Annotated in this window: 47 protein-coding genes and 1 pseudogene; 36 read left to right on the top strand and 12 right to left on the bottom strand. The window is 43.9% G+C overall.

Translation table 11 applies throughout. The features are described 5' to 3' along the window. The first annotated feature begins 26 nt into the window (after nt 1-26). The gene (locus tag RH85_RS04930) at nt 27-1,067 is read left to right on the top strand and encodes a DUF2955 domain-containing protein (protein WP_006711101.1); all 1,041 of its coding nucleotides are present in this window, start codon (nt 27-29) and stop codon (nt 1,065-1,067) included. Nucleotides 1,068-1,176: 109 nt separating this feature from the next. Here RH85_RS04930 and RH85_RS04935 read toward each other — a convergent pair whose 3' ends face one another. The 3 genes from RH85_RS04935 to RH85_RS04945 form a co-directional block, all read right to left on the bottom strand. Further along, nucleotides 1,177-1,893: a YebC/PmpR family DNA-binding transcriptional regulator gene (locus tag RH85_RS04935; protein WP_006711102.1), complete on the bottom strand. Its 717-nt coding sequence runs from the start codon at nt 1,891-1,893 to the stop codon at nt 1,177-1,179. A gap of 85 nt (nt 1,894-1,978) precedes the next feature. Beyond that, a complete protein-coding gene (locus tag RH85_RS04940; protein ID WP_006711103.1) occupies nt 1,979-2,188 on the bottom strand; it encodes a DUF3283 family protein in 210 nt (69 codons plus the stop codon). Between the two features lie 149 nt (nt 2,189-2,337). Continuing rightward, the gene (locus RH85_RS04945) at nt 2,338-2,535 is read right to left on the bottom strand and encodes a hypothetical protein (RefSeq protein WP_006711104.1); all 198 of its coding nucleotides are present in this window, start codon (nt 2,533-2,535) and stop codon (nt 2,338-2,340) included. Nucleotides 2,536-2,905: 370 nt separating this feature from the next. Here RH85_RS04945 and RH85_RS04950 point away from each other — a divergent pair, with 370 nt between their 5' ends. From RH85_RS04950 to RH85_RS04960, 3 genes are read left to right on the top strand one after another with little or no spacing between them, the layout of a single operon-like run. Then, entirely contained in the window at nt 2,906-3,754 is an 849-nt protein-coding gene (locus RH85_RS04950) for an ABC transporter ATP-binding protein (RefSeq protein WP_006711105.1), read from the top strand. Continuing rightward, nucleotides 3,751-4,683 carry an ATP-binding cassette domain-containing protein gene (locus tag RH85_RS04955; RefSeq protein WP_006711106.1) on the top strand — a complete coding sequence of 311 codons (933 nt, stop codon included), beginning with the start codon at nt 3,751-3,753 and terminating at the stop codon, nt 4,681-4,683. Before RH85_RS04950 ends, RH85_RS04955 begins: the two co-directional genes overlap by 4 nt. Next, nucleotides 4,680-5,153 (top strand): hypothetical protein, encoded by a 474-nt coding sequence (locus tag RH85_RS04960; RefSeq protein ID WP_006711107.1) that lies wholly within the window; start codon nt 4,680-4,682, stop codon nt 5,151-5,153. The genes RH85_RS04955 and RH85_RS04960 overlap by 4 nt, the downstream gene beginning before the upstream one ends. A 486-nt stretch (nt 5,154-5,639) precedes the next feature. Here RH85_RS04960 and RH85_RS04965 read toward each other — a convergent pair whose 3' ends face one another. Further along, complete coding sequence (locus RH85_RS04965; RefSeq protein WP_006711108.1) at nt 5,640-7,610, bottom strand: replication initiator protein RctB domain-containing protein; 1,971 nt, start codon at nt 7,608-7,610, stop codon at nt 5,640-5,642. 1,249 nt (nt 7,611-8,859) lie between these two features. Between RH85_RS04965 and RH85_RS04970 the strand changes: the two genes are divergently transcribed. The 5 genes from RH85_RS04970 (at nt 8,860) to RH85_RS04990 (ending at nt 15,899) form a co-directional block, all read left to right on the top strand. After that, entirely contained in the window at nt 8,860-10,077 is a 1,218-nt protein-coding gene (locus RH85_RS04970) for a ParA family protein (protein WP_006711109.1), read from the top strand. 7 nt (nt 10,078-10,084) lie between these two features. Continuing rightward, nucleotides 10,085-11,056: a ParB/RepB/Spo0J family partition protein gene (locus RH85_RS04975; RefSeq protein WP_006711110.1), complete on the top strand. Its 972-nt coding sequence runs from the start codon at nt 10,085-10,087 to the stop codon at nt 11,054-11,056. A gap of 168 nt (nt 11,057-11,224) precedes the next feature. Beyond that, entirely contained in the window at nt 11,225-13,306 is a 2,082-nt protein-coding gene (locus RH85_RS04980; protein ID WP_006711111.1) for a tRNA(Met) cytidine acetyltransferase TmcA, read from the top strand. 585 nt (nt 13,307-13,891) lie between these two features. Beyond that, a complete protein-coding gene (locus tag RH85_RS04985) occupies nt 13,892-14,191 on the top strand; it encodes an STAS domain-containing protein (RefSeq protein ID WP_006711112.1) in 300 nt (99 codons plus the stop codon). A 10-nt stretch (nt 14,192-14,201) separates the two neighbouring features. Beyond that, nucleotides 14,202-15,899: a SpoIIE family protein phosphatase gene (locus tag RH85_RS04990; RefSeq protein WP_039948625.1), complete on the top strand. Its 1,698-nt coding sequence runs from the start codon at nt 14,202-14,204 to the stop codon at nt 15,897-15,899. Between the two features lie 161 nt (nt 15,900-16,060). Here RH85_RS04990 and pflB read toward each other — a convergent pair whose 3' ends face one another. Then, nucleotides 16,061-18,358 carry a formate C-acetyltransferase gene (gene pflB, locus RH85_RS04995; RefSeq protein WP_006711114.1) on the bottom strand — a complete coding sequence of 766 codons (2,298 nt, stop codon included), beginning with the start codon at nt 18,356-18,358 and terminating at the stop codon, nt 16,061-16,063. A 303-nt stretch (nt 18,359-18,661) separates the two neighbouring features. Between pflB and RH85_RS05000 the strand changes: the two genes are divergently transcribed. The 3 genes from RH85_RS05000 to RH85_RS05010 all read left to right on the top strand — a co-directional run bounded on the left by RH85_RS05000 (nt 18,662) and on the right by RH85_RS05010 (nt 22,597). Then, complete coding sequence (locus RH85_RS05000; RefSeq protein WP_006711115.1) at nt 18,662-19,306, top strand: recombinase family protein; 645 nt, start codon at nt 18,662-18,664, stop codon at nt 19,304-19,306. Next, complete coding sequence (locus RH85_RS05005; RefSeq protein ID WP_006711116.1) at nt 19,303-20,487, top strand: multidrug effflux MFS transporter; 1,185 nt, start codon at nt 19,303-19,305, stop codon at nt 20,485-20,487. The genes RH85_RS05000 and RH85_RS05005 overlap by 4 nt, the downstream gene beginning before the upstream one ends. A 271-nt stretch (nt 20,488-20,758) precedes the next feature. Beyond that, complete coding sequence (locus RH85_RS05010) at nt 20,759-22,597, top strand: cation:proton antiporter (RefSeq protein WP_006711117.1); 1,839 nt, start codon at nt 20,759-20,761, stop codon at nt 22,595-22,597. Nucleotides 22,598-23,027: 430 nt separating this feature from the next. On the opposite strand, the pseudogene RH85_RS22200 reads toward RH85_RS05010, so the two are convergent. Continuing rightward, nucleotides 23,028-23,210: pseudogene (locus RH85_RS22200) on the bottom strand (GNAT family N-acetyltransferase); the annotation flags it as partial. A gap of 485 nt (nt 23,211-23,695) precedes the next feature. Between RH85_RS22200 and RH85_RS05015 the strand changes: the two are divergent. The 7 genes from RH85_RS05015 (at nt 23,696) to RH85_RS05045 (ending at nt 26,689) form a co-directional block, all read left to right on the top strand. Beyond that, complete coding sequence (locus tag RH85_RS05015) at nt 23,696-23,977, top strand: hypothetical protein (protein ID WP_006711118.1); 282 nt, start codon at nt 23,696-23,698, stop codon at nt 23,975-23,977. A 43-nt stretch (nt 23,978-24,020) separates the two neighbouring features. Then, complete coding sequence (locus tag RH85_RS05020) at nt 24,021-24,389, top strand: DUF4087 domain-containing protein (protein ID WP_005600346.1); 369 nt, start codon at nt 24,021-24,023, stop codon at nt 24,387-24,389. A gap of 67 nt (nt 24,390-24,456) precedes the next feature. After that, nucleotides 24,457-24,807: a hypothetical protein gene (locus tag RH85_RS05025; protein WP_005600348.1), complete on the top strand. Its 351-nt coding sequence runs from the start codon at nt 24,457-24,459 to the stop codon at nt 24,805-24,807. 42 nt (nt 24,808-24,849) lie between these two features. Next, nucleotides 24,850-25,266: a lysozyme inhibitor LprI family protein gene (locus RH85_RS05030; protein WP_006711119.1), complete on the top strand. Its 417-nt coding sequence runs from the start codon at nt 24,850-24,852 to the stop codon at nt 25,264-25,266. A 45-nt stretch (nt 25,267-25,311) separates the two neighbouring features. Continuing rightward, a complete protein-coding gene (locus RH85_RS05035; protein ID WP_006711120.1) occupies nt 25,312-25,737 on the top strand; it encodes a VOC family protein in 426 nt (141 codons plus the stop codon). 21 nt (nt 25,738-25,758) lie between these two features. Further along, a complete protein-coding gene (locus RH85_RS05040) occupies nt 25,759-26,244 on the top strand; it encodes a hypothetical protein (protein WP_241210357.1) in 486 nt (161 codons plus the stop codon). Between the two features lie 67 nt (nt 26,245-26,311). Beyond that, a complete protein-coding gene (locus tag RH85_RS05045) occupies nt 26,312-26,689 on the top strand; it encodes a DUF4087 domain-containing protein (RefSeq protein WP_006711122.1) in 378 nt (125 codons plus the stop codon). Nucleotides 26,690-26,795: 106 nt separating this feature from the next. Here the strand turns inward: RH85_RS05045 and RH85_RS05050 are convergent, their stop codons facing one another. After that, a complete protein-coding gene (locus RH85_RS05050) occupies nt 26,796-27,137 on the bottom strand; it encodes a thiamine-binding protein (protein ID WP_005600356.1) in 342 nt (113 codons plus the stop codon). Nucleotides 27,138-27,157: 20 nt separating this feature from the next. Continuing rightward, nucleotides 27,158-27,649 carry a peptidylprolyl isomerase gene (locus RH85_RS05055; protein ID WP_005600358.1) on the bottom strand — a complete coding sequence of 164 codons (492 nt, stop codon included), beginning with the start codon at nt 27,647-27,649 and terminating at the stop codon, nt 27,158-27,160. A gap of 252 nt (nt 27,650-27,901) precedes the next feature. Between RH85_RS05055 and RH85_RS05060 the strand changes: the two genes are divergently transcribed. The 5 genes from RH85_RS05060 to RH85_RS05080 all read left to right on the top strand — a co-directional run bounded on the left by RH85_RS05060 (nt 27,902) and on the right by RH85_RS05080 (nt 30,608). Continuing rightward, entirely contained in the window at nt 27,902-28,303 is a 402-nt protein-coding gene (locus tag RH85_RS05060) for an NUDIX hydrolase (protein WP_006711123.1), read from the top strand. A gap of 90 nt (nt 28,304-28,393) precedes the next feature. After that, on the top strand, nt 28,394-28,768 hold the full coding sequence (locus tag RH85_RS05065; RefSeq protein ID WP_006711124.1) for a hypothetical protein: 375 nt from the start codon (nt 28,394-28,396) through the stop codon (nt 28,766-28,768). A 128-nt stretch (nt 28,769-28,896) separates the two neighbouring features. Next, the gene (locus RH85_RS05070) at nt 28,897-29,343 is read left to right on the top strand and encodes a lysozyme inhibitor LprI family protein (protein WP_006711126.1); all 447 of its coding nucleotides are present in this window, start codon (nt 28,897-28,899) and stop codon (nt 29,341-29,343) included. Between the two features lie 85 nt (nt 29,344-29,428). Continuing rightward, the gene (locus tag RH85_RS05075) at nt 29,429-30,151 is read left to right on the top strand and encodes a hypothetical protein (protein WP_006711127.1); all 723 of its coding nucleotides are present in this window, start codon (nt 29,429-29,431) and stop codon (nt 30,149-30,151) included. Beyond that, nucleotides 30,144-30,608, top strand: coding sequence for a hypothetical protein (locus RH85_RS05080; protein ID WP_006711128.1), 465 nt, complete (start codon nt 30,144-30,146; stop codon nt 30,606-30,608). The genes RH85_RS05075 and RH85_RS05080 overlap by 8 nt, the downstream gene beginning before the upstream one ends. A 75-nt stretch (nt 30,609-30,683) precedes the next feature. On the opposite strand, the gene RH85_RS05085 is transcribed toward RH85_RS05080, so the two are convergent. From RH85_RS05085 to RH85_RS05095, 3 genes are read right to left on the bottom strand one after another with little or no spacing between them, the layout of a single operon-like run. Then, the gene (locus tag RH85_RS05085) at nt 30,684-31,328 is read right to left on the bottom strand and encodes a lysophospholipid acyltransferase family protein (RefSeq protein ID WP_006711129.1); all 645 of its coding nucleotides are present in this window, start codon (nt 31,326-31,328) and stop codon (nt 30,684-30,686) included. Nucleotides 31,329-31,336: 8 nt separating this feature from the next. Continuing rightward, entirely contained in the window at nt 31,337-32,269 is a 933-nt protein-coding gene (locus RH85_RS05090; RefSeq protein WP_006711130.1) for a phosphatidate cytidylyltransferase, read from the bottom strand. Continuing rightward, on the bottom strand, nt 32,262-32,987 hold the full coding sequence (locus RH85_RS05095) for a CDP-alcohol phosphatidyltransferase family protein (protein WP_006711131.1): 726 nt from the start codon (nt 32,985-32,987) through the stop codon (nt 32,262-32,264). Before RH85_RS05095 ends, RH85_RS05090 begins: the two co-directional genes overlap by 8 nt. Before the next feature lie 492 nt (nt 32,988-33,479). Here RH85_RS05095 and RH85_RS05100 point away from each other — a divergent pair, with 492 nt between their 5' ends. The 8 genes from RH85_RS05100 (at nt 33,480) to RH85_RS05135 (ending at nt 38,653) form a co-directional block, all read left to right on the top strand. After that, nucleotides 33,480-33,839: a hypothetical protein gene (locus RH85_RS05100; protein ID WP_006711132.1), complete on the top strand. Its 360-nt coding sequence runs from the start codon at nt 33,480-33,482 to the stop codon at nt 33,837-33,839. A gap of 48 nt (nt 33,840-33,887) precedes the next feature. Further along, on the top strand, nt 33,888-34,349 hold the full coding sequence (locus tag RH85_RS05105; RefSeq protein WP_006711133.1) for a hypothetical protein: 462 nt from the start codon (nt 33,888-33,890) through the stop codon (nt 34,347-34,349). Then, complete coding sequence (locus RH85_RS05110) at nt 34,346-34,735, top strand: hypothetical protein (protein ID WP_006711134.1); 390 nt, start codon at nt 34,346-34,348, stop codon at nt 34,733-34,735. The genes RH85_RS05105 and RH85_RS05110 overlap by 4 nt, the downstream gene beginning before the upstream one ends. A 9-nt stretch (nt 34,736-34,744) precedes the next feature. Next, nucleotides 34,745-35,086 (top strand): hypothetical protein, encoded by a 342-nt coding sequence (locus tag RH85_RS05115; protein ID WP_006711135.1) that lies wholly within the window; start codon nt 34,745-34,747, stop codon nt 35,084-35,086. Then, complete coding sequence (locus tag RH85_RS05120) at nt 35,083-35,583, top strand: lysozyme inhibitor LprI family protein (protein WP_006711136.1); 501 nt, start codon at nt 35,083-35,085, stop codon at nt 35,581-35,583. The genes RH85_RS05115 and RH85_RS05120 overlap by 4 nt, the downstream gene beginning before the upstream one ends. 31 nt (nt 35,584-35,614) lie before the next feature. Then, nucleotides 35,615-36,049: a hypothetical protein gene (locus RH85_RS05125; protein ID WP_006711137.1), complete on the top strand. Its 435-nt coding sequence runs from the start codon at nt 35,615-35,617 to the stop codon at nt 36,047-36,049. 61 nt (nt 36,050-36,110) lie between these two features. Beyond that, nucleotides 36,111-38,012 (top strand): hypothetical protein, encoded by a 1,902-nt coding sequence (locus RH85_RS05130; RefSeq protein ID WP_241210358.1) that lies wholly within the window; start codon nt 36,111-36,113, stop codon nt 38,010-38,012. Nucleotides 38,013-38,227: 215 nt separating this feature from the next. Next, nucleotides 38,228-38,653: a hypothetical protein gene (locus RH85_RS05135; RefSeq protein ID WP_006711139.1), complete on the top strand. Its 426-nt coding sequence runs from the start codon at nt 38,228-38,230 to the stop codon at nt 38,651-38,653. A 214-nt stretch (nt 38,654-38,867) separates the two neighbouring features. On the opposite strand, the gene RH85_RS05140 is transcribed toward RH85_RS05135, so the two are convergent. Further along, complete coding sequence (locus tag RH85_RS05140) at nt 38,868-39,143, bottom strand: nitrogenase-stabilizing/protective protein NifW (RefSeq protein ID WP_006711140.1); 276 nt, start codon at nt 39,141-39,143, stop codon at nt 38,868-38,870. Between the two features lie 283 nt (nt 39,144-39,426). On the opposite strand from RH85_RS05140, the gene RH85_RS05145 reads away from it, so the two are divergent. The 4 genes from RH85_RS05145 to RH85_RS23140 all read left to right on the top strand — a co-directional run bounded on the left by RH85_RS05145 (nt 39,427) and on the right by RH85_RS23140 (nt 44,256). Then, entirely contained in the window at nt 39,427-41,103 is a 1,677-nt protein-coding gene (locus tag RH85_RS05145; protein ID WP_006711141.1) for a DUF342 domain-containing protein, read from the top strand. Nucleotides 41,104-41,807: 704 nt separating this feature from the next. Next, nucleotides 41,808-42,533, top strand: coding sequence for an IclR family transcriptional regulator (locus RH85_RS05155; protein ID WP_006711143.1), 726 nt, complete (start codon nt 41,808-41,810; stop codon nt 42,531-42,533). A 5-nt stretch (nt 42,534-42,538) separates the two neighbouring features. Continuing rightward, nucleotides 42,539-43,372, top strand: a complete 834-nt coding sequence (locus RH85_RS05160) for an arginase family protein (protein WP_006711144.1) — start codon at nt 42,539-42,541, stop codon at nt 43,370-43,372. A gap of 731 nt (nt 43,373-44,103) precedes the next feature. Beyond that, complete coding sequence (locus tag RH85_RS23140; protein WP_006711145.1) at nt 44,104-44,256, top strand: hypothetical protein; 153 nt, start codon at nt 44,104-44,106, stop codon at nt 44,254-44,256. The last annotated feature ends 39 nt before the right edge of the window (nt 44,257-44,295 follow it).

The raw sequence follows: 44,295 nt of genomic DNA on the forward strand, positions 1-44,295 counted from the left end.
GTTACGTCTATTAGTGAGCGTGTCTAATGATTGATCTATTTCGATTTGATAGCCGCTACCAACGCAATGAAGCGCTGCGCGTTACTTTTGCCATCAGCGTTTGCATGGTGTTAGGCAAAGTGCTCGCTCTCGGCTCACCGGTCTATTTAGCGCTCTACCCGACCATCATTATGACCAAGAGCAAAGACTACTCTTGGCCAGGATTAGCTCGCACATTCGCGCCGACGTTGTGTGCGGCAGCGACCGCGTTGGGTGTTAGTGAAGCTTTTCACTCTCATCCCTTCATCATTTGGACATTGAGCTTATTCTTCTTTGACTGGATGCGCCGTCGGGCCACCAATCCAGCCAAAAAGGGCGCAATGTTAATGCCGACGTTTAACTGGATACTGATCATCGTCTTTGATCAACACAGCAATGCTGACATGGCGGTACGCATTCATGAAATCTTCATCGCGATGGTGATCACTGCCTGTGTGTGCAAGTTGGCTGTGACGTGCTTTCCAACCCAAGATCCCCAACAAAAAATGCCGGCTCGAGTAGCGTTACCCGATATTGCGGTGACCGCGCAACAAAGAGCGCTTTCTCTGGCCTTAATCGGCACCGGTGTTGGCTTCCTCATGCTAGTGGATATGCTTTCAGCAACGTTTTGTATGGTACCGGTCATCGCCGCATCGCTTCAAACAGAGCGTCTTAGCTTTCAACGTGTCGTCGAGCGTCGCTTCATCACTCAAGTGGGGGGCTGTGCTATTGCGGCAATATTTAGCTTATTGTTAGTCGGTCATCAATCCATACTGAGTGCGTATGTGCTACTTCTGACCGGACTCGTATGGCTACTTGCCAGTTTGATGGTGAAAGGCGACGCCAGCGGACGCGAGCTACACGCAGATGCACTGTTGGCCACCATGTTACCAATTCAACTCTATATGACTAGCCAAGATATCGGGTTAGAACGTACGTTTTTACGAGGATGGGAACTAGCCGTCACAATAGGCATACTTTACGTACTGTACAAAATCACGACGCCCTCTCCCAAAAAACACCAGGAGAAATGCAACGTTAGTTGTTAGTTATAATGGGGAAATCAAAAATATTGGATAAGCGGTAAGGTTTGCTGCTTGTTTATAACAAAAAGGCTTCGCAGAGCGAAGCCTTTTACGTACCAATTCAACGTGAAAATTAAACTTCAGCGTTGTGGTAAACCTGTTGAACGTCATCACAGTCTTCTAGAAGATCTAGGAACTTCTGGAATTTCTCTTGGTCATCTGCCGAGATTTCTGTGTACGTTTGAGGTACGAACGTGATTTCTTCAACGTCTAGCGTTAGCTCTGGGTATTCAGCCGCTAGTGCAGTTTTCACTTTGAAGAACTCAGTGTTAGGTGCGTAAACCGTGATCACGCCATCTTCTAGTTCGATATCAGCAACATCACAATCCGCCATCATTAGGGCTTCAAGTACTGCTTCTTCGTCTTCACCTTTAAACTGGAATACAGCTTGGTGATCGAACATGTGAGATACCGTACCAGCAACACCAATTTTAGCGCCAGTTTTCACGAAGCATTGGCGAACATCTTGGAAAGTACGGTTGCCGTTGTCTGTTAAACAGTCAACGATCACACTAGCACCACCAGGAGTGAAGCCTTCGTAACGTGCTGGTTGGTAATCTTCACCACCGCCGCCACTTGCTTTATCAAGTGCTTTCTCGATCACGTGCGCAGGAACTTGGTCCTTTTTCGCTTTTGTGATCAGGTGACGCAATGACAAGTTCATATCAGGATCTGAACCGCCATTTTTAGCGCTCATGTAAATTTCTTTACCGTACTTGGAATAAACTTTAATTTTTGCGCCTGCAGTTTTCGCCATAGAGGCTTTGCGCACTTCAAAACTTCTTCCCATTGGGATGTTCTCTCTAATTTCAATTTAACGCGAGGGATTCTAGCAAAAAATGAGGGGTTTTCAATTTAGCCTCATTTGCTTTGGGTCACGCAATGCCCATCATTCGTTTGTATTTCTCAACACTTTGCATAAACCAAGTGCGTTCTGCTTCATCAACCAGTTGGTTAGCCTGTTGCACTATTTCTTCAGGGCCTGATTTCGCCTCTCGAAGCTTCCACACTAAAAATGAGGCTTGCTTATCTAGCTCGACCTTATTTTTTTCATCTGCGGGTAACAGCGACAAATTCACCGACATAGTAAGATCTCGAACAAAAAAAAATACAAAGCGGAAATATAGCACACTAGAGCGTAATGTTGAGAGAAGAAAACAGTGGTCAGATCAAAAACAACAAAGGGTGGCTTATAGAATAGCCACCCTGTTTACAAGTATATACAACAAACTTATTAATGAAGTAAGCCCAATTCCTTGGCTTCTTCAATGGTTAAGCCACTTTCACGAATCTCACGCAACATTTCAATACGGCGACGCGCTTGAGCAGTTTTAACAACTGATACAGGCTTTAGCGATTCAACTTCTTCCGTGAAGTCCCACTTATTTGCAATACTTGTCATTTCATCATGGTCGATAGAATTAATGGACATAGGAAACCTCCGAACAAACCATGCTAGGGACACTCTAATCTTTAGCAAACTGCAGCCCTGCTTGTTAAGTAGATTCCTTCGGGAATGTGATATTGCTAATAGTTCAAAACAGAGAATTTAAAATCGCCTTTTTTTACTTTGCACCCAAAGAAAATGCGCAGTACATTTAAAGGATTCCCCCGAAATAATGCCCCTTGTTCTAGATCATACCATGAACAAATAACCACCATATCTTCTGCTGTTCCCAGGTTGCACGCCCTCTCTATCAACGCCTATTTTACGACCGACTTCACTATTTTATACCGCGCTTCTTTTTTCACTCGAATTAAGGGTTAATGATAATCATTATCTTTATCATATGAGTATCGTTATGAGTGAACAAGCATTGCAGCATGCATTCCATGCTGACCCCATCATCAGGATTCGCAACTTATGCGTCGACTACATCACCGACACTGGCGATTTTAAGGCCGTCAAGTCGGTTAATTTTGATATTGGCAAAGGTGAGATTTTTGGTCTTGCCGGCGAGTCCGGTTGCGGTAAAAGCACTATCGCCTTCGCCATAAACCGCTTACATAAGCCGCCTGCGTTTATCTCAGCAGGACAAATTCACTTTGAAGGGCGTGATCTGCTGAAACTTTCAGATAAAGAGATCGGCGCTATTCGCTGGAGTGAAATAGCCATGGTTTTCCAAAGTGCAATGAACTCCCTCAATCCAGTCTTACCAATCAAAGAACAGTTTGCTGACGTACTTCGCCATCACCGCGGTATGAACGAAGAGCAAGCGACCAAACGCGCCGAACAGTTGCTCGACTTAGTTAATATTCCTCGCGAGCGATTAAGCGAATACCCACATCAATTCAGCGGCGGGATGCGCCAACGTTTAGTGATTGCCATTGCTTTGTCCCTTAATCCGAAGCTGATCGTCATGGATGAACCCACCACAGCCTTGGATGTTGTCGTGCAACGCGAAATTTTGCAGCAAATCTACCAACTGCGTGAAGAATTTGGTTTCTCGGTATTGTTTATTACCCATGATTTAGCCTTGATGAGTCAATTGTGTAACCGTATTGCGATCATGCGCCATGGTGAAATCGTCGAAGTGAACAGCTCGAAACAGATCCGCAGTAATCCCCAGCATCCATATACGCAGAAATTGTGGGCCTCTTTCCCCAACATTCACGAAGGAAAACATTCAGCCGAAGGAGCAATGGCATGAGCGAACCAATCATTCAACTTAACAACGTCGTAAAAGAGTTCACGATTGGCGGTGGGTTATCCTCTGTTGAACGTTTTAGAGCATTGCAAGGGGTAAGCTTCGATATTCACAAAGGGCGTACACTGGCGCTGGTGGGCGAATCGGGTTGTGGAAAGAGTACGTGCGCGCGCTTGATGACCAAGGTCTACCCGGCGACAAGCGGCGAGATACTCTATCGTGGCAAAAATATTAATGATATTCGCAGCCGCAAAGAACTACTCGATTACCGCAGTAAGGTACAAATGGTCTTCCAAGATCCGTTTGGCTCACTCAATCCAACTCATACCATTGAGCATCACTTAACTCGTCCGCTCAAAATCCATAAACAGGTAAAGAGCAATAATGAAATCCCGGCACGATTGCACGAACTACTCGAATTAGTGGAATTGGCGCCGGATACCTTAGGCAAATATCCACATGAGCTGAGTGGCGGCCAACGCCAACGTGTCAATCTAGCACGCGCTTTAGCGGTAGGTTCAGAAGTGATATTAGCTGATGAACCAACGTCCATGCTTGATGTTTCGATCCGCTTAGGCGTACTTAACCTGATGCAACGTATGAAAAAAGATCTTGGTATTGGATTTCTATACATTACTCACGATCTTGCGACCGCCCACTACATCGCAGAAGAGACTGCGGTAATGTACAAAGGGCAAATTGTAGAATGGGGCGACACTCAAGCGATCCTCACCAACCCTCAACACCCTTACACCAAGCTGTTGATCTCGGCAGTGCCTGATCCCGATCTTCCATTTGGCCATTTGGTCGAAACTGAACCACACTATTCTATGGAGGCCGATCAAATTCGCGCAACCAGTGCTATCGTCACTCAAGGCGTTAATCAGATCGGACCAAATCATTTTGTAAAACAGTTGGTTGAAGCTGCATGACGAGATTAGATACGTGGGTAAACGAGATCAGCGATTGGTACAAAAACCGAAAGCATGATCAAGAGAAACATCTTCAAACATTGATCCTAAATGTACCCGGATCTGTTTGGGGGCCTGAAGTAACCGATCTGCAAAGTAAAGCGATCGCTTGCTGGCTCGACGGCTGCTTACGTATCTTTCATGCTTATCGTTATCAAGATCCAAAATTGGCTTATCAATTCCTGCAACTGGCTTATGGCAAACTGCAAGCGACGGTAAGCCAACCTCTCGCGGACATCGAACTTAAAGATTGGTCAATGAAACGCTTACAGCATCTCACCGTGCTTGCTTTGGAGTTCTGTAATCAACAGAACCAGCAGCATTGGCAACTCGAATCTAATCAGATTATTGAGACACATGTTGAGTTTATGGCGGCCCATGCTTGGAATGAGGAACGAAAGCATGATCAAGGATCGCAACGACTACATTGATAATGAGGCAAAATGATCACGTACACCTTGATCATCGTTCCGTTTTTTCCTTCATGCGTCCGATATTTTACTGGTGTCATGGCTATGTTGCTAGTCAGTGTTCCGTATAGATAACAGCACCTTTTTTAGGTTGTATGGTGAGAAATGACGAGCGCTGTTTTAGTCAGTCGGCATCATTGCAACTAGGCCAGTCGAAGTGCGATGAACCCGGCATCGACTATCTCCCCTCCCCCTGAAATTCCACGCAAAAAAAAGCGAGTTCAAAAGAACTCGCCAAACAATTCAGAATGAATCTAACAAATATGAGCCAATCTATTGGGATACTCTCTATCCCAGTTTTCATCAGAAAGGACAAAAGGTTGTCTATTCACGTTCATCATAACGTCAGCCACTATCACTATGTCAATGTTTTGTCAGTGGAATGTGCTGTTCGTGTTTGTTTTTTATACAACTTAAATATTTGCAAATTTTCCGTTGCTATGAAGATCAAATAGCGACTTCATCCAAGGCTCGGAAAACCGTTTCATCAAGGTGACCGTCCATCACTTGCTTACACACTTTACGCCGTACAGCTAAGCCAGCAATAAGGCGCTCAATGGACAAATGTTTGTTCTCACTTTGGCTGTTGTATAACTCAATCATTTTGCTCAAAGTCTCATAAGGGATCTTGTCGTTACCAACACGAAGCCAATCGAGCTTGTCTATGAGCTCCAGACACTCTTCTTTGATTGAGCTATGGGAATGCCCTGTCATCGCAGCTAAAGCGCCTATACTGCGTTCTAGAGCCTCTCCAGAGGTATATTTGGATAAGGTTATGGTAATTTCATCCGCATTTATCTCTACCAGGTGTTTACGTTGCTTAACTCGGCGACCCAAATGACCTTTTGGTGAGCGTTCTTTGCGCTGGATTGGTTCAAATTCCCCATCAATGATCTGCGATAATTCATCGAGCTGTTGTCGAGTCACCATCTCATTGCGTAATGGGTTTGGTAACGTCGGCGCCATGTTACGTTTACCCGCATTGGTGGTGCGAGCTCTTGAATAACGTAAAACCTCTTCCACATCGCATTTAATATCGACGTGATAGTCCTTGATCTTACCTTTTTCGATCATTGCTGAGATCGTTAAGTGATAACCCCATAAGTTCACCACAAAAAGATCGTCCGATCCTTTGCCATCAGACAACCGTTTTAATTCACGGATCAGATCCATCGAAAAACGACGCCATTCAATGTTGCGAGCAAGCTTTTGGTTCAATTCGCTCAATAACATCGCATCGGTATGGCGACGTGACATACGGCTACGGAAATAGCTGTAGAGCTGAAATACCAACGTGTGTTGCTTTAGAATTTCCGGTGGAAACAAGAAGAAATAATCACGCGTTAGCAGCTCTTCATAGAACGATGGTTCCCAAACTAAGATGTATAGGTTTGGTTTTATGCGTATTTCGCCGTCAGAGCCTTCTGTAGGGGCTTCTTCCGACGCAGTAATGGTACGGGCTATAAAACGGAAACGATCGCTCTTAAAGCCTTCTGGCATGTTTTCACTGAGCCATCGACCGGTCAGCTCATGGAGCTGAAAATCGGTAAATTCAATTCGATCGATACTATCGCGGATCGAATCACGTGCTGGGCCACTATCCTTCTTGCCACGCAAAGAGAGAATATCAGTGATGTACAGTGGTGTTTTATTCGGTACGTGTTTGGCGTCTAGTTGATATTGGTGCTGGTGGTGATCATGATATTGCACTGTTAGCGTAAACAGAGCGAACAACGTCATTAGATCGTCGACCGTCATGATGTTTTTTGATGATCTCGTTTCGATCACTGCTCGTGTGCCGGAGATCGATACCATCGATTTTTGGTAATTTTTACGCGTTCTTGGCGGCGCTAACGCTTGATCAATAATACCAGCCCAATTGGTTGGCGAAACAATAAATTGATCCGCTTCGTCTTTCATCGCTGGTGGCGTGTTCAAACCGTATTCATTCAGCAAGCGCTTATTAACTTGAGTTTGTGCCAACGCTTTAGAACGTTTTTTCTTTTCAGATTGTTTTACACTTTCCGTGACTAAACTGGTTGCACCCAGTGCCGATATTAGTTTATTCGGGTTCACAAACTTGTGCAGCATGGTTTTGCCTGCAAGACCTTCTTCAAATCGCACCGGTATTTGATCGAATAAACCAACAGTGACGGCAGCTCTCAAGCGTTGTTGAATGGCAGCACGAGTAATCTGACCATCTGTTGCATCGATCAATTCTGTTGTCGATACCAAACCATCTTTGCTTGAAAAGCCTCGTAATGAGATTAAATTTAAAAGTTCTACGATGCTTTTCGTTACACCTTTGAAGTGTTGATATTGTTCAATCCAGTCAACTGCAATTTCAGAGACTTCAAATAGGTGCCCATCTTTGTGGCTGCGAGGGTTTTTGATCAGTATTTTTTGTTCAGAACTCATTTTTGATCCATGTCACAGAAGCCGTAATATCGCTATAGTTCCGAAAGAATAAAGAAAAAGAGATCATAAAGAAAGAAAAAACTTATTGCTCTTATAAACTGATCTTTATGATTAAACTGATCTTAAATGATTATATGATCTATTGATCTGAAGAGAAAATTGCTCGCAAGGTACTGATAGTAAGGGTTATTTTTTTCTTCGTCTGAAAGCATGATCATGTGTAGCTCGAAACGATGATCATTGTTTTACAGAAAGCATGATCAAAATTAATGGAAACGATGATCATCTTCACTACGAACCAATGATCAAACAAACACTTGAAGCATGATCAACGTTAACACACACGTTATCCACAGGCGTTTTGTATCACAAGCTGATCAGCAGCAAGTTATTATAAGCGTGATAAGGCAGTTTTCCGTAACGATGATCAAGGTTGCACGATCTTTTTCTTTCTTTGCTTAATTTATCATCAGTTTATAAATCGAAATGCACGCTTGGTAAATTTATCCACACGCTTAAATTCCCGTTATATTGGCCGAAAGCATGATCAAGTAATCTTGGTTGATGCGCTTAGTGGCTTGAAGCGACTGTCGTTCGCGCTATATTCGGCCTAATTTGGCGCTAAGCCTGAGTTCACCTACATTCCTCCGTAATTTGGCCGTGATTTTACATGCTTCCGAAAGCTTAGTTACCTTGATCATTGATCCAATTTTGGATCTTACTTTGCTGCGATCAAAATTATTCATCTTTCCTATCTAATTCGCTTGATCATGCTTCCTATGCGCGTGAAATTGTACGAAAGCATGATCATGATAGCTTCCTTGATCATGCTTTCGAAAAATTGTTAGCTGATGTTCTTTAGACGGTTTCCTCGTGGACGCTGTTCCCTGTCGTATTTTTTATTGAGCCAAATTTACATCAATAAATTGGCGTCTACGTTGAGTTTACATTGGCCGTAATTTACCTAGAGAAACTAATCGTTCCGAGAAATGAGCCTCATTTTCATAAAAAATTCATTTTTACATTGTAAATAAGTGACGTGGTAACACTTTTATTCTTTCTCTCTTTCGTCGCCAATGCTGAATAGAAAATTGAACAAATTTTGAGTGGTTTTCTCAGTATTTCACTTAAATGATATATTGTTCTCATTTTAATGTGATGGCTATCTATAAGTGAATGTTCACCTTTTTATTGTTAAACGAATATAGTGCTGTACAATATAGTCAGTTACTAATAACGGAATTTGGCAATGAAAAGAGAACAGACAATAGAGAATCTCATTCAGCTTGCGGAGAAAACTGCACAAGTTCAAGCAGACCGTATTGAGATTGTATTAGAAGAGCGTAGTGACGACCATTTTCCACCGATGTCAAAAGCATTGATGGAGACTCGCTCAGGTTTGACTCGCCGTAAACTAGACGATGCAATTAGTAAGCTTGAGGCTGAAGGCCACCAATTTACTAAAAATAATGCAAACCATTATTCAATATCGTTGCAAGAAGCACACATGCTTATGGATGCGGCTGGTGCACCTAAGTTTTATGAACGCAAAAAAAATGTTGAAAATAAGCCTTGGATTATCAACGTACAGAACCAAAAAGGTGGTACGGGTAAATCAATGACGGCAGTTCATCTTGCTGCATGTATGGCGCTAAACTTAGAGAAACGTTACCGTATCTGTTTGATCGACCTTGACCCTCAGGGCTCACTACGTTTATTCCTAAATCCTCAAATCAGCCTGACTGATCATGACAATATCTATTCAGCCGTTGATATCATGTTAGAAAACGTTCCGGAAGGGGTGGAGATTACTAACGAGTTTTTACATCGCAATGTGTTACTACCGACTCAATACCCGAACTTAAAAACAGTATCAGCATTCCCTGAAGATGCGATGTTTAACGCTGAAGCATGGCAAAATCTGTCACAGAATCAGTCATTAGATATCGTAAAACTGTTGAAAGAGAAGTTGATTGATAAGATTGCTGACGATTTTGATGTGATCATGATTGATACTGGTCCACACGTTGACCCGTTGGTTTGGAATGCGATGTACGCATCGAATGCGTTACTTATTCCATGTGCAGCCAAGCGTTTAGACTGGGCTTCTACCGTTAACTTCTTCCAGCATCTGCCAACAGTATACGAGATGTTCCCAGAAGATTGGGCCGGATTAGAGTTTGTTCGTCTGATGCCAACTATGTTTGAAGACGATAATAAGAAGCAGGTTTCGGTGCTGACAGAGATGAATTATCTGTTAGGCGATCAAGTGATGATGGCGACGATTCCGCGTAGCCGTGCATTTGAAACTTGTGCTGATACTTACAGCACTGTATTTGATTTAACGACCAGCGATTTCGAAGGGGGGAAAAAGACCCTCGCGACTGCTCAAGATGCAGTACAAAAGAGCGCATTAGAACTAGAACGAGTACTTCATAGTTACTGGTCATCACTAAACCAAGGGTAATTAACTCATGGCAATTAAAACTTCAGATTTAAACGCAAGACTGTTTGGTAAGACCAACAAACGTCGTGCGACTACGCCGCAAGAGGCACAACAAGCTGCTAAAGCGCAAGCTCAAATCATCGAACTCGCGGTCGCTGGTGAAGATATGGTTGAGTTTGAGCTGCTTCGAATTGAAGCGGATCAAGTTGAGGCACAAACGGTCGTTTTTGCTGAAAATGCCCGTGAACAGTCGTTTTTGAATGAACACGCCTTATCGGACGTATTAGTCACGTTACGTGAACGTGGCCAACAATACCCGGCTGTCGGCCGTATGCGGGAAGATGGCAAGATTGAAGTGCTTGACGGTAGCCGCCGTCGCATGTCATGTATTTTGGCTGGTAAAGCGTTTCTTATTTATGTTGCTCAAAACATCAATTCAGAACACGCAAAATTCCTATCTGACGTCGCAAATGCTCATAAGCCGCTTTCTCTGTTTGAGAAAGGTAAAGAGATGCAAGCGAAGCTAGATAGTGGTGAAGCGGAAGATCAAAAAGCGTTAGCGAGAATCTTTCAATGCAGTGAAGCTCTGGTGAGTGGCGCGTTGAAAGCCGCGGATTTGCCGCTTGAACTTCTTCAAGCTTACCCAAATGTTGCGGATTTAGGCCGTCCGACGATCGTTAAGTTACATAAGCAATTCACGCAATTGAGCCATGCAGACAAAGGCATGTTGTTGAAGAAGTGCCACGATGAAAATAGTTTCGCGTGGCAGCGTAGCGAAGCTCAAGGTGTTGCGCGCATCACAAAAGATGTCTCTGAGATGATTGAATCTTGGGTTGAAGAATTGATGCCAACGAAACGTCCGGTGAGCAATAAAGTTGACCTGGTTAAAGGTCGTGTTAGTTACAGCCGTAAAGGTAGTAACTTAGCGCTTAATTTGAAAAAAGTGGACGATGAAACGCTAAAAGAAATCCTTAGTTTCATTGAAGACAAGTTCAAATAACATCGCTCTGTCTGATTTCCTTATTTTATTAAAGCCGCTTTAGCGGCTTTTTTTATGTCTATAGTTCAGCTTTTTATCGTGGGTAAATCGAGTTAATCGATCGGTAATAGCGAGGGTAGGGCATTAGCAAGTATACTAATCGAAATTCTCTTTCGACAGTCACGCAACATGAACGCTATCGAGCAATATCTCCAATCGTTGTCATCATTGGCGGTGCAACACAACCATCGTTTCGGCTTTACTCTTCGCGGGGATGCGGATTGGCAACAAGCCGTATGCCAAAAGGCGATCGCTTTGTCGCCGGAGCATAGTTTCCAATTAGGCGGTAATGACGTCCTAGGCGCTTCGCGTTACTTAGCTTATAACAAAGGTCAGCAATTTCTCGGTCAGGAATGTTCGTTATTGCTCGTTGACCTTCGCCAGGGGTTTGATGCGAACAGTTTGACTTCAGCTCTGGGTACGTTGCGCGGAGGTGGATGTGCTGGTTTTATTGTCAACAGTGAGGCAAGCGATGAGCGCAGTTTGGCGTGGTTGTTAAGAGCGTGCGATGAGCTGTTGTGTATTGAGCAAGATAAGCCATTGCCTGCTGTACCCAGTTATGCACTCGACACTGAATCCAAGCTTGGTGATTGGTCAATTGAGATGGGAGATCCTTCAACTGACTCCGCTCAATTGTCGCAACAAACTCAAGCGATAGAGAGAATTGCTAAAGTGGTGACCGGCCATCGTCGTCGTCCTCTTGTTCTTACTGCCGATCGCGGACGAGGTAAAACAAGTGCACTTGGCATAGCTGCAGCTCAACTTATGTTGGGAAAAAAAATTAAAATATTGGTCACCTCACCCAGCATCAATAATATTGCGCCGTTATTTGAACACGCTCAACGTTTATTACCAGATTCGTTTCGCACCAAAGTGACTCTGTTGTGGCAACAATCATCAATTGAATATATTGCACCAGACGAATTGCTGCGTAATAAACCCAGTTGTGATTTGTTGATGGTTGATGAAGCGTCAGCTATTCCTTTGCCAATGTTGTTCTCCATCGTCGAGCACTATCATCGAGCCGTGTTTTCTACCACCATTCACGGTTATGAAGGGTGTGGGCGAGGCTTTACGTTAAAGTTTCAAGCCTGGCTTCGTGAGCATCGACCTGGCACTTCTTTTTATCATATGGATACGCCAATCCGATGGGCGTCGCAAGACCCATTAGAGCAATGGCAGTATGAGACATTTCTGCTAGATGCCGAGTTGGCTGATGTTGAAGTGATCAGCCAAGATAAAACACCGCTGCGTTTCTATAGCCAAGATGAACTGTTTGCCTCTCCTGCGCTATTACGCCAATGTTTTGCATTGTTGGTTAACGCTCATTACCAAACAACCCCAAACGACTTGATGCTATTACTCAGCGATCCGGCAATGAAGCTTTGGGCTCGATTTGAAGGGCGTGTTTGTATGGGGTGTATTATTGGCGTTGAAGAGGGGAGTTTGTCTGCGCAATTAATTGAGTCGGTTCGACAAGGAAAACGTCGTCCGAAAGGGCATTTAGTGGCAACCACATTGGCCAACCACCTTGGACTTGATTTAGCCGCGCAGCAAAGTAGTTTGCGAATTATGCGTATTGCTGTCCATCCTTCGTGGCAAAGTAAAGGGATAGGGTCGGCGATGCTATCGCAATTGGAAGCGATTACGGATTACGCTTTCTATTCCACCAGCTACGGGGTCACGCCTTCACTGTTTAATTTCTGGTTATCGAATCAGTATCTACCGGCAAAATTGGGCAGCCAAAGAGATCAGGCAAGTGGCTGTCATTCGTTGGTGATGGTCAAAGGTCAGCAGCCATGGGTTGCTCAAGCGGTGGAACTCTTCCATTCGAGTTTGGCTTATCAACTAAAAGACATTTTCCATGAACTTGAAGTTTCATTGGTTTCTCATTTAGCTGCAAGCGAATGTTTGTCTTTGGCGGGCTCACGAGAACAAAGCAACGCAAAGTTGGACCAATTTGATTTGAAATTGAGTTTGATTAAGTGCTACATCGAGGGGGGGTCTAATTATGAAAATGTGGCTGGGTTGATAGAACAATTATTCTTTTCAGCCAACGTTAGAGCCGAGTTACCGCTATTGATTAGAAAAGTGATTCAGCAATGGAGTTGGCAACGATGCGCAGACGAATTCAATCTTACGGGCCGTAAGCAATTAGAGCAGGCGCTACGAATTGAGCTACAGCGGTTGGTGAAGGTTTTATCCATTTGATTCCCGTCTTTACAGTGTAAATCGGCTACTCGATTTACACTGTAAAATGCCCTTTGGTTTACAGTGTAAATTTAGTGAATGGTTTACACTGTAAATTCATCTTTTATCGATAACAATATCAGTTACTTTTTGCCGATTAGATTTCATTGTCTGACACGTGCGCTGTGTTATTGTATTCGTCATTTCCAGTCATTATTCCTCTCTAAAAACAACTAAGCCAATTGGGTGATTTAGCTCACGCTTGTTGGCTAATCAGCGAATCCTTTCTACACTCAACAATAAGCAATCAGTTTAGTGTTGGCTAGGCGAAAAAGAATGAGCGACGTGTTGCACCAGATCGATGATGTTGCCGTATGCTCTCCAAGACATTCTTTACGATGACTATAAAAAACTATCAACCCATCGGTATGATAACAATCGTGAAGGACTTGGCTCGCCATTCTCCGATTTGCAGTTCAATACTCTCAGTCTCTAATTAAAATTACAGAGAGTAACTAATCACGACCATGTTCATTTCTATTGATGTGAGTATGGAATCGGAAGCCAGCGACTCGCAACACGTTAGGTCGTAAGGAGAAGGGACTTATGTCGGTAGAGGCAGAGGTTAATTCAAAATCAAAGCACATCACCATTTTTGTTGAAGGTACCTTTGGTTTCCACGTTATTCAAGAATTCAAGCGCTGTTATTCCGACAAGCGTGACTATCGCTTTACTGTTGATTTACGCAAAGTCGATTACATCGATAGCGCGGGCTTGGGTATTCTAATCAACATGCATAACTACCTTGAACAAAGTGATGGTGATATTCAAATTACCAACACCTTACCTCAAGTCAGAAAGATTCTGGCGATCTCACGTTTTGACCGAAAATTCAGGATTTCGTGAGGAGGGTACGATGCGAATAATGATCGTTGATGACCATGCAACCAATAGAGAACTGTGTCGGTTGATGCTGAGTCATATCACTTCCCGTATTGATACGTTTGAAAGTGGCGTTGGTGTCGTTGATGCAATGCGTTCTATGACGCTATTGCCTGATGTTATTTTATTAGATGTGATGATGCCGGAGAAAGACGGCTTCACAGCCGCGCAAGAAATTCGAGAGGCGTTTCCAAATCATCACATTGCCATCATCTTTTTGACTGTACTGGATGATCACGATTCATTTGAGCGCTGCTTAGCACTCGGTGATGATTTCGTTTTGAAGCCGGTGGAGAGAAGTGTATTACTAGCAAAAGTTCAAGCGCACTTTCGCATTGTGAGAATGCATAACGAAGTGATTACGCAGCGCGATGAACTGAGTCAGTTTCATGAACAAGTTCGCTATGATTACGCGATGGCTGAATCAATCTTCTCCAATCTAAAAGAAGAGATGAGCTCTCAGGTCAAACACATTTTTGGTATCGATTATATTTCTACACCATCAACCATTTTTAACGGTGACCTCATCGTGGTCGCTAATCGCCCTCATGGTGGTGTATATGTCATGATAGCGGATGCCACAGGTCATGGATTGCCAGCCGCTATCTCTGCCATTCCTGCAACCCGTGCTTTTTTTTCAATGGCGTTAAAAGGTCTCTCTCTCGGTGAAATAGTGACAGAGATGAATGAGGTCTTAGGGCGTTTTCTTCCAAGTGGCATGATGTTAGCAGCAAGTATTTTTGAGGTACGGGCGAATGGCTTTGAAGTGTCGTGGTGGGGAGGTGGTTTACCCGACGGCTATATCCTCGATGAAGATGGAAAGATTTTGCGTCGCTTGGTTTCAAAACATATGCCGCTAGGTGTGTTATCGACGAATGAATTTGAAACTAATCTTGTTCATCTCAAACTCGAACCGAATCAAAAGATCGTTGCCTATACCGATGGCGTGACTGAAGCGAGCAATGAAAAAGGCGATTTGTTTGGTCAAGACCGTCTTGAGTCTGCGCTGCAAAGAGGCGACAGTGCCATCCCTAAACTTTATGAATCTGTCCGTCAGTTTTCTCATCGCATTACTGATGATGATTTATCGATCCTATCAATGACCTTTCCAATCTCGACGAATCGGGGAACTGAGAACGTGATTCGACCGCACTCCATCAGTCATGCATCTACCCAATCTACCTTACGCTTTTCCGCCGAGGTGATTAAGAGCGTCAGTTTGATGAATGATGTTAGACGTTACTTAATGGGGTTGATCAGCGATGGCTCTCATCTTGATCTTGTTTGCTCGGTACTGTCAGAGTTATTGTCCAATGCTATTGATCATGGCTTGCTAAAAATGGATTCAAGTATCAAAGAGCAACCGGACGGATTCTTTCTGTTTTATCAGCTGCGAGAGGATAAGTTGGCCGAGTTAGAGCCCGACGCGTGGATTAGACTAGATATTGATTTAGATCCTGAGAAGAGCCAATTACTGATGATGATCGAGCACAACGGTGAAGGATTTGAATATCAGGCAGTCGATACTTTGAGTGAGAACACCCTTACATACGGGCGAGGGATTGTGCTGGCATCTGAACTTTGTGAGTCACTCGAATATTCAAAGCAGGGACGAAAAGTAACGGCGCTATATCAATTTAGCTCACCACACAGTTTTCCTCGTAGCCACTAATGCTATTGGTGAGGAAATGAGGTACCAATTTACACTGTAAAATGAGATTGCAGATGACGAGACAAGATTTGTCTCGTCATCAATTTTTGTTACCGCATCAATTTTTGATTCTAGTGTGCATAGCTGCACATCTAGTTATAAATACCAATGCTGTAAGCAGACTAGATTCGATCAGTAAACGTTCGGCTAATCACGTCTTGTTGCTGTTCACGAGTCAGTGAGTTGAATCGAACCGCATAGCCAGAAACACGAATAGTCAGTTGAGGGTATTTATCAGGGTTCTCAACCGCATCCAGTAACATCTCGCGATTTAACACATTGACGTTTAGGTGTTGCCCGCCTTCAATGTTATTGATTCCCTCGTTGGCTTCATGATGGAAGTAACCATCCATCAGTGCTGCCAGGTTTACTTTTTGACTCAACTCATTTTTGCCCAGTGCGTTTGGTACGATAGAGAAGGTATAAGAGATACCATCTTTGGCGTAAGCAAAAGGCAATTTAGCCACCGAAGCAAGAGAAGCTACCGCGCCTTTTTCATCTCGTCCATGCATCGGGTTAGCGCCTGGACCGAATGGCATGCCTGCACGGCGTCCATCAGGGGTATTCCCCGTCTTTTTGCCGTACACCACATTTGATGTGATGGTCAAAATAGATTGGGTAGGTTCTGCCTCTCGGTAGGTGTGTTTTTGTTGAATCTTTTTCATAAAGCGTTCAACCAGATCGCAGGCGATATCATCCACGCGAGAATCATTATTACCAAATTTTGGATAGTCACCTTCGATGTCAAAATCGATTGCGATGCCTTGTTCATTACGAATTGTCGTGACTTTGGCGTATTTGATTGCAGCTAGTGAATCGGCGACAACCGATAATCCAGCAATGCCACAAGCCATAGTACGGTGAACGTCGCGGTCCATTAATGCCATCAACGATGCTTCATAGCTGTAGCGGTCATGTGAGTAATGGATAATATTCAATGCTGTCACATACTGAGTGGCCAACCAATCTAACATCTCATCAAAGCGAGGCATGATGCGTTCATAATCCAATACTTCATCGTCGATGAGTGAAACTTGTGGGCCGACTTGGGTATTGGATTTTTCGTCGATACCGCCATTGATTGTATAAAGTAGTGCTTTGGCAAGGTTTGCACGAGCACCGAAAAACTGCATGTGTTTGCCAACGACTTGAGGGCTAACACAACAGGCGATGGCGTAATCATCATTATCGAAGTCCGGGCGCATTAAGTCATCATTTTCGTACTGTACCGAAGAGGTATCGATAGAGACTTTCGCAGCATATTGTTTGAAAGCTTGCGGCAATTGCTCAGACCATAGAATGGTCATATTCGGCTCGGGTGCTGGCCCCATCGTATGCAGGGTATGCAAGTAACGGAATGTGGTTTTGCTTACTAGAGTTCGGCCATCGACCCCCATACCGGCCATTGCTTCTGTGGCCCAGATTGGGTCGCCGGAAAACAGTGAATCGTATTCTGGTGTCCGTAAAAAACGAACCATACGTAGTTTCATGATGAAGTGATCAATCAACTCTTGCGCTTTTTTCTCATCGATTAGGCCTAGTTCGATATCGCGTTCAATATAAATATCAAGGAAGGTCGATGTGCGACCGAGAGACATCGCTGCGCCATTTTGAGACTTAACGGCAGCTAGGTAGCCAAAGTAGGTGAATTGAATCGCTTGTTGCGCTGTACGCGCAGGTGACGACATATCAATCCCGTACTTTAAACCCATCTGACGAATGTCTTCTAATGCACGAATTTGGTCAGTAATTTCTTCACGCAGGCGCAGGGTCTTTTCAAGATCGTGCCCGTTTTCTAGTTGTGCTTGAGTTGAATCCAGTTGCGATTTTTTATCGGCCTTAAGGAAGTTGATGCCATAAAGTGCAAGGCGGCGATAGTCGCCAATGATACGGCCACGGCCATACGCATCGGGTAGGCCTGTAATGATGCCAGATTTACGACAAGCTTTAATCTCTTTGGTATAAAGATCGAATGCCGCTTGGTTGTGGGTTTTGCGATATTCAGTAAATGTCTTTTCGATGGTGGGATCAAGCTCGCGGCCATAGACTTCGCATGATGTTTTCACCATGCGAATGCCGCCATTGGCGATAATGCCGCGTTTTAACGGTTTGTCAGTTTGGAGGCCTACGATGGTTTCGAGGCTTTGATCAATGTAACCAGCGCCATGAGAGATGATGGTTGAAACGACGTCGGTATCGAAGTCAACAGGAGCGTGAGTGCGGCTTTCTAGTTTAATGCCTTCTAGTACTTGCTCCCATAATTGCAGTGTTGAATCACTTGCTTCGGCAAGAAACGATTCGTCACCTTCATAAGGGGTATAGTTTTTCTGAATGAAATCACGCGTATTAACATCGGTCTGCCAATCACCGGCTGTAAAACCGTGCCAAGCTTCTATCATATCTGTCGTTGGGATAGTCATATGACCTCCTAAAGTATTGACAATTATTGAGTATCGATTAGTTGATCGAACTGTTGTTCGTTTAAAATCATCATAGGCGGCTAAAGTTGTGAGTAAAGTGCATTGTTTTTATAAATTACATGCATATAGTGCATATATCTATTAATCAATAATTTATTAATGAAATTAGCGAGCGTTAAGGCAAATAAAATCGATATCATTTTCGAGGGGTGGTTCATTTGGTGTTGAAATAAATAATGAACCACTGCATTATGAGCTAATACACTAAATGAGCCTGTCGTTCTTACCCATTATGGAGAGGTTATGGCCAGTTATATCTACACGCGTTTCTCACCCAAAAATCGTGCATATCAAGATCAACTTGAGCAATTAACCCTGTTTGCACCAAATGCTGTGCATATTGAGGACAGAGTTCATGGTTTCGTTGCTCCCCTTGAAAGGGCCGAGTTCAGTGCTTTAGCGACCCGTCTTAATTCTGGCGACACACTGATTATTTGGTGGTTAACGGTTTTTGGTCGTGATTTTAGTCAAGCGTCAAGCACGGTGACTCAGCTTCTTGAGCAAGGGGTAACAATCAAACTGCTTTGCGAGCCACTCTGTTTTGAACCCAATTCGGAACAAAGTCGAACCTTACTCTCGCTGCTTTCAGGTTATGACAAGGTACAAACTCAGCATCGATTGTTTGCTGCCGAACAAGGAAGACAGGCGATCAAGGACAAGCCAGAGTTATGGCAGCAGAAATTTCGCGGTCGCCCCGCGGATAAAGAGAAGCATAAGTGCATTGCAATGCAACTGTTACAGGGTCACTCAATTAGGCGTGTTGCGGCGATTTGTGGTGTGAGTGAATCAACGGTCAAACGAGTCAAAGCCAAATTACACCAATTTGATGCTGAAGGGAGTTTGACAAGCCGTGGTAATAATCCATGGACGGATGGTGATAGCAAATGAGTAAACCTTTTGCGTTTAAATCTATTTTATTAGCGTGTTTGATCATTAGCATTGGCCAGCTCAGTATGGGGTTGGTTTTTCCGTCATTGCCGTGGATTGCAAAAGACTTTTCCGTTTCCCTCGAACAAGCCCAATTACTGGTCAGTATCTATTTGTTGGGGTTTGGACCTTCACAATTTCTTTATGGTCCAATTTCAGATGCGCTTGGGCGGAAGAAGGTGCTGCTGACCGGTTTGCTTATCGCAATGTTGGGTCTACTGATGATCATTTTCTTTAGCCAAACCTTTACCGGTATGGTCGCTGGACGTTTTCTACAAGGATTAGGCACGGGTTGCTGTGCGGTGCTGGCAAGGGCGTCAACTCGTGATCGATTTAATGGGCCGGATCTCCCTATCGCCATGTCTTATATTGCGATGGCGGCGTCGATCACACCTTTATTTGCTCCGGTCATCGGCGGTTTTATTAACTTCCATTTTGGTTGGAGCATGGTGTTCATTTCTTTGCTTGGCTATGTTGCCATCGCTTGGATTATTATTGCGATTCGCTTTAAGGAGACAGTAACAGAACGCTCAAAAGTCCCTTCACCAAAGAAAATGCTACTGCAATATCGTGACTTGCTCCGATCGCGCTATTTCGTCAGTTTTGCCAGTATCAGTTGGCTTAATTTTAGCTTGATGATCACCACGGTGTCAGTGATGCCATTTATCATGCAAAACCAAATAGGTATGACGTCTGATGAATATGCAATGTGGGCGATCATTCCAGCGCTTGGCATGCTAGCAGGTACGAGTATTTGCAATCGTGTACGCCCATTGATTGGCAGTAAAAAGATGCTGTTGTGCACACCAGTGCTGCATCTAAGTGCGGCAATTTGGCTATTTGTGTGCCCATTAGAGCCGCTCTACTTAATGCTGGGTCAGTTACTGATGATTTTGGGTAATGGTATTGCCTTACCGTGTGCCCAAGCGATGGTGATGCAACCTTTTAAACGTCATGCGGGGGCCGCTGCAGCGATGTCTGGAGGTGGGCAGATGGTGGTCTCTTCCGTTGTGAGTATGTTGCTGGTTCAAGTCGGTTTGAGCCAAGCGTGGCATTTGTCGTTGGTGATTATTCTGTTTGCTGTCATTACCTTGGCTAACATCATCCGTGGGTTCAATAGCCCGGAGCCAAAAATGAGTTAGATTTTTCAGTCTAACGGCTATCACACATTGTCTGAGATGCGCCTGATCATGCACTCGTTCGAGAAATCGTTCGAGTGCATTTTTTTTATCTATCGAGTGCCTTGTTTATCGATTCAAAGTGGTCAGCAGTACAAAAAATGGCCCAAACTGCAATGCAGCCAACGAATTGTGATTTTTGTTGGCGATAAAATCATCAACCTATCTTATATTTTTCAAAGATGGCGGAGGGCCCATCAATGAATCTCAGATTCCACCACATAGGATGTAAGGAATGCAATTAGGGAACGAAGCGCTAGTTTTAGCAGCAGTTGGGGTTGTAGGCTTAGGCTGTCAGTGGCTTGCATGGCGGTTACGTTTACCGGCCATTTTATTTTTGCTGTTGGCGGGCATTGTGGTAGGCCCTATTTTTGGTCTGTTTGATCCAGATGCGGTATTGGGCAACTTGCTCTTTCCACTCATCTCTTTAGCGGTTGCGGTGATCTTATTTGAAGGTAGCTTGACGCTTAATTTTAAACAAATCAAAGCGGTTAGCGGTTCGGTTTGGAGTATTGTTTCGATTGGTGCGTTAGTCTCTTGGCTGTTAACTAGTGCCGCGACCCACTATCTGCTTGGTTTTGATTGGCAATTGGCCATTCTGTTTGCCAGTCTTACGGTAGTGACGGGACCTACAGTGATTGTGCCCCTGCTAAGAACGGTGCGTCCTAATGCCAAATTGGCCAATATTTTACGTTGGGAAGGCATTCTTATTGATCCCATCGGCGCGTTGTTTGTGGTGATGGTGTATGAATTCATTGTTTCTCATAGCGCGATTAACAGTGTGGAAGTTTTTGTCACCCTAATTGCCGTTGGGGTGGGGTTTGGTATTGCATCTGGTGCCGCGGTTGCCACTGCCCTGCGCAGAGTGTGGCTTCCAGAGTATTTGCAACCCTTTGCGGTGCTAATGGTGGTATTGGGCGTGTTTGCGATTTCTAATCATATCGAATCGGAAGCGGGTCTCTTGACGGTTACGGTAATGGGCATGTGGTTGGCGAATGCAAAAGGCATCAACTTACAGCAGATCCTACACTTCAAAGAACATCTGACGATCCTATTAATCACCGGTTTGTTTATCTTCCTCGCGGCTCGGATTCAATTAGATGATTTTGCCGCGCTAGGCGGCGCTTCAGTGCTGTTGTTTGTCTTCATGCAATTGGTATCTCGCCCTGTGTCTATTTTCCTCTCTACAGCGCGTAGCGGACTCTCCCTGCGAGATAAACTTTTTCTTTCATGGGTGGCGCCACGCGGTATCGTTGCTGCTTCAATTTCGTCTTTATTCGCTATAAAACTGCTCGAATACGGGGTAAGTGAAGCTGTGTTGTTAGTGCCGTTAACCTTTATGGTCATTATCGGTACCGTCGTACTACAAAGCGCGACGGCACGACCAATGGCATTGGCGTTAGGCGTTGCGGAGGCGCAACCTCGCGGCTTTTTGTTGATTGGGGCGAATAGAGTCGCTCAAGAAATTGGCCAAGCGCTTGCACGCTATGATCGACGTGTACTGCTTACCGATTCAAATTGGGACTATATCAGTCAGGTCCGGATGCTAGGGTTAGATAGTTACTACGGTAATCCGATTTCGAGTCATGCAGAGGATAATCTTAATTTGATTGGTATTGGTCAAGTGGTCGCACTGACCTCTGATCAACATTTTAATACCATGGCTTGTATGCAGTTTGTCGCCGATTTTGGTGAAGATAAAGTGCACTGTTTACAGAAAACGATCCGCAATGAAAAGTCCACCAACGATAAGCACAAGGTTTCAGCTCAATATCATGGGAAAGTATTAATGGGCGGGCATGTGAGTTATAGCCAACTCGCCAGTTTATTGAGTCAAGGAGCTGAAGTTCGTCATACTAAGTTGAGTGAGAGCTTTGGTTATGCTGACTATCTCGAATTTCATAAACATAATTTTGTTCAACCGCTCTTTTACGTTGCTGAGAATGATCAGATCCATTTTTGCGATGATCCTGAACACTTCTTGCCAGCGAGTGGGAGTACGGTTATCGCTTTGATCCGCGAAAGTGAAACGATCAGAGATCAAGAACAGCGCGATCCAACATGTTCTTTGTGAGTCTTTAGCGTGGATCTTCCGTTTTAGCGGATGGAAAGTAAGTGACTTTTCTCTGATGTTACTGATGATCCTATAAATATGGCGGTGATTTCGTATAGTCTCACCGCCATACCTCAATCAGTCTATTTCCCCTTTTACCTGTCGAGTTGTGAGTGATTTTTCATAAAATCGAGCAAAGTGCACACACTCTTTGCTTTGAATTTGCGCGCTTGTTGTATCTGTCGCCACAATTAGCGATGAGGTATTGGGTTGCTGTTGGTTAATAGAGCACCGTTCTGGCCTCTAATCGTTGTTGGTTAAGCGTTCGAGCATAGAATACCAACAGGCGAAAAAGATCATTTCAATTTGATCTTGTGGAGTGTCTTTGCTGAATTGCGGCGGTAGATCTTTTCTTTGCGGTACGAACTCCGCACGACAAATTGAGGATTACCTAAAAGGGCCGCTTTTCTCGGCTTGAATCATTTTCTTCACTCCGTTTTAAGCTCATGGGTACGAAGCGGATTCCATTGAACTCAGCTTCTGTAGCTGTGACCTCAAAACCTTGGGATTGATAGAAATCCACCGTGTTTACGGAAGAGCGCAGTGTGATGGTCTTAGCCGATGTTGAATTAAGGAGTTGCGCGAGTAATTATTGAGCAGTGGCAGTACATAACTGTTAGAGACAGTTGTAATCAGTTGTTTTACTGTGAAGAGATCCTTTCTTGTGACTCGATGAAATTCTATTTCATTGGTACTCATCTTAGTTGGCTGTTATTGCATATGCTGCTTTTAACCTAAATGAAAGCACGCTATTAAGGCAAGCCTAGTAGGCAATCGGGTGATTATCTTGTCCTGTTGCCAGCCTATCTTCTGCCAAAATGTTTGTTGTTAGAGAGTACCCTAGACAACCGGTTTACAGTGTAAACACGAAGCGAAGTGATCGGACTCAATGTGTGCTTTTGGGTATTAATATTCTCGCCACCGAACAAATGACGACTTTATTGATATTAACGTGTTTGTCTCTTCATATAAACGCATCTTACCTGTTGATATAAAAGGAATGAAAGAACATTATTGTGTGGTATTTGATGATGTAAAACACCATTGAAAGGAAGGGATATGAACTTAGATAAAGCCAAAAAGCGCATTGCTAAACAAGTAAATAAAGGCTTCAAAGGTTATCCGCAAATTACGTTGGCTTATTACGGCCAAAATGAGGAGTGCGCGACGGAAGTTGAGATCCAATTTATCCAAGCTGAAGGTGATGCACCACAAGAACAGCGTTTTTGTAGTGAAACGGACGTCAGAGAAAGTGAGTTAATTCAGACCACCTTATTAAAAATCATTGAAAGAGCCAACGTAAACTCGGTTATTGAAGTGGCAGGCGTCGCTATTCGTTAACTGGCGAGTGATATTCGCTTATTTAAAAAGAACAAAACCTGCTATGAAGTTTAAATTTATGCTGTGCGCATTGCTATTGCCCCTTAGTCTTCACGCGGCGGAAAATCGTTGTGGCTGGGTGCTAAATCCAACCCCACATAATGTCTGGTTACACGACCGTGATGGCACTTGGACAATCTCTATGATGGGTGATTACCTAGAAGAAACCCCGTCGCTATATCGGTTTTCTGAAGCCTTTGCAGATGAAAGCCAAGTGGTGAGAAATAATGGTGTTTATGGTTATGCTTGCGCTTGTATGAAGGTGGATGTTGATAAAGAGCGTGAACGTATCACCAAGATCTACCAAGTGAACCAGTTAAGTCTAAAACGTTGTCAAGATGACCGTGCCATCGCGGATTATGTCTTGGATTAAGCGGGTTATGTTATGGACTGACAGATCGCGATGTAATCGTGCTGATAAATAAGGATCGAGTACCGTAATGAAGAAGATAGCGATTGCGTTCGCGCTTTTTTTTAGTGCATTTTCGTATGCTGATGTATTAGAAACCAAAAACTACACCATCTCTATCGAGATCAACTGTGATCAAGGGGAGATGCTGTGTAACGATGTCTCTTACCTTGGTGTTTCAAAAAAATCGCAAAATCAGATCCAACTGAAAGGGAAAACCGTGCATACCATCTGTGCCGATGGCGTAACACCTTGTACCTTCTTAGGTTATCTATTCCAAAATGGCGCGGTGGAATATTTTGTGAGTGTTCATGGTGACTTGAGAGTCACTAATGCTAATGGTGATACGCTGTTACAAGAGTCCGGTGAGTGGCAATATTAAATGCGAAGCTTGCTGATAACGATGGGCAAAATCTTTTAGGGAATGCAATTGAAAAAAGTGGTGATGTGCCTTTCAGTGGCGCTGTTTAGTATATCGGCATTCTGTGCTGAACCTTCTTCTGATGAGATGGAAGATCCATGTACAGTTGCGGGCGGTGGGGCGATGGCTGGGTATTTATGCGTAGAGCAAAAAATGCAAGTGGCCGATAAAGCGTTGAATACCAGTTACCAACAAGCAATTAAAAGAATTACGGCGGAAGAAGAATGGGCCAACGCAGAGTTAATTGAACCATTTCGAGCAGCCCAAAGAGCGTGGTTAAAATTTCGTGATGCAGAGTGCGAATTTTTCGGTCTTTCTACTGGTGCCGCAGGTGGTTGGAGTGCGGTGCAAATTGAAGAGTGCAAACTGGCAATGACCGAAGAGCGCACGGAATACTTCAATAGTGTATTTCATCTCTAATTGCTATCGCTGTTATTTATCCTTTCTGCGATAAGGGAAATATATATGAAAATTAGTCACTTGGATCATCTGGTTATCACCGTAAGTGATATTCCAACCACGCTTAATTTCTATCAAAAAGTATTGGGCATGACTGTGGTGGAGTTTGGCGGTGGGCGCTTTGCCGTGGCTTTTGGTCAGCAAAAGATTAACTTGCACCAACACGGGCAAGAATTTGAACCGAAGGCTGAGTCTGTGCAAGTGGGCAGCAGCGATTTGTGTTTTATTACCCAAACCAGCTTGATGGATGTGGTTACTCATATTGAACAGCAAGGTGTGGCGATTATCGAAGGGCCAATAGAGCGTACTGGTGCGATGGGCAAGATAGTATCGATTTATATTCGCGATCCGGACGGTAATCTGATTGAGCTCGCTAATTATTTACACCACGGTAAGGACTCGCTTGATGCCAATAATGAGCCGTCGAAATGATCAATTTAAAGTAGTGAATTCATGAATACAGTAATAAAAGTGTGCATGCCACTTGGTTTTGCGTTGCTGCCTTTAACGGCGGTGGCGGAAAGTTTATGTCCGACAACCGAACAAGCGGTCTTTTCGTGTGAGATTGGCACTAAGGCAGTGGCTGCGTGTGTGGCTGAAGATGGCAAGGTGAGTTACCGCTATGGCACGCAAACCAAGCTTGAGTTACAACTCGATGAGCCAGTGTTAAGCACTGGTGGTTGCTCTGGTGGTGGAACATCTCGGCTTCGTTTTGCTAACGGTGATTACAGCTATATCGTTTATGACGTGATGTGTAACGCAGAAAAAATTGGTCCTGCTCAATGGAGTAAAACCGATTATGCCGGTTTGATGGTATTGAAAGGCAATAAGTTACTCGCCAATAAAGAGTGCACTGACTATTCCGCCGGAATCCTTGGGGTTAATACCAGCAAATTACGCCATGTGAAGAAAGAAGAATACAATTATGATTTGCTCTAGCCCTTGGGTGATGTGAGTCATAATTGAAACAGTAACGCGGTAAAAACAGAGTAAAAAGGACGTTGTAATGAGGGCCTGGGCTTTAGGTTTGGTTGTACTGGCTTCATGCCAAGTGGGTGCGGCAGAGACACGCTGTGGTTGGTTTGATAATTCGACCCCGGGCAATATGTCATTATTGGATCGTGACGGTAGCTGGAACATTTCCGTGCAAGGTGGGGAAGCGGTTGATGATGACTCTATGGCCATTGTTAGCCAAGTCACCGAGAACCAAGATGAGTTTGTACGGACTAATCGTAATAATGGTTTTAGCTGCGCCTGTTTAACGGTGGATAGCGATATAGAGAGTTTTACGATTGTAAAAGTCCATCAAGCGAAACAATTGTTGTTAAAGCAATGTTTGGAAGATATCCATATTACCCCACACATCCCGTTACCGTTTAAATAGCGCAACAGCCGCCAAGAGCGATGAACGTTATCGATGATCATCGTTCTTGGCAACAAAGCTCATTTATTCAATCGCTTAGCGAGTTATAGACTGGGCTATTGACAAATTAGCTATTTACAAACATGTGATTGGCTTTGGTCACGCCGCGATCATAGGTGCAAAACGTATCGGTTGCGGCTTCAGTTTTGCTGTGGATCTTGATGTTGGTGATCACTTCCAGTGCGCCTGCGTCATAACACGCTTGTTGAGCGTTTTTTACGATCTCAAGCAAGTGGTTAAGTTCACCTTTCATGGTGGTTTCCATGGCGCCGACTTGATAGGGAACATTAGCGGCTTTGACCACTTCAATCGCTTTATCAACCACTTCAAAGTTATTCCCTTCTTTAAGGCGAGGGATCACTTGAAAAGCGACAAATACATCTTTGACGATAGGGTTTTGAACTGACATGTTTCTTTATCTCACCTAGATTATTTGATGGTTACTTTGGTGATCGTAATGGTATCAAGCGGCACATCATCGTGGCCTTTCTTGGTGCCAGTGAGAACTTTGCCAATGTTATTCACAACGTCCATCCCTGCAGATACTTTACCAAATACCGCATAACCCCAACCTTGATTGGTGGTTCCGGTATGATCAAGAAAATCATTGTCATCTAAGTTAATGAAAAACTGGGCTGTAGCTGAATGCGGAGCATCAGTGCGAGCCATCGCAATCGAACCGATAGTGTTTTTTAGGCCGCGATTTGCTTCATTTACGATAGGATCACGGGTCTCTTTTTCACGCATATCTTCAGTATGGCCGCCGCCTTGGATCATAAAGCCATCGATAACACGGTGGAAAATCGTGCCTTCATAAAAACCATCTTCACAGTATTTTAGAAAGTTTTTTGAACTAACAGGGGCTCTCTCCATGTTTAATTCAATCTCAATATCACCAAAATTAGTGGTAAAAACAATCATGTATCGGCTCTTATAGTGTTGGGATAAATAATATCAATCTTAATCAATTCTTGTTGATTACGGATGCCGAATCTCTTCGTGATCAAGATTGGTATGGGCAGTTTTTGAAGTATACGCATTATCGCGTTGAGATACTCGTACTGCGTGGTGATTCACACATAGTTGGTGAGCGAGTAACTTAATCAAAAAGGTGTGATAACACCAATACATTGTTAAAATTCAAATCATTAAAAATTCTTGTTGAGGTGATAAGTGACTAAAGTGATTGATAAATTAGCATGGTTCCATGTGCGAGATGGCAAGGTGCTTGCGGTGCGTTCACGAGGTAAAGAGTTGTTTTATCTGCCCGGTGGAAAACGCGAACAAGGCGAAAGCGATGAGCAAGCGTTGATCAGAGAGATTAAAGAAGAATTGGCAGTCGAACTGCATCCAAGCAGTATCAAATACGCTGAAACGTTTACCGCTCAAGCCGATGGCAAAGCGGAAGGGGTATCGGTTCAGCTTACTTGTTATTTTGCCGATTTTAGCGGTGAAATGAGCCCAGAAGCGGAAATTGAAGAACTTAAGTTTGTCGCAATGGAAGACAAATCGGTTTGCTCATTGGCTCTTTTAGTGGCAATGGATTGGCTTAAAGCACAGCAATTCATTAATTAATATTGATAGAGTGAATGTAAATCCACAGTGGTTTGGTTAGACGTAAAATCAGTAACGACAACCAATAAATCAAATAGAGAGGAATGATGCATGTTGTGTGCTTGCTACCGAATCAGTCAATGGGCGGGGATGATCTCATTGGCTGCGGCTTTGTCCTGTATCAGTGTTAATGCTATCGCAGGATGCGATGAGATAAGCACTCAGTGCTTGGTTATCGTACAGGGAGTAGAAAGCACAGAGGCTTGTGAGATCACGACGTGTGCCAACACTAGTGAATATATTACTCAGTGGAAGCTAGCAAATGGAGGTGCGGCTTCTGAGCACTCAGATAGCCAATCCAACCTTATTAAGGTCAATGATCAAGTGGGCATACTCTTGCCGTCGAGTATTTTGAAACCCAGTTTAACGTGTTACGCATCACAGGATGGGCAGATCGTTTATTGTGCCAAGGATGCGTGGTTGTAGCGGCAGCTTTTCCGCATCTAACGGTTTTGCATCAGCGGTAAAAATGCGTTTGCGCAAACAATTCACCTCAAGCTCTAGCTATCTTTTTGTAATTGAATACTATTGTGGCCTCATTAAAGAATGCCCGTATGAGTGATTTTAGAATCATGAAGAAACCTATAGCAATGATTGTGGCTTCGATGTTCTCTTTAACCAGTGTTTTTGCGGTGGCTCAGACCAGTGAGGTGCCCGTCGCTGCAAATTCCGATGACGTCGTTAGCCAGTGCGAATTTTCTCCTGCCGCATGCGATGCGATGGCGCGGTACGATATCGCTGATAAAAAGCTCAATCATGTCTATCAGAACATTATAAGTAAAATTGAATCCAATCAATTTGACGGCTATTTGGTGGCTAAAGGTGAGATTAAAACGTCGTTAGTGGCCGCTCAGCGAACTTGGCTCAAATATCGGGATGTTCATTGTGAAGCTTATTACACCTTATTTAGCGGAGGGACATCGAAAAATATTGATCGTATGACTTGCCTTACTGAGATGACTGAGCAACGTATTTTGGTGCTGCAACAGCTTTACCTCTAAGCTCCCTCTCTCCCCTAAAGACAAAAAATTGCCTTTTCGATCGTTGCCTTTTCGATCATTGTTACTCATTTAGGAAACCGGATAAATGAACAAGTGTTGTACTGTTATCTCCCTGTTGTTAGCCAGTGGTTTTACATCGTTTTGTTACGCGCAATCAACTCCGGTTGTATTCGAATTTTCGCCAATTAGAAGCGAACAATACCAAGCTTTAGTTAAAAATAAAGCGGTATACGCTCATCCGAAACTGGTTGAAATAAAAGATTCGAAGAGTGCTTATGCAATGCTCGGCAAGCGCATCAATATTACCCAAGAGCCTGTGGAGAACGCAGATTGGATTCGAGAAACTCTGAATATTTACAACACGAAAGGTGAGAGCATCTATCAGCTTGAAGACTTTGAAACTTGTGGTTTTGAAGCTTTCTATCCGCAAGAGCAGTTACTTTCTTTTGTTTGTGGTCATGAATCTGATTGGCTGGTTTCAACTCTTACGGGTGAAGAGATAGACGAAAACCCACAAGATCGTGAGACTTCGCCTGATGGTCGTCATCGCATCAGTGGTTACTATAACGGTCAAGAATCAAGGGCGTTTTTACAGAGCTATGAAGAAGGTCAATGGCGTACGCCGGAAGTGACGATTCGCTTATCACCAACCGTTGAACTAAAGCCTGAACAAGAACCTTATCGTCAAGAATGGTTGTTTGCTTTAATGGGAGAAAAGCACTGGCTTAGCAATGATCATTGGATTTTTTATAGCCACAGCTACAACCAACATTTTGATATGCGTATGGTTGATACACAGCATGATTAGTCGTGGTTTGATTGCCGTGAAAAAGGTGTTTGTAGTAGGGCTAATCTCTTTATCGGCGTTCGCAGCAAGTTCCTCAGCTTTCGCCGAGACGTTGTTTTATTGCCAGACTCAAAGTGGTAAACAGGTCGAAGTGCAGGATTTTGGCACTATTATCCATTATCGATTTGGTGAAAAGCTGGTGGAAGCAGAATTGCAACTGACGGTTTCTCGTGATTTAGCGTCGACCCACCAATGGATTGGAGCGGGATCAAACGAGTATTACTCTGTTTCAATCCCCAATCCATCAGCTCAGAAATCGATTGTTTATCGGGTATTTACGTCACGAGAGCGCAAGCCTGATGGCAAAACGGAATCGGGGATTGATGTGCTTTCTCAGGGTAAAATAATGGCGACGATTTTGTGCCAGAATGAGAGTGTTTACGAGCAATTAATCGGTGTCGATCTGCCAGCGGAATAACCGCGCATAATAAACGAGAAAAGGGCGCGACTGGATAATTCAATCGCGCCCTTTTTTGTTATGTTTGGTGAACGTTTATTCTTCGTAGTGAGTCACAATACACGCTTGTGCTAACTGTTGATACTCTACCTGCATAGTCATTAGAAACTCATCCGCATCGGTAAATTTCTCAATCGGTGCTCCAAGTACTACATCACAGTTAAAGGGAACAAACATCGCCGTGCCTTTGGGTAGCGCTCGGCCCAATCCGCGCATTACTACCGGGATCACTGGGCAGTTTTGATGTTCCTCTACCAAGTGATATATCCCTTTCTTTAAACCGCTCATGGTTTCAGGTTCACCGCGGCTACCTTCCGGAAAGATAATCAAAATATCGCCTTGATTGAGCGCTTTATGGCACTCATCAAACACCGCATGACGATCACTTTTACTTGGTGAGCGATGGATGGGAATAATGCCCAGAACATTGAGTGATAACCATGCAGAGACTTTGTTTTTGAGAAAGTAATCGGCCGCCGCCACAGGGCGCACTTTGTGCACCATGCTGATGGGAAACAATGCCAATAGCACTAAGGTATCGAGATGACTGTTGTGATTGGCAGCCACCACCATTGGGCCATTGAGCGGCAGGTTCTGCCGATTAATAATGTTGAGGCCTAAGCCAACAAACACCAATGGCTTTACAAACAGTAAGACGAACAGAATTTTGAATATCTTCATGTCGTGCCCTAGTAGTAAAGATAATAGATGTAATGGAAGAACAACGGCGCGGTAAACATCAGGCTATCAATGCGATCCAAAATACCGCCATGGCCTGGGATAAACTGGCTGGTGTCTTTGATTTGTACGTCGCGTTTGACCGACGAAATCACCAAATCGCCAATAAAACCACTGAAGGCGATGATCATTCCTGCCACTAAACCTTGAACTGAGGTTAATGGCGTTAGGTAAGGTGCCACAAAATAGCTGGTGATGATGATAGTCGCCGCACCACCTATAAAGCCTTCCCATGTTTTATTCGGGCTGACTTTCGGTACGATTTTATGTTTGCCGAAGCTCTTACCCCATACATATTGGCAAACATCATTAAACTGAGTGAAGACCAATAAGAACAGCAGCATGCCCATCGACCCCGCATCAGGGTTCTTGCTTGGTAAGACCAATAGATAGGCCATATGGCTAACACAAAATACCGTCAGCATTAGCGCCCAATGAATGATGCCTGCTGAGCGGATAAAGCCTTTGGTATCACCAATCAGCACCGCTACCATCGGTAGGTATAGGAACATGTAGACCGGGACAAAAATGATGTACATGCCATACCAGCCAGTGGATAACCAGTAGTATTGGAATGGGATAGAAAGGTAAGCCCAGAAGATCACGCGTCGGTCGGTCATGCGGGTGGGCACGATGGAGAGGAACTCTTTTAGCGCCATAAAACTTAAGAAGGCGACAAAGATCAGCGTGTACTGAGTGGGTAGATAAAGCACCACAAAAACGATACCGATCATCCACCACCAAGAGCGAATGCGCAGTTTTAACTCATGGTAATCTTTGTCTGGATGACGGCGCGATAGATAAAGATAAACCAAGGTGCCAATCACTAGTACCAGTGTGATGGCTGCCATCATATGCAGCGAATGGATTGGGATACTAGTCATGTGCTTTCTCGTTCAATGGTTCGCTTAACGGCTCACTGGCGGCGACTGACACGGCTTGTGCTTGCTGTGCTTTGGTATTGAAAATAAACACCAGTCGACGCCAACAGGTAAAGGCGCACCCGAGCACCATGGTTGCCAGAGCGATGTCCATAAGATAAAGCCCTACACTTGGCAGAAAATCAAACCATTGGTTAAATGCCATGATGAGTACTGTCACGGTTAATAGTGCCATGCGATGTTGCTTAGCCATTGGGCCACGAAAATCAGCGGGGCAATCCATACTAATACCCAGAACGCGAATATAGGCAGACAGTACCGCCAGCAGTGCCGCTATCCAAGCCAGTGGCATGGCAAATGCGGAGTAGGCCACCAGACCTGCTGCAACAATCAATAGTGGATCGGCGATGCGATCCGGCACATCGTTAAACAGCTCCCCTGCTGGGGTTTTCTTACCGCCTTCCACCGCGACCATGCCATCGAAAAGATTGCACAGTAAACGCATTTGAATCATGAGAGCGAACAGCACTAACCAAATTGGTGCTGGCCAGAAGTAATAACCAGCCGCAAAAGCGAAGCCAACCGCGGCAAAGACAATACTCATGAGCGAGATTTGGTTAGGGGTGATGTTTTTCTGGCTCAGCCAAACGGCAATGCGTTTGGTGATAGAAATATTGCGCACAGCGAGAGGGCGACGATTAGACTCTTCTTGATGTTCCATGCAGCCAATGTCCTTGAATGAATTTGGTTGCATTATAACGACTCTGCGCCATTAATGAATAATGTAATAACAGTTTGATTCGTAACCATTCAAACTGCGTGTGACCTGTCAAATTCCTTCTATGTTGTCTGCTCCATTTGTGTAAAACAATCAAAATAAGCAATGAATCTTACTTAATTATTGGGCTAATAAATGCATCTCAAGTGTGGCAAGACTGCTGGTGTTCATCAAGAGTCCTATCGCAAGCGTTTGCAAAGCGGGCCTGCTCCACAACATTAAGAAAAACAAGCATTTTACTTTAACAATATGGCGCGAGATGTATATCAAAAGAGTATGATTTATAGCGAGTGAGGTGAACCTTTTATGAGTGTATCCCTCAAACCAGTCGGCTTACTTTACTGTTTTAGTTATGGGTGAGGTGAGTACAAGTTGTTATTGGTTACAGGTTTATGGTGAGTTGCGCGATAAGCCTTTGCTCTAGGAAGTAGATTGATGAAAACGTCGCTTTTTTACCACTGCCCAAAATGTGCCGCAGACGCTGTTCTGTCGGTAAAACATATCGATAAGATTGGCGGAGATGGTTGCTTTAATTGCCATTCCTGCAACGAGGTGTTGCGCTTAAGTGATCAAGGCATGAAAGTGCTAAATGGTCGACGAGCGGAATTAAAAACATTAGCGCCGTATCAGGTTGGCGGCATTCTAATGTTAACGGCTGCCACGGCGATTCATTTTTTTGATGGTATGGCTGCGGACACGTTATTGCTTTGCTATATCATTGCTGTTACCGCCATTTTGAAAGCACATTCCACTTTTTTCCTCGATTCTCACCTTGTGTTTAATGATAAGGCTTAGTGTTTAGCGCGTTGGTCTACTTATTGTCTATAAATTGATTCGAATTGTATGAAGTTCAAAATTGCCGATAAATTCGTCAAATATAAATATCGTGGTCCACTTTTTATCGCGCTACTATGGCCGGCACTGATTTCCGCTGGGTCATTGCTACTTGGCGGAACCATTCCTCTGGAACCTGTTTTCTACGCGTTCTGTTTTTCTTGCTTTGCCGCTTTGCTTAATTTTCGTGGTGGTCATGCCTTTAGAAAGTATGCCGCGCAACATAACGTAGAAATCACCCCTCAAGGGATGATTTCTCATGAACCTGATACCACAGAAACGATGCCATGGGGTAACGTAAAAAACGTTATCGTCAAAGGTTCTGCGCAAAGGATCAAATCGTTAAAATTACTCACTAATAATGGTGCGAGTGCCGATCTATCTCGATACGCAGATCTGGAGTTGCTATGCACAGAGTTAGAAAAATACGTCGCCGCCGAACAATGGCAATATCGTGGATACAAAAAATGAATAAGGTTGGATTAATCAGTTACTGGCTTGTTTGCCTATATGTTATTTCGCAACTGGCGTTGATGAATGAATGGCTCATCTTTGTTGATCTATTGTCATTGACCACGGTTTTAGCTCCGACTATTGCAGCCTGGTTTGTCAGGAATAATTGCTCAGCAAGTGACCGCGTAACTTTATGTGTTAAGGTTTGCTGGTTCAGTGGTGGCTTGATGTTCGTTTATGGCCTGATTTCACTGCTGAGTAACTTCCACAATGATGCCATTGCAATGGCTGCGGGCTTGGGCGTTGCGCTGATCCCTATTATTTACGCCATGGTGATAAGTTTACTGCTGGCGCCATTCACGTTCCATTCTTGTCATTCTGTGGCGGGTAAACAGGTCGATTAAGGAAAATTGATGTCTGAATCTCAGGGGATAATAGAATTTCTCGCTATGTCAGGTCTCTTGCATATCTTGGCGATTCTTGTGCTGTTGGTTGTTATTGTCATTGTTGTGGTCATCGCCATTTATGTGTCGTCAAAATCCAGTAGTAAAAGAGAGATAGTCACGGATGGAGGTGTTAAGCAGAAGGTGATTGAGACGAATTCTATTAAAGGCCAAGAGTTCATGAGATTGGCTAGCTACTATGACCCTAAGTTGCCACAACGAGCGTGTGTGAGTTGTGCCTGTACGATTAGAAAGGGTAAAGCCGTCTGTGCTCAATGTGGCGCTTTATCTGTCGCGCAGCGCTCATCATGAATAAATTTCTATCGCTAGCGCTGTTTATATTTTCTTGTGCCAGCCAAGCCAATGAGTTTGTCGAAAAGCCGATTGAGCATTTTCAGCCGTTAGCCGAATTTGCGAGTGTTGCTGATTATGAACGGCCAATTGCTGAGTACGTACAAACTTGCTTAGACAATAGCTTTGGCGGTTCACTGTCACTACGCTGTTTCGTGGCTGATGAGTTGTGGGATAAAGAGCTTAATTATTACTACCGATTACTTTATCGAAGTTTAGATTCAGAGGGTAAGGCGGAACTTAAAACCAGTCAGTTAGCTTGGTTAGCCTCACGCGATCAAAGTATCGAATTTAATCGTCATCTTATCGGTCAGCAATACCCGCAGGCGGGATCTATGTATGTCGCAATTCGTGCACAGGTCGCATCTGATCTATTGGCTCCGCTGATTAAGCAACGAGCCTTGTTACTCAAGCAATGGTTAGAAATATTAGAACAGCAGCCTTTCGAGCCGCTGTGACGTCATGGATATAATCAATTAAGTAGAGAATATGAAACCTTTTATCCCTCTGATCACTTTTCTTTTTGGATATGTGAGTACCCCCTTACTTGCAAATGACGTGATGACGGACACTCGTTGCTTTTCATCACCCAACGGTAAGATCAATCTTGAGCTAAAAACCTATCTTGATCGAGACATCGGTTGGGTGGGGGGACAAGTACGCTATAAGCAATCTGAAAGTCATATTCCATTGGTATACCAAGGAGAAGAGACGATCAATGAAGTTCCGGATAGGCCGTGGGAGTTCAAACATACTTGGTTGGAAATCGTCGACGGTAAAATCAATGGACGCTATGAGTTCCATAGCCAAGGCGCGGTGGTGTGGAATCTACATTACATCCATAACAGTGGTCGAAATGTCGATCTTTCTAGTCAGTCTTACAACCTTGATGATAACGGCCAGTGCATTTGGAACCGTAACTAGCAAGCAATGAGCAAAGCGCCGTGATATGAATAATAACAATCGCCATTGAGTAGGTTAGGTTTTGAAAAATATAATAAAGTCACTTTTTAGTCGTTCAGCCGCCGTGAACGAAAATAGCCTAGAAGTTGGGCACCACATGCTGGAAAATAAAGAAATAGAGCTGCAATATCGTATTCAATCTCAGCGTTTGTATTACGGCGGAACTACGCAATTGCAAATCGTTAAGCAGGACGGCCTTAATAGCGACCTACATAGTCAATTTGAACTGCAAGGCTGTCAACGAGAGGTGGTCTTAACGCAATGGCTGGATAGTCGCCATTTCGTGGCGGTTGATGATACGGGGCGAGTGTATATTGCTGCGATTAACGCGCCAGGTAAATTCACGCTAGCACCGATATTTTCATTTGAGGTTTATCCCACCAAAGACGTTTGTTTGCAGGACGGTAAATTGTACTTAGTGGGCGCAAAGAAGATCGGGCGTCGTCGAGATAGCCTCCTATTCTCTATTGATCTTAGTATCGCGCTAACACAAACATCGGTAGAGCATTTGAGTGCAGCTCATTTCACCCTTGAGCACTATGAAGTACCTTTCCGCTTTGTTGATGGCAGCATGGTGAATGTTGGTCATGATGAATTTGTTTTCTATCAATTGGGTAAAAAGCGCACTCATCAACTGGTCAGTTACAATCCAGAGAGTGGTATTGTGGAAACCTATCCGTTAGAAGGTAAACCAGCTCCAGATGAGACGCCTATTCGCCATATTTTCTTCCAAGATAAAAAGCATGCTACGTTGATATTAGCCAATGCGGAAACCGTAACGTTAGCCAAAGGTGCTGATGGCGAAGCTAATGACGCTGGGCCATGCTTTGATTTTTCGGTGCAATTAATCGATTTCAAGCAGAAGAAAACCGTGTGGAATCGCGTTGTACGCTCATTGAGCGCTGAACAAATTTGTGATGAATATGATCGAGAAGAATTGGTTGATTCATTAACTGCAATTGCAGGCGGAGATGCTAGTTCAAGCCATCATGATGGGCTACAAACCTTTATTGAGTGTTTAACTTCGGCTACGCTAGCAGAAGATGGCCAGAGTATTTGGCTTGGCTGGCAAGATAATAAAATTCAACAGTTCTCGCTCATTGGAGAATGCTTAACACCGCTCTATTCGTTGACGCGCGCAGGCAGTGAACGTGGTTTAAGCCTATTTGAGCATGAACCAGTGGTGATCCAAGGTCAAATCGACCAACATTTGATGATTGCCGTTGGTATGGAAGACGATGAGTTTATCTGGCAATGCGATCTTGCTCAGGCGGAGCTTGCTAATACCAATACCAATCAACTGCAATGTGCTCAATCACAATTAACACTGACCATACCCAACACGATGGGTTGTATTCCTGCTACAAGTGGTCAGGTCGATGTGCCTTGCCAAGACTTTAATGATGACAATGCGCGTCTAGAGTCGCTGCGAAATCTGCTGGCACTGATGCCATCATGGCAATCTCACTATGAGCAGAACCTGCGGGATAGGCCGTATGCCACATCATTCTATGTCGCGTTTAATGGCCAGCAAACTTGTGATGTTGCGATGAAAAGTGAATATGATGTTTTCCCTTATGCGGCTGGCCACGCAGAGGGCGCGGATCTTATTGCGCAAATTATTGCTCAGTACGCTACTTGGTCATGTGCCGGTGATCTTGTTGGAGCGAAAGGCTATCCCGCATTAGCTGATGCGGTGATGTCTTTGGTCGATAAGCGCCAGTATTTACCCGTAATCGCTGACTATTTCTGTGCGATAGGTAGTCGAGAGCCTGTAAACCCTTATCATATTCATCATACGCTGCCAGTGATTCGAGAGGTGCACGCCGACACGCCCGAGCTAGCGGCTTTTATGGCTAAAGTTCCGTGGCTTTGGAATGATGAAAGTTTTAGCGTGGCCTATGTCGGCGATTACGACGATTAAGCAACGCTTATCGGTTATCAATACAGGGTGCTGGCTTTCAGCACTCTTTTTTTATGTCTGTTATTATTCTTTCCTACCGCTTAATCTGCCGTTAAATCGATAAGGATAATCATTCAAATTAAGTTTCAGTTTGCTGGCTTAGCCGCTTGATTTAAGATGCAAATATTGGCATGCCTTTCATGCCGCCCCATGTTGTATTTATAGGAAGGTGAATGATGAAAAAATATCTTACGGCACTGATGTTAGTGACAGCCCTAACCGGTTGTGATGATGCAAGTAAAGCAATTGAGCAAGCGCAAGATGCCGCTAATGATGCAGTCGATAGCCTTCAAGAAAAAATTGAGTCGGTCGATCTCGAGGCTTTGAATTTGGATCAGTTTGGTGAAGCGGCGGACTCTGCAGAAAAGCTGGCAGAATCAGTGCAAGAAGCGTTGACGGTGGATTTTGCAGATCAGCAAGCATTGACTGATGCGAAAGAGCACATCGCCAATGCATACGCTTGTCTTGTGGATGTGTCGTCAGAATCGACCGCTGAAAAGCTGATGAACAAAGTAATGGAGACCATCAGTAATCAAGAAGCACAATCGTTGATTGAGCGCAGTATTGATAAGGCTAAAGAAGCACAAGAGTGTGTGATGTAAACACCCTGCGTATTTGCTGCTTCAGCGTTGTTGACTACACTCTCTCACTCTAATCACATAGAGCCCTATGCTCATAGAGATTCGTTTATTTGTCGCCTAGTTGTAGTAGCAACTACTTTGGGTGTTGCATGTAAATGATATTAATTGCTTCAGTGTTGTTGGCGATACTGAAGCTGCCATTACATCCAGATGTTATAGGTAATATCAGCGCATTTTAGCGTCGTTGGCAGGTGGTACATCCCCGACAGGCTTGCCTTGTGTGCTTGTCTAAGCGTGAGCGCTGAATCTTACAGTAAGCGTTTTTCAACGCGCGGCGTGCGGCAAACCAATCCTCTGGCTTTTGTAAAATTAAGTAACCGTTAAAGCGTTTCACTAATTGAGTTCGATATTCATTGATGAACTTGCTGTCATACTCAATCTCGAAATGTTGCAGAGCTTGCTCAATCGAAGTAAAGCTGGCGATGGTTTTCTGAATTTTCGTTTGGCTCATAGTGTAATCTAATGGCTGATGCAGCGAGCAAAGAAACTAGCATAACCTTATTGTACTTACTTTGATTTTGGTCGCCACATGGAGCCTCAGCTGCCGGGAATTTTTTGTTCGGAAATTGCACTAAAATCATACCTCACAATATGTTACTCCGACTTCTGTCACATCCTCTTACTTTTCTTTGTGTTATTTACGATATTCAAGCCGGAAACTGTTAGCGCTTTCATACTTCTAAAACATGAATTTATATACACTGTAAAAGAGTTTTTACCAAGGTAGACAAACCATGTGGAAAGATATCGTCTCATTGTCTGACGATAAGCAAAAGGTTACGGCACGCTTACCCAAAGAGATTGAGTTGAAGCGTGATTTTAACCAGAGCGGGCTATCAAACGTTTTATCCAATCTCAATGCTGGAGCTTATTTCGTTCTAGAAGAAGAGGTAATGCGTTTTCTTTCTCTTGCTAAAGAAGGGAAGTCAGAAGCTTTTCACGGGATTGTGATTGCGGAAGTGCGTAATGCAACGGTCGAAGTCTTGGTAACCGAAAACGACATGCTGGCCAGCATGGTGGTAACTGGTGCTTATGGAGGCAAATCTCTACAAGGTCCACAAGTGATTCACGCCCTAGCGCGCGCCTCAGTGACCAAAGGCATAAATAAGTTAGCCTTGAAAAAGGTCATGATGGTCAGTCAGCAACTCCCCCCTGGTAAACAATTCACTCAACCTGTCGCAACAGGCAAAAAGCCAATTGAAGGCAAAGATGCCAAATTTGTTGCACTCGTCAAAGACGTATCCAAGCAAGTTCTCGCCCCGGTTGAAGATGAAACGGGCAAAGTTGATATGCTTAATTTGGGGGAGACCATCAATGTAGCGGCTGGCCAATCGTTAATGCGCCGGGTTGCGCCAACGTTGGGTATACCGGGCTTAACCGTGCAAGGAAAGGTGCTAACGGCAGGTGACGGGAAAGATGCGCCCCTCAAAGAGGGGAAAGGCACCGTCATTTCAGCCAGTGATCCGGACGTCCTAGTGGCGGCGGTGTCAGGAATGCCTATTCTGCACGCTTCCAGTGTCGATGTTGATGAAGTGCTGGTGGTACAAACCATAGGGGTGGCGACGGGCCACGTTAAGTTTAAAGGCAATGTTATCGTACGCGGTAATATCGAATCTGACATGATTGTGCGGGCAACTGGCAATATTACCGTTGCCGGTTTTATTGAGTCGGCAGATGTTCAGGCTCAGGGTGATATCGAAGTTGCCAAAGGCATCATTGGTCACAATGTGTCGGATAACCAATTCAAATCGTGTTTGCTGAAAGCGGGTGGCTCAATCAAAGCCAACTATGCACAATTTAGTGAGTTGCAGGCTGGTAATGATATTAATCTAACCATTCATTGCATGAACAATGAAGTGCGCTGTGGTAACAATTTAACCGTCAGTGATGAAGCCAAACGTCAAGGTACATTGAGCGGTGGTCGAGCTAAAGTAGGCGGCAGAATCACTTGTGTGAATTTGGGGGTCGAAGGTGATACCGCAACATTCATACATGCTTTTGCTCGTTATAAAATGCATAAAGAACGTCAGAGCAAATACAAAGAGCATTACCAACTTGCGCAAGAAACTGCGATGGATGTGGTGCGCAAAGAATTGGAATTTAAGAAACGCCCGAAAGCGGATCGTAGCGAAGAAGAGCAAGATCAAATTGATCAACGTAAAGTCGCGGCAAATGCCAATCTGGAAAAAATCAAACAAGCACGTGATAACCATCAAGAGGAATTTAATCGTCTGTTAGAAGAGAATTTCGTGGAAGTGACCAACAAGGTTTACTCTCACGTGACGATTCAATTTGGTGAAGAAAAAGTGACGACGAAACGATCACATGGCGCGAGTTTTTTCCGTTTCAATCAATTTGAAATTCGCTGTTCAGCTACGCTAGACGAAGAGGCGCTATCCGAAGACTTCTAGCGCTTATACCATTCTCACCATCCCTCAAACTCTCGCATTATGCGAGAGTTTTTTCATCTGCGATGTCTTGCAAAATTAAACCAACGGTTCGCTGCGCGGGCTAGAAATCACAATGCAGATCAATGAAATTGCGCTGTTACTTATCTCAATATCTAACGGTTTTAAGCCGTTATTACATTTCCTTGTTAAGGCAAACCCATGCAAATAGTCGACTAGCAGACCTAAGGCATTATAACGTGCTGAACAGTCGAGATTTAAAGATGCAATGATCATCTCAAACCGTTGGCTGAAGATAGGTGCTGGCCCCTGCGCATCCATGGATAATCGTGTCTCTAAAAGCCCTCAATAGCGTTGGATCAGCAAAAGGTAACACTTGGCTAGTTTTGATTTTTCCTATTCTTACGAGAGAAGAAACGAGGCCATTCAGTTGTCATAATGCGATACAGTTCATTTAGATCGATATAAAACACTATTAATTGGAGATTGTGACTAACTTAATGGGTTGTATCTGTATTTAGGTGATATTTTAGGCTTTAAAATCGGTTTTAGGTGGCGCTTTTGTCGCACGAATCAAGCAGATCAGTGTTTTTAATCATTCTCACAGTGTAAGAAATGAATGGGTTTATTGTTTATAGTTTCTCATTATTTAGGAATACAATTTGCGCAACTCTTCAATGAAAAGATAAAACATAAGTGTGAACTCGATGAAGCAGAATTCAGGGCAGGTTAACGAAAAGCTATTGCAGCTTTTGATGCAAGTTGCGGTTAACGAAGAACCAGTAACGGCAAAAACGCTTAGTGAGCAACTAGGAACACCGATCAGTAGTCTGTATCGCCACCTGAAGTTGCTTAAAGAGTGGAACTTGATCGAAGAAAGTCCAAGTGACAAAACCTTGATCATCGGTCCGGCGGCGTTGCTGCTTATGCGCAGTTATGAGACGAGTCAGCACGATTTGGATTCGGTAGACGCGGTACTTAATCGCCTGCAAAAACAGACGAGTGAAATGGCCGCTTATATGGTTCCTGTGGGCTATAGAGCTCTATGTGTGAGTCGTAAAGAAAGCATGCAAGCATTGCGCTGTAGTTATGTGCAAGGTCAAAGCCAACCTTTGCTGAGGGGAGCCTCTTCAAAAGTGATGTTGGCCTTTATGCCTGCGCAACGCCGCGAGAAAATTTTACGCTACTTTGGCGAAGCTCATCGGATTAACGAGTGGCAACAGGAGCTTGATGTTATACGTTCGCAAGGCTATGCGATCAGTACATCAGAAATTGATCCGGGCGTATCCGGTATTAGTGCTCCTGTAATGAAAGGATCGAAGTTAATTGGAGCGATTTCCGTCATGGCACCAGCACACCGTGTGCTGCAAAACCAACAACGGATCATCCTTCATGTGCTTCAAGCGGCAAGGGCTCTTCCTCCAGAAAGGTGATTGATATGTTTGGTCTGTTTCGACGCAATAAAACCCACGATCTTGTTGGTGTTCCGACGCATTCTATGGCTTTAATTAGTGCTGCTCAGCCAATTAAACCGATGAAGTTAGTCGAGTTTGAAATGGCCGAACAAAGCCTATCGGATGTTTTTGATTGGATGACCGAGCAAAGTCATAATCGTTGGATTAACGGTGGGCATTTTTCACTTTCTGATCAAATGATTGGTCGCTATCAATTAAACTTGAGCCGTTATTTTGGCTCAAACAGCTTGCCGGTAGTGTTCACCAATAGTACCGAGACGTTATTGCACGCTTTGCCGCTTTTACATTCGACGAGTAAAGAGCTAGGCATCATCCACATCGGTAATCAGTTTGAAAACAAAGCGACATTAGAGCCAGAAGTGGGTTCAGCCTATCATTTTGCATTGGCACGCTTTAATGAATTTCGTTTGTTTTGTATTGGTATTGATCCTCGGGTACAAAGTGAACATGCCTTCGAATATGCAGAAGACCTAGGTTGTGACTGGCTGACATTGCCTGAATGTCAGTTTAGTCATCGCCTCCAGGTTAAACAGCAAGTTACGAATTACCTCTCGCACTGTGATGAAATCGTGCTCAATATCGATTTAGAGTCGCTATGTGCGCGTTCCCGTTTAGAGGCGGACCGTAACCTAGATGTACAGATTGTTACTCGCATCATTCGTCAGTGCTTGATGTCAGGTAAAGTGAAGTTGGTGCAGTTGGTAGGTTGGAAAGATAAGCATGTGTTTGCTAAATCAACCCAGGTGATTCTGCAAGAGTTAGCCGGAATGGTTCCGAGTAGCGACCAAGTGGCCTAATGGCATAGTTTACTCACCTAACCAAACACACCTATGTGCCTGAGCAAGCGAGCAGCAAGCGTTTTTTCTGCACGCTAGAAATACAAAAGCTGGCTAATGAGCCAGCTTAGAGGTCGTTGTAACGCACATTACGCAGATTTATTAACTGCTTTATTCGTATCTTTCCAATATTGAATACGAACACGATGTAATTGTGCTTTTCTCATTTTCTTCATGATATTTCCTCACGAAAGCGCGTTCTCATATGAACGCATTTGAATACAGTTCTTCATGAACCTTTTGAATGTAGCCGTGATTGCTTCACATGGCTAGGACTTTGATCACATTTTATACTGAAATGCTGTCGTTTTAATCGGTTAATGTGGATGACATATCACCTTCATATATCTGACAACGAAATGTCAGAAAAATGCCATCAAAATTAAATCCAACAAAAACAAAAGTTTAACATTTCATTTGCCGCTATATAATATTAAGCATATTTAGTGCCAATAAAAATGCTCATTGTTGCACAATGATGTGAATAATGGACTGTGACCTAGAACCAGTTATAGCCTCGGTTTGTGATGAGTTTCCAATCTAAATTAATCTTATGGAGAGCCGGACCAGTCAAAATTTAAATTTGGCATAAATTTTGTGATATTGTATCGATTTTGTTATTCACCTGATTGACTAAAGGATGAAGAGAGCATAATTTAGTACTACACATCCCATCCAAGAGAGGTAATTCTATGTTTGCATTCGCAATTTTCTCGGTCGCTATTGGCGTTTTTTTTGTCTCTTGGATATGTCATCACGGTTTGCCGATGATGGGGCTGCATGTCGATATTGAGGATGGATTGTTGTTATCTGAGGTTATTGGAGAAGACGTGCTAGAAGCATAAATTGGTCAATAACATTTCCTCAGCGAAATAACAAAAAGA

This window comes from Vibrio ichthyoenteri ATCC 700023, from assembly GCF_000222605.1.
In the GTDB taxonomy this organism is placed as follows: domain Bacteria; phylum Pseudomonadota; class Gammaproteobacteria; order Enterobacterales; family Vibrionaceae; genus Vibrio; species Vibrio ichthyoenteri.

Bases quoted from the DNA above. Each gene is read 5' to 3' on its own strand.
- RH85_RS04930 (WP_006711101.1), top strand. From the start codon at position 27: ATGATTGATCTATTTCGATTTGATAGCCGCTACCAACGCAATGAAGCG.
- RH85_RS04935 (WP_006711102.1), bottom strand. From the start codon at position 1,893: ATGGGAAGAAGTTTTGAAGTGCGCAAAGCCTCTATGGCGAAAACTGCA.
- RH85_RS04940 (WP_006711103.1), bottom strand. From the start codon at position 2,188: ATGTCGGTGAATTTGTCGCTGTTACCCGCAGATGAAAAAAATAAGGTC.
- RH85_RS04945 (WP_006711104.1), bottom strand. From the start codon at position 2,535: ATGTCCATTAATTCTATCGACCATGATGAAATGACAAGTATTGCAAAT.
- RH85_RS04950 (WP_006711105.1), top strand. From the start codon at position 2,906: ATGAGTGAACAAGCATTGCAGCATGCATTCCATGCTGACCCCATCATC.
- RH85_RS04955 (WP_006711106.1), top strand. From the start codon at position 3,751: ATGAGCGAACCAATCATTCAACTTAACAACGTCGTAAAAGAGTTCACG.
- RH85_RS04960 (WP_006711107.1), top strand. From the start codon at position 4,680: ATGACGAGATTAGATACGTGGGTAAACGAGATCAGCGATTGGTACAAA.
- RH85_RS04965 (WP_006711108.1), bottom strand. From the start codon at position 7,610: ATGAGTTCTGAACAAAAAATACTGATCAAAAACCCTCGCAGCCACAAA.
- RH85_RS04970 (WP_006711109.1), top strand. From the start codon at position 8,860: ATGAAAAGAGAACAGACAATAGAGAATCTCATTCAGCTTGCGGAGAAA.
- RH85_RS04975 (WP_006711110.1), top strand. From the start codon at position 10,085: ATGGCAATTAAAACTTCAGATTTAAACGCAAGACTGTTTGGTAAGACC.
- RH85_RS04980 (WP_006711111.1), top strand. From the start codon at position 11,225: ATGAACGCTATCGAGCAATATCTCCAATCGTTGTCATCATTGGCGGTG.
- RH85_RS04985 (WP_006711112.1), top strand. From the start codon at position 13,892: ATGTCGGTAGAGGCAGAGGTTAATTCAAAATCAAAGCACATCACCATT.
- RH85_RS04990 (WP_039948625.1), top strand. From the start codon at position 14,202: ATGCGAATAATGATCGTTGATGACCATGCAACCAATAGAGAACTGTGT.
- pflB (WP_006711114.1), bottom strand. From the start codon at position 18,358: ATGACTATCCCAACGACAGATATGATAGAAGCTTGGCACGGTTTTACA.
- RH85_RS05000 (WP_006711115.1), top strand. From the start codon at position 18,662: ATGGCCAGTTATATCTACACGCGTTTCTCACCCAAAAATCGTGCATAT.
- RH85_RS05005 (WP_006711116.1), top strand. From the start codon at position 19,303: ATGAGTAAACCTTTTGCGTTTAAATCTATTTTATTAGCGTGTTTGATC.
- RH85_RS05010 (WP_006711117.1), top strand. From the start codon at position 20,759: ATGCAATTAGGGAACGAAGCGCTAGTTTTAGCAGCAGTTGGGGTTGTA.
- RH85_RS05015 (WP_006711118.1), top strand. From the start codon at position 23,696: ATGAACTTAGATAAAGCCAAAAAGCGCATTGCTAAACAAGTAAATAAA.
- RH85_RS05020 (WP_005600346.1), top strand. From the start codon at position 24,021: ATGAAGTTTAAATTTATGCTGTGCGCATTGCTATTGCCCCTTAGTCTT.
- RH85_RS05025 (WP_005600348.1), top strand. From the start codon at position 24,457: ATGAAGAAGATAGCGATTGCGTTCGCGCTTTTTTTTAGTGCATTTTCG.
- RH85_RS05030 (WP_006711119.1), top strand. From the start codon at position 24,850: ATGCAATTGAAAAAAGTGGTGATGTGCCTTTCAGTGGCGCTGTTTAGT.
- RH85_RS05035 (WP_006711120.1), top strand. From the start codon at position 25,312: ATGAAAATTAGTCACTTGGATCATCTGGTTATCACCGTAAGTGATATT.
- RH85_RS05040 (WP_241210357.1), top strand. From the start codon at position 25,759: ATGAATACAGTAATAAAAGTGTGCATGCCACTTGGTTTTGCGTTGCTG.
- RH85_RS05045 (WP_006711122.1), top strand. From the start codon at position 26,312: ATGAGGGCCTGGGCTTTAGGTTTGGTTGTACTGGCTTCATGCCAAGTG.
- RH85_RS05050 (WP_005600356.1), bottom strand. From the start codon at position 27,137: ATGTCAGTTCAAAACCCTATCGTCAAAGATGTATTTGTCGCTTTTCAA.
- RH85_RS05055 (WP_005600358.1), bottom strand. From the start codon at position 27,649: ATGATTGTTTTTACCACTAATTTTGGTGATATTGAGATTGAATTAAAC.
- RH85_RS05065 (WP_006711124.1), top strand. From the start codon at position 28,394: ATGTTGTGTGCTTGCTACCGAATCAGTCAATGGGCGGGGATGATCTCA.
- RH85_RS05070 (WP_006711126.1), top strand. From the start codon at position 28,897: ATGAGTGATTTTAGAATCATGAAGAAACCTATAGCAATGATTGTGGCT.
- RH85_RS05075 (WP_006711127.1), top strand. From the start codon at position 29,429: ATGAACAAGTGTTGTACTGTTATCTCCCTGTTGTTAGCCAGTGGTTTT.
- RH85_RS05080 (WP_006711128.1), top strand. From the start codon at position 30,144: ATGATTAGTCGTGGTTTGATTGCCGTGAAAAAGGTGTTTGTAGTAGGG.
- RH85_RS05085 (WP_006711129.1), bottom strand. From the start codon at position 31,328: ATGAAGATATTCAAAATTCTGTTCGTCTTACTGTTTGTAAAGCCATTG.
- RH85_RS05090 (WP_006711130.1), bottom strand. From the start codon at position 32,269: ATGACTAGTATCCCAATCCATTCGCTGCATATGATGGCAGCCATCACA.
- RH85_RS05095 (WP_006711131.1), bottom strand. From the start codon at position 32,987: ATGGAACATCAAGAAGAGTCTAATCGTCGCCCTCTCGCTGTGCGCAAT.
- RH85_RS05100 (WP_006711132.1), top strand. From the start codon at position 33,480: ATGAAAACGTCGCTTTTTTACCACTGCCCAAAATGTGCCGCAGACGCT.
- RH85_RS05105 (WP_006711133.1), top strand. From the start codon at position 33,888: ATGAAGTTCAAAATTGCCGATAAATTCGTCAAATATAAATATCGTGGT.
- RH85_RS05110 (WP_006711134.1), top strand. From the start codon at position 34,346: ATGAATAAGGTTGGATTAATCAGTTACTGGCTTGTTTGCCTATATGTT.
- RH85_RS05115 (WP_006711135.1), top strand. From the start codon at position 34,745: ATGTCTGAATCTCAGGGGATAATAGAATTTCTCGCTATGTCAGGTCTC.
- RH85_RS05120 (WP_006711136.1), top strand. From the start codon at position 35,083: ATGAATAAATTTCTATCGCTAGCGCTGTTTATATTTTCTTGTGCCAGC.
- RH85_RS05125 (WP_006711137.1), top strand. From the start codon at position 35,615: ATGAAACCTTTTATCCCTCTGATCACTTTTCTTTTTGGATATGTGAGT.
- RH85_RS05135 (WP_006711139.1), top strand. From the start codon at position 38,228: ATGAAAAAATATCTTACGGCACTGATGTTAGTGACAGCCCTAACCGGT.
- RH85_RS05140 (WP_006711140.1), bottom strand. From the start codon at position 39,143: ATGAGCCAAACGAAAATTCAGAAAACCATCGCCAGCTTTACTTCGATT.
- RH85_RS05145 (WP_006711141.1), top strand. From the start codon at position 39,427: ATGTGGAAAGATATCGTCTCATTGTCTGACGATAAGCAAAAGGTTACG.
- RH85_RS05155 (WP_006711143.1), top strand. From the start codon at position 41,808: ATGAAGCAGAATTCAGGGCAGGTTAACGAAAAGCTATTGCAGCTTTTG.
- RH85_RS05160 (WP_006711144.1), top strand. From the start codon at position 42,539: ATGTTTGGTCTGTTTCGACGCAATAAAACCCACGATCTTGTTGGTGTT.
- RH85_RS23140 (WP_006711145.1), top strand. From the start codon at position 44,104: ATGTTTGCATTCGCAATTTTCTCGGTCGCTATTGGCGTTTTTTTTGTC.